This is a genomic window from Pseudomonas sp. W2Jun17, assembly GCF_023127795.1.
GTDB lineage: Bacteria > Pseudomonadota > Gammaproteobacteria > Pseudomonadales > Pseudomonadaceae > Aquipseudomonas > Aquipseudomonas synxantha_A.
Genome location: NZ_SPKO01000034.1, coordinates 55,357 through 111,449 on the forward strand (window position 1 = coordinate 55,357; position 56,093 = coordinate 111,449).

Below are 56,093 nucleotides of genomic sequence, written 5' to 3' on the forward strand. Positions count from 1 at the left end.
TGCACGCCATGGGCGGCTGGCTGGCGCTGGCGGCGGTGTTGCTGCTGGGGCCGCGCAATGGACGTTATCGCGAAGGGCGCCTGGTGGCGTTTGCACCGTCGAGCATCCCGTTCCTGGCGCTGGGGTCGTGGATCCTGATCGTGGGATGGTTCGGCTTTAACGTGATGAGTGCGCAGACCCTCAACGGGGTCAGCGGCCTGGTGGCCGTCAATTCGTTGATGGCCATGGTTGGCGGTACCGTGGCCGCGCTGGTGATCGGCCGTAACGACCCAGGATTCCTGCACAACGGCCCCTTGGCCGGGCTGGTGGCGATCTGCGCAGGTTCCGACCTGATGCATCCGGTGGGCGCGCTGGTCACCGGAGTAGTCGCGGGCGGCTTGTTTGTGTGGTGCTTTATCGCCGCCCAGGCACGCTGGAAGATCGACGATGTGCTGGGCGTATGGCCGTTGCACGGCTTGTGTGGCGTGTGGGGCGGCATCGCCTGCGGCATCTTCGGGCAGGCCACCCTGGGTGGGCTTGGCGGCGTCAGCTTGATCAGCCAGTTGATCGGCACCGGCCTGGGCGTGTCGGTGGCGTTTGGTGGCGGCTTGCTGGTGTACGGCGTGATCAAGCGCGTGCAAGGGCTGCGCTTGAGTCAGGAAGAGGAGTATTACGGCGCGGACCTGTCGATCCACAAGATCGGTGCGGTCAGTCAGGATTGATCGGCGCTTGTTCATCAGTGTGTGGCGGCGGATAAAACCCGTGCAGCAAGCGATAGTGGTTCTGCCGCACTTCATCCACCCGAGCCTGTACCTGTTGGTCCGGCAGGCCCAGCAGGATCAGGGCGTGGGACGCGAGCATCAGGCTTGACTCAAGCAACTCGGGCACCACTTCGCTGGCCCCCGCGGCCTTGAGTTCAGCCAACTGGCTGTCATCACGGGTGCGCACCAGGATCGGCACCTGTGGGTTGATCCGTCGCGCTTCCTTGAGCACCACCAGGGCGACATCGCTGTTGTCGACGGCGATCACCACCAACCGCGCGCGCTCCAGGCCCACGGCACTGAGCAAGGCACCCCGGCGGCAGTCGCCATAATGCACGCTGCTTTCCTCGGTAGCGGCCTCCTGCACCCGTTCGGGGTCGTCATCCAGGGCGATAAACGCCTGGTGCTCGCGGCGCAAAAACCGCCCGATCGATTGTCCCACCCGACCATAACCGCAAATCACCGCGTGCCCGTGCAACTGAGCGTTGAGCGCGGTGATGTGCTCCAGTTGCACTTGCTGGTTGGGCTTGCGATGCAGGCGCAGGGCAATGGCCGGCGCTGCGCGCAACAGCAGCGGCGTCAACAGCATCGAGCAGAACGTGGCGGCCAGTAGCAGGCCGTTGAACTCATCCGGAATCAACCGGCTCTGCTGCATCTGCGCCATCAGCGCGAAACAGAACTCGCCACCCTGGGCCAGGGCCAGGCCGCTGCGCCAGGCGGTTTCAGTGTCGCTGCCACGCAGCTTGACCAGTACGGCCACCACAGAGCCTTTGACCAACATCAGCGTAAGGGTCAGGCCGAGGATCAACAGGCTGTGGCTGACGAATAACTGCAGGTCGATCAACATGCCGATGCTGACGAAAAACAGCCCCAGCAGAATGTCGCGAAACGGCCGGATATCCGCTTCTATCTGGTGACGATAATGACTCTCGCCCAGCAACATACCGGCCAGAAACGCACCAAGGGCAGGGGACAGGCCGAGCAGGTGGGTGAGCCAGGCGGTGAGCAAGACAATTACCAGCGCCAGCAGCACGAACAACTCTGCGGAATGGGACGCGGCGACCTCATGGAACAACCGCGGCAGCAACCAGCGGCTGGCGAATAACAGGCCGACGAACAACACCACGGTTTTGCCCAGGGTCAGCGGCAATGCCCAGTACCAGGCTTGGTCACTGCTGCCGGCAAACACCGGCACCAGTGTCAGCAGCAATACCGCCACCACATCCTGGAACAGCAGCACGCCTATCGCATTCTGGCCGTGGCTGCTGAAGATCTCCCCAAGACTGGTCAGTTCCTTGCTGACGATGGCCGTGGACGACAACGCCAACCCTGCACCCAGTAACAGCGCGATGCCCGGCGCCAGGCCCAAGCCCATCAGCGCAGCGCCGAGCAGGGCGCCGCATCCCAACACCTGCAAACTGCCCAGGCCGAACACCACGCGGCGCAGGGCGAACATTTTCGACAGGGAAAACTCCAGGCCCAGGGAGAACAGCAGAAACACCACGCCCATCTCGGCCAAGTCCGGCAGGTCCTCGTTGTCGTTCACCCAGTCCAAAGCAGTCGGCCCCACCGCCAGGCCCACGCACAGGTAGCCCAGCACGGGCGGCAGTTGCAGCCGGCGAAACAGCGCAATCACCACCAGGGATGAGGCCAGGATGATCAGCAGGTTGGCAAACACAGGCATCTCCATTGCAGGTGGACGGGCAAAAAGCCGCGAGAATCGCTGAATCAGTTATAGGCCATGGTGACCTGGATCAGGTGTTTTGTCGGCAATGGGATTTCACGGCGCGAGCGGGTTTAGAATGGTCACTTGTTTTTCTGACCGGGTTCTTTCGTCATGCCTCCTGAATGCCAGCTGTTCGGCACCCTGGGTTGCCATCTGTGTGAAATTGCCGAAGCCGAAATCATGCCGCTCGTCGAACACGGGCTGCTGGTGGAGTTGGTGGATATCACTGAGCCAGATGACCTGACAGAAGACTACGGCCTGCGGATTCCGGTGCTTCGCCGCAAGGACACCGGGGCGGAACTGGACTGGCCGTTCGACACCGGCCAGGTCGTTGCCTTTCTGCGCTGACGTTTATCCGATGGCGGGCTTGCGAATATTACGTTACTGTATATTCGTACAGCGATTGAATAGAGGGAACGCCCGTGGTGAATGTTGAACAATTGAAAAGCAGCGTCAATCGCATGTCCGCCGATGTGGTGCGCGACGCGGTCAACGAACTGCGCCTCGATGGGCTGGTCACGGAAGGCAAGACGCCCTTCAACAAAGTGCATTTCAACACCTGCTTTGCGGAAATCGAGGCGCTGTTCCAGCGTGCCGGTTATCACAAACAGTTGGATGTGGTGGGTTATCAAGGCTTGCTCTATGCGCTCTATGATCCGGGCCGTTGGGAAGCAGTGGACGTACTGCGCTGGCTCAAGGAGTTCACCGAGGCGGCGAGCGCTTCGCCGGTGCTGCGGGCCCAACTGGCCAAGGCATGAGAACGGCCCTAGGCTCAATCGCGCTCCATGCGGGATAATGCCCGCCTGTTTCCAGGTTCGAGCATTTGCATGTCCACTTCCGGTTTTTCCGCCGCCCAGCACCAAGCCAGCACGTTGTATCTGCCACCGGGGCCTTGGGCAACGGTGATCGACTGCCTGTGCGATCACTTCCCGGCCATTGGCCGTGAGCAGTGGCTGGACCGCATTGCCCGGGAACGAGTGCTGGATATCAATGGCAGCCCGATCAGCCTGGGCCTGGCCTACAAGGAAGGCCTGTGCATCTATTACTTTCGCGAAGTACCCAACGAAAAAGTGATTCCGGTACAGGAAACTATCCTGTACGCCGATGAACATCTGGTGGTGGCGGACAAGCCGCATTTCCTGCCGGTGACTCCCGCCGGCGAGTACGTTGAGCAAACCCTGTTGCGTCGCCTGATCCGTCGCCTGGACAACCCCGCCCTGGTGCCGTTGCACCGCATTGACCGGCACACGGCGGGGCTGGTGCTGTTCTCGGCCAACCCGCAAAGCCGCTCGGCGTACCAGCAACTGTTTCCCACGCGGCGTATCGACAAATTCTACGAAGCCATCGCCCCGGCCCTGCCGAATCTGAGCTTTCCCCTGGTGCATAAAAGCCGCCTGGTGGATGGCGAACCCTTCTTTCGGATGCAGGAAGGGCCGGGCGCCAGCAACACCGAGACGGCCGTTGAAGTGCGCGAGAAAAAGGGTGGTTTATGGCGTTACGGTCTGTTCCCGGTGACCGGCAAGAAACACCAGTTGCGCGTACACATGACTGCCCTCGGGGCGAGTATCTGCAATGACCCGTTCTATCCCGAGGTGGTCAAGGACGCCGAGGACGACTACGCCCACCCCCTGAAGCTGCTGGCCCAGGGCGTGCGTTTCATCGACCCGCTAAATGGTGAAGAACGCAGTTTCCACAGCCGTATCACCCTCGACTGGTAAACGCCGCAAACGACAAGGCCCGCGCGAGGCGGGCCTTGTTGGCAAGCGTTAAGGCTTACAGATCTTTAACGGTGCGAACCTGGTCTTTATTGATGCGGGTGCGCTTGCCGTCAAGCTGTTGGAATTCGTAGAAACCCGAATCTTCGTCAAATTTCGGGGTGTCGACGGCCTGGATTTCGCGACCGTCATTCAGGGTGATCACTGTTGGCGAGGCGCAACCGGCGAGGGTGGCGAGGCCCAGTGCAAGCATGAGAGCGGCGATGGTCCGTTGAGTCATGAGTTTGTCTCCGAGAAAATACTTTTAAATTGCTGACCTTGTGACGTATGGGACGTCGGCAAAGTTCCTTGTGAAAGGCTCATTCTGACACGCCAGCCCGTGGGTGCAACAGCTCGGGCGTATTAAGATTGGCCAGGCGCGGGTCATCGGCCGGGCATTCCAGGCCGACGCCACCCAGTTGCAGCAGGACCTTGCGCGGGCTGCGTTCACCCGCTTGCCAGGCCCGTTCCACCTGATCTTTCAGGTCTGTTGGGATAATGCACAGCAAGGGTTCCCAGAACTCGCCATGACGCACCATGACGGGAACCTGCGGATTGCGTTGGGCAATCTGACGCAAGTCGGCCAGCAGTCGCTCATCAATCTGCGGCACATCGCACGGCAAGATCAGCAGATGTTCATGGCGTGCAGCGAAGAGTCCTGCTCGGATACCCGCCAACGGGCCGGGAAAGTCCGGGCTGTCATCACTGACCAGTTGGTCGGCATAGGGCGCGTAGTGTTCAAGGTTGCGATTGCACGAGATGATCAGGTCATCCGTGAGCGGCCTGGCCAGCCGTTGCAGGTGGGCAATCAAGGGCTCGCCCCGCCATTGAAGCAGCCCCTTGTCCTGGCCGCCCATGCGTTGGCCACGACCACCGGCCAACAACAGAATCGAACAAGGCAGGGGTGAAGATTCAAGAGACATGGCGGTTCCACTGCGGCAGGTAAAGAGGGGCCTGTGATATAACATCGGGCTGTTTTTTCGACAACTGGACCGAGCCATGAAAGCCAAGGCCGATGCGCCCTTTGTACCCTTGAATATTGCTGTATTGACCGTCAGCGACACCCGCACCCTGGACACCGACACCTCCGGCCAGGTCTTCGTCGATCGCCTGACCGCCGCCGGCCACCACCTGGCCGAGCGCGTGCTGCTCAAGGACGACCTCTACAAGATTCGCGCCCAGGTTGCCCACTGGATCGCCGAAGACGTGGTGCAAGTGGTGCTGATCACCGGGGGCACCGGCTTCACCGGCCGTGACAGCACCCCTGAAGCCGTGAGCTGCCTGCTCGACAAGCAGGTCGATGGCTTCGGCGAACTGTTCCGCCAGATCTCCGTGGCCGATATCGGCACCTCCACCGTGCAATCGCGCGCCCTGGCCGGCCTGGCCAATGGCACCCTGGTGTGCTGCCTGCCGGGCTCCACCAATGCCGTGCGCACCGGTTGGGATGGCATCCTCGCCGAGCAACTGGATAATCGTCACCGCCCATGCAATTTCGTCCCGCACCTGAAGCAGGCCCAACCCTGTGAATCCCGTGGATAAGCCGGGCAAGACCGGCGCACTGATGCCGGTGGAAGCAGCCTTGCAGCGGCTGCTCGCCATGGCGGAATCGGCGCCGATCCGTGACCAGCATGTGCTGCCCCTGGCGCAGTGCGATGGCCGCGTACTGGCTCAGGACCTGATCTCGACGCTCGACCTGCCGCCGTGGCCCAACAGTGCCATGGACGGCTACGCCGTGCGCCTGGCGGACTGGACCGGGGAACCGCTGGTGGTGAGCCAACGGATTTTCGCAGGCACTGCGCCCGAGCCGCTGGCGGCCGGCACCTGCGCACGGATCTTTACCGGCGCGCCGGTACCCGAAGGCGCAGACTGCGTGCAAATGCAGGAAAACGCGGTGGTTCATGCCGATCAGCGCGTGAGTTTCACCGAGCCGTTACGGGTGGGCGACAACATCCGACCACAGGGCCAGGAGACTACGGTGGGTGAGTGCGTACTCAGCGCCGGAACGCGCCTGGGGCCCATCGAGTTGGGCCTGGCTGCGTCTCTGGGGCGGGATCGGCTCGATGTGGTGCGTCGCCCGCGCGTGGCCGTGCTGTCGACCGGCGACGAATTGATCGAGCCAGGCTTGCCGTTGGGCCCGGGACAGATCTACAACAGCAACCGTCGCGTGCTGTGCAGCTGGCTGGCGCGCATGGGCTGCGAAGTGATCGATGCCGGGATTCTGCCGGATGATCTGGAACAGACCCGCACGTGTCTGGCCGGCCTGGGCAGTGTCGACCTGATTCTGTCTACCGGCGGTGTGTCGGTGGGCGAAGCGGACTTCCTCGGCATTGCCTTGCGTGAAGAGGGCGAGTTGGCGTTGTGGAAGCTGGCGATCAAGCCAGGCAAACCGCTGACCTTCGGGCATTTTCGTGGCGTGCCGGTGATCGGCCTGCCAGGTAACCCGGCCTCGACCCTGGTGACCTTTGCGCTATTGGCGCGCCCGTACCTGCTGCGCCGCCAAGGCGTGGCGCAGGTGCAGCCGCTACGTTTCGAGGTGCCGGCAGGATTCGACTGGCCCAAGCCTGGCAACCGCCGCGAATACCTGCGCGGGCGTATCGAGCAGGGCAAGGCGATTATCTATCGCAACCAGAGCTCCGGGGTGCTGCGCAGTGCGGCGTGGGCGGAGGGGTTTGTGGAGGTGATGGAGGGGACCACATTGGCCATTGGCGACCCGGTCATTTTCATCCCCCTGAGCGAAGTCCTGAACTGAATACAGATCAAAAAATGTGGGAGGGGGCTCGCTCCCGATAGCGGTGTATCAGCCCCAGATAGGTTGGCTGTAATGACGCTATCGGGAGCAAGCCCCCTCCCACAGTGGATCTTGGTATGCCTGTGGCTACTCAGTAATCGTCGCCACGCTCAGTGACATCCCGCTCCGTCGGCCCCGCATCCGGGTCGTAGCCCACCGGGAACTTGCCCTTCAACGTCCATGCAAACGCAATGATCTCGGCAATCGTGCGATAGAGCTCTTCTGGAATACTGTCCCCCAGTTCCATACGCGCCAGCAGCTTCACCAGCTCGGCATTTTCATAGATCGGTACTTCATTCTCCCGTGCCAGCTTGAGAATCGCTTCGGCCAGGGCGTCATCGCCCTTGGCGGTCAGGGTGGGGGCTTGTTGGCCGTCGTACTTGAGGGCGATGGCCTGGCGGGGTGGGGCGGCGTTCTTCATGCGGTTTCATCCACCCAGCGTTGTTCCAATCCGGTTTTTGCACCGCGTGGCGGGGTGCCCAGGTGGCAATCCAGGTCGCCGACGTTAAGTCCGGATGACACCAGGCGCTCGCGCAGGCTGCCCAGGTGACTTTCGATCAAGCTGGCGGTGAAAGGGCGACTGGCCCACAACTGGCTGGACAGTTTGCCCTGGGACAACTGCGCCTGAACTTGCAGCGGCCCCAGCGGCTCCATGTCGAAGGCCAGTTCGACGCGCCAAAGCATCTGCTTCGGATCTTTTTTATCCTTGCGCTCGGGCTGATCCTTGTCAGGCGCAGGCTCCTCGCGCTGAAACTTGACCTGCAACGGCACGATGTCTTGCAGGGTGCGCATGGGGATTTCCAACTGCCACGTGGTTTGCAGGCGGCCATCGGCGGTGGTGCCGGTCTGTTCCAGGCTCGACAGTTGGTGGCTCTGCAAGCGCGAGATCGCCCCGGCGGCCAGGCGCAGCAGGTTTTCCAGGTCGCCTTCACCTTCCAGTTTCGCCATCAGCCGCTCCGGCAACGGGAAACCGGCAGGTATCTGCCGAGCGCCGACCTGGCCGAGAGTGTTCAACGGGCTGCGCACAAAGTGCGGCAGCACCTGGGCCAGGGTATTGGCAGCGAGGATCGCATTCAGGTTGGTGTTGGCGGGCAGGGCGGGCAGCAGGTCCGCGACCAGGCGCAACAGCGCGCCTTTCATATCCAGCGGTGGGATTTGTGGGTTCTGCCCAGCGAGCAATTTGGCTTCCAGGAAGGCGCCGCTGTTTTGCACCACTTGTGCCAGTACCTTGGGATTGCTGACTTGCGCCAGATCGGGCAAGGCTGCCAGTAAACGCTCGGCAGCGGCCCGCAGCTCGGCCGAGGTGTTGTTGCCACGGGGCAGGTTCTGCAGGGCAGTGAACACCGCATCCAGCGAGCCTTGGCGACTTTGCTGGGTCGCCAGTTGCTGCGTCACGGCCAGTTGGTCTTTCAGCCCGCTCAGCGGCACAAAATTCAGGGTTTGCGCGTTCTGCACCACGGCACTGAGCAAGCTGCCGACCCGCAAGGGTTGAGGGCTTTCCAGCGTCAGCGTGGTACCGGCCAGGGCATTATTGAGCACACTCACCAGCGAGCGATAGATCGCCGCTTGCGCTGAGCCTTGAGGCAGCATCTGGGTGGTCAGCACCTTGGCTTGCAGCAGGGTGCCCACCGGCATTTGTGTGGTGTCGAGGCGGGTGAGGGCGGCCACGTTGGCGCTCATGGCTTGCTGCAAGCTGATGGCCAGGTTGCCCGCAGGCGTTTGGCTCACTGCCACATTGCTGCCCAGGGGCAAGGGCTGGGCGCTGCTGGCTTGAACCAGGGTCTGGCGACCACCTTCAAGGGTCAGCTTGAGCAACAGCTGAAAGGCTTCACTGCCTTGTTTCAGCGCGATGACTTCAGCGTTTACGGTTTTTCCGGCGCCAATCAACCCGGCCTGTGGCTCCAGGAGCTTGAGCAACTCGCCAGCCGCAGGCAGCGGGGCAGCCTTGGGTGCTGAGGCTGGAGGCAGTGGAGGAAGATTGATCTCACCGGTCATCGTGCGCATCGTCTCTGGGGAAATTGCCCTCTTTAGAGTAGGGCATCGCATGTATAATGCCGCCCGTCTGCAAAGAGAGCGGTAAAAACCGCACAACTATTTGATCCAGCTCTCTAAAATCGGTCGCCAAAGTCGTTATTGTGCATCTCTCTATAACGGCCGCTGCACCGCCGACTTGAACCGTAAAGGCCCGCGATCTCTTGACCAGCCCTCTTCTTGAAGCCGTAGCGCTTGCCTGTGAACGCGACCTGCGCCTGTTGTTCGAGCAACTCGACCTGCGTCTGGCGGCTGGCGACATGGTGCAAATCAGCGGCCCCAATGGCAGCGGCAAGACCAGTCTGCTGCGTCTGCTGGCCGGTTTGATGCAGCCCACGGCGGGTGTTGTTCGGCTCAACGGTAAGCCCCTGCACGAACAACGTACCGAGCTGGCGCGCAACCTGGTCTGGATCGGCCACGCCGCCGGTATCAAGGACGTGCTCAGCGCCGAAGAAAACCTCAGCTGGCTCAGCGCCCTGCATCACCCTGCTACCCGCGATGGCATCTGGCAGGCCCTGGCCGCCGTTGGCCTCAAGGGCTTTGAAGATGTGCCCTGTCACACGCTGTCAGCCGGCCAGCAGCGCCGTGTGGCCCTGGCGCGTTTGTACCTGCCCGGCCCGCCGCTGTGGATTCTCGACGAACCCTTCACCGCTCTCGACAAACAGGGCGTAGCCCAGCTCGAAGAGCACCTGGCCCGGCATTGCGAGCAGGGCGGCCTGGTGGTGCTCACCACCCACCATACCCTGGCGCGCAAGCCGGGTGGTTACCGGGAGCTGGATCTTGGACGGTGGTCGGCATGAGTGTGTTTGCCCTGTTGGTGGCCCGTGAAGCGCGGCTGTTGTGCCGTCGCCCGGCCGAGCTGGCCAACCCGCTGGTGTTCTTTGCGATTGTGATCGCGCTGTTTCCGTTGGCGGTCGGCCCGGAGACTAAACTGTTGCAAACCTTGTCCCCGGGACTGGTGTGGGTCGCGGCGCTTTTATCGGTCCTGCTCTCGCTGGACGGGCTGTTTCGCAGTGATTTCGAAGACGGATCCCTGGAGCAGTGGGTCCTTTCGTCGCACCCCCTGCCACTTCTGGTACTGGCCAAGGTACTGGCACACTGGGCGTTTTCCGGCCTGGCGCTAGTCTTGCTCTCGCCGCTGCTGGCGATGATGCTGGGCTTGCCCGTCGAATGCCTGCCCGTGTTGCTGGTGTCCTTGTTGCTCGGTACGCCGGTGCTCAGCCTGTTGGGGGCGGTGGGCTCCGCCTTGACTGTGGGCCTGAAAAGGGGTGGCCTGCTGCTGGCCCTGTTGATTCTGCCTTTGTATATCCCGGTGTTGATCCTGGGCAGCGGCGCTTTGCAAGCCGCGCTCATGGGGATGCCGGCGACCGGTTACCTCTTGTGGCTTGGTAGCCTGACCGCCCTGGCGGTAACCCTGACACCCTTTGCTATAGCCGCCGGCCTGAAAATCAGCGTCGGTGAATAATGAGGTCTGACTCGGCGTTAATGACGTTGAGTCAGTAAAGACCCTAAGCTTTTCGCCACGACGAAAAGCACCCGTGATGGAAAATGCAATGAACTGGACCTGGTTTCACAAGCTCGGCTCGCCCAAATGGTTTTATGGCATCAGTGGCAAGCTGCTGCCGTGGTTGAGCGTCGCCGCCGTATTGCTGATCGGCACCGGCCTGGTCTGGGGCCTGGCCTTCGCGCCGCCGGACTACCAGCAAGGCAACAGCTTTCGCATCATCTATATCCACGTCCCAGCCGCGATGCTGGCCCAGTCCTGCTACGTGATGCTGGCGGTTTGCGGCATCGTCGGCCTGGTGTGGAAGATGAAACTGGCCGATGTGGCCCTGCAATGCGCTGCACCTATTGGTGCGTGGATGACCGCCGTGGCGCTGGTCACCGGCGCGATCTGGGGCAAGCCGACCTGGGGTTCCTGGTGGGTGTGGGATGCACGCCTGACCTCGATGCTGATCCTGCTGTTCCTGTACTTCGGCCTGATTGCCCTGGGCAACGCCATCAGCAATCGCGATAGTGCCGCCAAGGCCTGCGCGGTGCTGGCGATTGTCGGTGTGATCAACATCCCGATCATCAAATACTCGGTAGAGTGGTGGAACACCCTGCACCAGGGCGCCACCTTCACCCTCACCGAAAAACCGGCGATGCCCGTGCAAATGTGGGCGCCACTGCTGCTGATGGTGCTGGGGTTCTACTGCTTCTTCGGCGCCGTGCTGTTGCTGCGCATGCGCCTTGAAGTGCTCAAGCGTGAAGCCCGCACCAGTTGGGTCAAAGCCCAAGTGCAAACCAGCCTGGGAGCGCGGGGATGAACTTTGCTTCTTTCAGTGATTTTCTCGCCATGGGCCACCACGGCCTGTATGTCTGGAGCGCCTACGGCATCTGCCTGGCAGTGCTGGCCCTCAACGTTGCCGCGCCGATCCTGGCCCGCAAGCGTTACCTGCAACAAGAGGCGCGACGTCTGCGCCGGGAGACCGAAAAGTGAATCCGCTGCGTAGAAAGCGTCTGTTGATCATCCTTGCCATCCTGGTCGGCGTCGGCATTGCCGTGGGCCTGGCCTTGAGCGCCCTGCAGCAGAACATCAACCTGTTCTACACCCCCACCCAGATCGCCAACGGCGAAGCCCCGCTGGACACGCGCATCCGCGCCGGCGGCATGGTGAAGCAGGGCTCGTTGAAGCGTTCCGGCGATTCTCTGGACGTGACCTTCGTGGTCACCGATTTCAACAAGGCCGTGACCATCACTTACCGCGGCATCCTCCCGGACCTGTTCCGCGAAGGCCAGGGCATCGTCGCTCTGGGCAAACTCAACGCCGATGGTGTGGTAGTGGCGGACGAAGTGCTGGCCAAGCACGATGAAAAGTACATGCCGCCCGAGGTCACCAAGGCCCTGAAAGACAGTGGCCAGTCCGCGCCCGCGACCCCAGCCAAGGAGGGCTAAGTGATGACGTCCGCATTGTTTATTCCTGAACTGGGCCAACTGGCGATGATTCTCGCCCTGTGCTTTGCCGTGGTCCAGGCTGTGGTGCCGTTGCTCGGTGCCTGGCGCGGCGATCGTTTGTGGATGAGCCTGGCGCAGCCGGCCGCCTGGGGTCAGTTTGCCTTCCTGCTGTTCGCCTTCGGTTGCCTGACCTATGCCTTCATGACCGACGACTTTTCCGTCGCCTATGTCGCGAACAACTCCAACAGCGCCTTGCCCTGGTACTACAAGTTCAGCGCCGTGTGGGGCGCCCACGAAGGTTCGTTGCTGCTGTGGGCGCTGATCCTCGGCGGCTGGACCTTTGCCGTGTCGGTATTCTCGCGCCAACTGCCGCAAGTGATGCTGGCGCGAGTCCTGGCGGTGATGGGCATGATCAGCATCGGCTTCCTGCTGTTTCTGATCATGACCTCCAATCCATTCAGCCGCATCCTGCCGCAGATCCCCGCAGACGGGCATGACCTCAACCCGCTGTTGCAGGACATCGGCCTGATCGTGCACCCGCCGATGCTCTACATGGGTTACGTGGGCTTCTCCGTAGCTTTTGCGTTTGCCATCGCGGCCTTGCTTGGCGGGCGGTTGGATGCGGCGTGGGCGCGCTGGTCGCGTCCCTGGACCATCGTCGCCTGGGCTTTCCTCGGTATCGGTATCACCTTGGGTTCGTGGTGGGCCTACTACGAACTCGGCTGGGGCGGCTGGTGGTTCTGGGATCCGGTGGAAAACGCGTCCTTCATGCCCTGGTTGGTGGGCACGGCGCTGATTCACTCCCTGGCAGTGACCGAAAAGCGTGGCGTATTCAAAAGCTGGACGGTATTGCTCGCCATCGCCGCGTTTTCCCTCAGCCTGCTCGGCACTTTCCTTGTGCGTTCGGGGGTGCTGACGTCGGTGCATGCGTTTGCCTCCGACCCCGAACGCGGCGTGTTCATCCTGATCTTCCTGCTGTTTGTGGTGGGCGGTTCCCTGACCCTGTTTGCCCTGCGCGCGCCTGTGGTCAAGAGCCAGGTCGGTTTCAACCTGTGGTCGCGCGAAACCCTGCTGCTGGGCAATAACCTGGTACTGGTGGTAGCCGCGTCAATGATCCTGCTCGGCACCCTCTACCCGCTGGTGCTGGATGCCTTGAGCGGCGCCAAGCTGTCCGTGGGCCCGCCGTACTTCAATGCGTTGTTCATCCCGTTGATGGGCCTGTTGATGGTAGTGATGGCGGTCGGTGTGCTGGTGCGCTGGAAAGACACCCCGGTGAAATGGCTGGCAGGCATGTTGATGCCGGTGCTGTTGGGCAGCGTGGCCCTGGCAGTGATCGCCGGGTTCGCCTACGGCGACTTCAATTGGGCGGTACTCGCCACGTTCCTGCTGGCAGCCTGGGTGTTGCTGGCCGGCGTGCGGGACATCTTCGACAAGACGCGCCACAAAGGCCTGATCAAAGGCTTGCCCACCCTGACCCGCAGTTACTGGGGCATGCAGATCGCTCACATTGGCATCGCCGTGTGCGCTTTGGGCGTAGTGCTCTCCAGCCAGAACAGCGCCGAGCGCGACCTGCGTCTGGCGCCGGGTGAGTCCATGGACCTGGCCGGTTACCAGTTCATCTTCGAAGGTGCCAGGCACTTCGAAGGGCCGAACTTCACCTCGGATAAAGGCACCGTGCGCGTAGTGCGCAATGGCAAGGAAATCGCCGTATTGCACCCTGAAAAGCGCCTGTACACAGTGCAAAGTTCAATGATGACCGAAGCCGGTATCGACGCCGGTTTCACCCGTGACCTGTATGTGGCGCTGGGTGAACCCTTGGGCGACGGCGCCTGGGCTGTGCGGGTGCATGTCAAACCCTTCGTGCGCTGGATCTGGTTCGGCGGGTTGCTCACAGGCTTTGGCGGTTTGCTCGCCGCGCTGGATCGGCGTTATCGGGTCAAGGTCAGCAGCCGTGTGCGTGAAGCATTGGGCCTTTCAGGAGCGGCAGTATGAAACGTTGGTTGATGGTAGTGCCGCTGGCGTTGTTTCTGCTGATGGCAGTGTTCTTGTATCGCGGGCTGTACCTGGACCCGGCCGAGTTACCCTCGGCGATGATCGGCAAGCCGTTTCCCGCGTTCAACCTGCCGACGGTGCAGGGTGACAAGACCCTGACCCAGGCCGACCTGCAGGGCAAGCCGGCGCTGGTCAACGTGTGGGCCACCTGGTGCATCTCCTGCCGCGTCGAACACCCGGTGCTGAACAAGCTGGCCGAGAAGGGCGTGGTGATCTACGGCATCAACTACAAGGACGACAATGCGGCGGCCTTGAAATGGCTGGCCGAGTTTCATAACCCTTACCAGCTCGATATCCGTGATGAAGACGGCAACCTGGGTTTGAACCTGGGCGTCTATGGCGCGCCGGAAACCTTCTTCATCGACGCCAAGGGCGTGATCCGTGACAAGTTCGTCGGCGTGATCGACGAGGTAGTCTGGCGTGAGCAACTGGCCGCCAAGTACCAGGCCCTGGTCGATGAGGCCAAGCCATGAAGCGTTGGTTGACCGCTGCTGTTTTAGCCCTGGGCCTGGCCGGTGTGGCCCATGCCGCCATCGACACCTATGAATTTGCCAATGACGCCGAGCGTGAGCGTTTCCGCGACCTGACCAAGGAACTGCGCTGCCCCAAGTGCCAGAACCAGGACATCGCCGACTCCAACGCGCCCATCGCCGCTGACCTGCGCAAAGAAATCTTCCGCATGTTGGGGGAGGGCAAGGATAACCAGCAGATCATCGACTTTATGGTCGACCGCTACGGTGATTTCGTGCGCTACAAACCGGCCCTTACCGGCAAAACCGCGCTGCTCTGGTTCGGCCCCGCCGGGCTGCTGCTGGCCGGCGTTGTGGTCATGGCCGTGATCGTACGCCGTCGCCGCGCCGCGCCGACTGATGGCTCCGATGCGCTGTCCCCTGAAGAGCGTAAACGCCTCGACCAATTGCTGGACACCAAGACTGATGATTGATTTCTGGCTCGCAGCCGGCTTGCTGCTTCTGATTGCCCTGAGTTTCCTGTTGATTCCTGTACTGCGTGACCGTCGCGCCCAGCGTGAAGAGGATCGTACCGCGCTGAACGTGGCGCTGTATCAGGAACGCGTCGCCGAGCTGCAAGTGCAGCAGGACGAAGGTGTATTGAACGCCGTGCAACTGGATACGGGCCGCGCCGAGGCGGCTCGCGAGTTGCTGGCCGATACCGAGGGCGTGGAAAAGCCCCGTGAATCGCGCCTGGGCAAACCGCTGCCGTTTTTGGCGGCGTTTCTGGTGCCGGTGCTTGGCGTTGCGCTGTACCTGCATTATGGGGCGAGCGACAAGGTCGAACTGACCCGTGAATTCTCACAGCCTCCGGTGTCCATGGCCGACATGACTCAGCGCCTGGAGCGTGCCGCGGCAGCCCAGCCGGATTCGGCCGAGGGCCTGTATTTCCTGGGGCGCGCCTACATGGCTCAGGACCGTTCCGCCGATGCCGCCAAAGTCTTTGAACGCACCGTAGCCTTGGCCGGGCGCCAGCCGGAATTGCTTGGCCAGTGGGCCCAGGCACAATACTTTGCCGACAATAAACAGTGGTCGCCCAAGGTGCAGGCGCTGACCGACGAGGCGTTAAAGCTCGATCCCAAGGAAGTCACCAGCCTTGGCCTGTTGGGGATCGCGGCTTTTGAAGGCCAGCGTTATCAGGAAGCGATCGATTACTGGAACCGTCTGCTGGCGCAACTGCCACCGCAGGACAACTCCCGTGTAGCACTGCAAGGCGGTATTGACCGGGCTGGCGAGAAGCTTAAAGAGAGCGGCGGTACGGTCGCGCGCAAGGCGGTAATGACCGTGCGTGTAGACCTGTCCGCCGAAGCGAAAGCCAAAGCCTTGCCGACCGACACTGTGTTCATCTTCGCCCGTGCAGTCAGCGGCCCACCGGCACCCTTGGCGGCCAAGCGCGTCACCGTTGCCGAACTGCCCATCACCGTCGAACTGGGCGATGCCGACGCGATGATGCCGCAGTTGAAACTGTCCAACTTCCCCGAAGTCCAACTGGTTGCGCGCATATCCCGGGCCGGCCAACCGACCACTGGCGAATGGATCGGCCGCAGCCAACCGCTGGCCAGCAGCACCACTGCGCTGCAGCAATTGACCATCGACACTCCGGACAAGTCATTCTGAGGAAACGCCCATGACCGCATATGCACGCATCACCCTGCTCAGCCTAGTACTCGGCCTGAGCGCCTGTGCGGTCCACCGCCCACCTGCGGCACCCACCGGCCCGACCATCCCGCCATCGGGCCCGTCGACTCAGCCGAGTACCAAGCCTTCTGGCCCGGTGACCCCGCCGCCAAAGCCACTGCCAAGCAAGTCACCCACCTTTGCTCCACCACCGGGGGCTGCCAGCCACTGGGACGGCAAGATGCAGGTGTACGTGCTCGACGACCAGCCCGACACCTTCTACCGCCAGCGTACCTACTACCGCTGGAGCAACGGCTGGAGCCGTTCCATCAGCCCCAACGGGCCCTGGGAAGAAACCAATGTGCAAGGCGTGCCGCCGGGGTTGAGCAAGCAGTACGCGCAATGACCTGTGGCGAGGGAGCAAGCTCCCTCGCCACAGTTGCCAGTTCTGTCTTAACTGACTTGCAGCAGGGCTTGCCCCCTCCCACAGGTGCGCGGCAGCGCGCACTCGGGTAATGTGGCCGCCGCCGGCCTGGCTGGCGAAAAATTGCTGGATATACTTTCCAGTGGCCGCTACCTGGCGCAGGTCGGTTGCTGCGAAGCGTTGCCGGGGGCGCAACAAGCCTGGAGACAAGCCAAGAGGGTGTTTTGATGACGGGCAGGTTGATCTATCTCATCGGGCCATCGGGTTCGGGCAAGGACAGCCTGCTGGATGCCGCACGCCTGCGCTTGCAGGCGCGTGGTTGTCGCATGGTGCGCCGGGTGATCACACGCTCGGCGGAGGCAGTCGGCGAAGCGGCGCAAGGGGTGAGCCCGCAGGAGTTTGCGCGGATGGACGCCGAGGGCGCGTTTGCCTTGAGCTGGCAGGCCAATGGCTTGTCGTATGGCATCCCCAGGGAAATCGACGAGTGGCTGGCCGCAGGGGACGATGTGCTGGTCAATGGCTCTCGCGCCCACCTGGCGCAGACCCGTGAGCGTTACCCGACATTGTTGGTGTTGCTGCTGACGGTCGATCAAGCCGTATTGCGCCAACGTTTGATCGCACGCGGGCGTGAGTCATTGGCGGACATCGAAGAGCGATTGGCGCGCAACGCGCGATTTACCGCTGAGCTGATTGCCGGAAACGGCGCTGGTTTGTTTGTGTTGGATAATTCCGGGCCCTTGGTGCATACCGTCGAACGCTTGCTGTGCTGCCTGGATCAGGCGCACTCGGTAGCTGCGGGCAATCAAGGTGTGTAGGCATTGATCATGTTTCAGATCAGATAAAAGCCTTCACCTCAAGCGTGTTTTCTTCGGTATGTTTGAGTGGGTTTCTTGATGTTGTTAAGTAAAACTCTTGATTGAATTAAGTTGATTTGTTGAAAACTGTTTCTTCTGTGGCTTAACGCCTTTGTGGCGATTGGTATGTAGGGGTGTGTCGATCCGATTAATACTTGTACGGACTTTTTGCTGTTGTGTTTAATAAATGCTTTCGCAAAAAAATAACGGTAGTTAAGGTGTTTTTGATATGGGATTTTTATCGGGCTGGCCACGGATAAGTCAGTGTCGGTAATTCATGTATGGACGGTTAACTCTTCACTGTTCAGAGTATCAATACACCATGCAAATCCCTGTTAGGCATTCTTCCCGTACGCGCGCTCCGGCGATGTCGCAGTGCCGGTTATCAGCCGCTGAGAACGCAGTTGTTCTCTGGGCAAACAATAAAAAAACCTTCACCACGGATCAGGCAGCGAAACATATTACGCGCAGTGGATCCAAGTTTCATGATCTCAATAAAGATGGCAAGGTTGTCGTCGGCTTTAATTTTGCTGGCGGTTTCAATGCCGCGCAGAAAGAGCGAGCCAGACAAGCCCTGCAATACTGGGCGGATGTCGCCAATATCGAATTTGTCGAAAACGGCTCGAACACCGATGGCACCATCAGTATCAAGGGCACGTCGGGTTCGTCGGGCTGGGCAAGGCTGCCTAACAGGCATTACTCCAGAGTCCAGGCCAACATCGGCACCAGCGGTGCGCATAACCCGACCATGGGCAGCCACTTCCTGGGTTTGTTGATCCATGAACTGGGGCACACCCTCGGGTTGAGTCATCCGGGTGGATACGATGGTGGTGGCTTCAATTACGAGCGCTCTGCCGAATATGCCCAGGACACCAAGGCACGCAGTGTCATGAGTTATTGGGCGGAGACTTATCAGCCTGGGCATAATTTTGCCAGGCACAGCCCGGTAGCGCCGATGATGGATGATATCGCCGCGGCCCAGCGGCTTTACGGGGCGAATAGAAAAACCCGCAATACCGATACCACCTACGGCTTCAACTCCAACTCCGCTCGGGAGTTCTATAGCCTCAAGCGCGGGAGTGACAAACCGATTTTCACCGTTTGGGACGGCGGTGGTAACGACACGCTCGACTTCTCCGGGTTCACCCAGAACCAAACCATCAGCCTCAAGGCCGAAACGTTCTCGGATGTAGGTGGCTTGCGGGGGAATGTGTCGATTGCCAAGGGCGTGAGCGTGGAGAATGCCATTGGTGGTTCCGGCGACGATACATTGATAGGCAACGAAGCTGGCAATCGTCTTACGGGCGGCCGGGGTGCGGATAAGCTTCACGGTGGTGCTGGGGCGGACACGTTCGTTTATCACCGTGTCGTCGATTCAACGCCGCAGAACCCGGACATCATCCAGGACTTCCAAAGCGGGATCGACAAGATTGACCTGACCGGAGTGCTTCAGACTGCGCAGCTCAAGTCGCTGAATTTCTCCGACCGATTCAAAGGCCGGGCGGGGGATGCGGTGCTCGGGCATGACTCGGCGACGGGGCGTTTCACCCTGGCGGTGGATACGACTGGCACTGGCACAGCGGATCTGTTGGTGACCAGCCAAGGCCAGATCAAACAGACGGATGTGGTGTGGAGCGGGCAGGCCCCAACGGTGATTCCTTTCCCCACCCCTGAAACCATTGTCGCGCCTGTTCCAGAACCTCTCCCGACGCCTATTCCAGAACCGACTCCAGACACAGACCAGCCGCACGAACCGGGTCCCAGGCCAGGGGGGAGCTTTATCCAGAACGTTTTTTCATCGTTCACGGGTTTTATAAGCAGGCTGTTTTCGATTTTTTCGTGAGTTTTCAACATTCGGTAAAACAGCCGCCAGTCCGGGCGATGCTTTTTGCGCTTGAATAATGGTAACTCTAGGGTTGCTTTTATTCAGGCCAAGCCACGGAGGCAGCGGTGCAGAGCAGGCTATTGATCAAGGAGTTGCAGGAAGCGCGCCGGGTTGTTTCAGTTTTAAGGAGAGCATTCATGCAATACCCAATCTGTATCGAATGGGGCGATGATTTCACCGCCACCGGTATCCAGATCCCTGATATCCCAGGCGCGGTCACTGCCGGGGACAGTTTCGAAGAAGCCTACAATGCCGCCGTGGAAGTGGCGCATATCCTTTTGCAGGAAATCGCCGCAGAGGGTGGGGTGATTCCGATGCCAACCTCGGTCGCCACTCATCACGCTCATGAAGACTATCTGGGCATGGGCTGGGGCATGTTGGAACTGGACATCTCGCCTTATCTTGGCAAGACCGAGAAGGTCAATGTGACCTTGCCCGGCTATGTCATTCAGCGCATTGACCGTTATGTGCGCGAGCACAAGGTCAAAAGCCGGTCCTCCTTTCTGGCGGATGCGGCGCTGGAGAAGTTGGTGCGCTCTTAGGCGGTTGCCACCTTCACCTGGCGCGATGCAGAAAGGAAACGCAACAACGCCACCAGTGGGAAAGCGCTGCCCACCAGCATCACGCTCAGCCAGCCGCCGTGTTCATACACGCTGCTGGCAATTGCCGAACCGAACGCACCGCCGATGAAGATGCTGGTCATGTACAGCGCGTTCAGGCGGCTGCGGCTGTGGGCATCCAGGGCGTATACAGCGCGCTGGCCGAGGACCATGTTCATCTGCACGCAGAAGTCCAGAACCACGCCGGTCACTGCCAGGCCGATCACGCTGTACACCGGATGCACGAACGCGGGCAGGAAACTCAACGCGCCAAACAGCATTGCCAGCAGCGAGGCGCGGTGGGTGTGGCCGGCATCGGCCAGGCGACCGGCGATGGGCGCGGCGATGGCGCCCAGGGCACCCACCAGGGCGAACAGCGCGATTTCACTTTGGCTCAGGCCATGGTTGCGCGCCAGCTCCAGTGGAGCAGCGGTCCAGAACAGGCTGAAGGTGGCAAACATGCACGCCTGGTAAAACGCACGCTGGCGCAATACCGGCTGCTTACGCAGCAAGGTGCCCAGGGAGCGCAGCAATTGGGCGTAGCTGGCGCTGTGATCGGGTTGACGCTTTGGAATGGTCAGCATCAGCACCACGCTGATAAACGCCATCAAGGCGGCGGCGGCCATAAACATCGCACGCCAGCCGAAGTGGTCGGCCACCACGCTGGACACCGGCCGCGCCAGCAGAATGCCCAGCAGCAAGCCGCCCATGATGCTGCCGACCACACGACCACGGGACTCGGCAGGGGCCAGGTGCGCGGCGAGCGGGATGAGGATCTGCACCGATACCGAACTGAAACCGATCAGTAGCGACACCAGCAAGAACAGGTTGGGCTGTTCGGTGAACGCTGCGCCCAACAGGCTCGCGATAGCCACCACGGTGGTGAAGATCATCAGCCTGCGGTTTTCCAGCAAATCACCCAACGGCACCAGGAAGAACAGGCCCAAGGCATAACCGATTTGCGTCAGCGACACGATCAGGCTGGCCATCGCCGGCGTCAGGCCGATGTCCGGGGCAATCAGTTCGATGATTGGCTGCGCGTAGTAGATGTTGGCGACGATGGCGCCGCAGCAAAACGCGAACAGCATGACCATGCTCCGGGTCATGGTGCCTGTGGCGTGAGAGGTAGCGTTCATGGCGTGCTCGTAAGGCGAAGGACGATGGGGTGAGAGAGTAAAGGCAAGGGCCGGCAGTGAGTAGGCCGCTTGGCGTGATAACTGTCATGCCGCGAAATAATGACTCAATGCAAAACCCAATGTGGGAGGGGGCTTGCTCCCGATAGCAGTGTGTCAGTCAGCACAGGCATTGGCTGACACACCGCTATCGGGAGCAAGCCCCCTCCCACAATTTTGATCGAGTCTATTCAGCCAAGATCATTCACTGGCCGGAGTAGATCTGGTCAAACACCCCACCATCGTTGAAGTGGGTCTTCTGCACCGTGCGCCAGTCACCAAATGTTTTCTCCACCGACAGGAAGTCCACCTTCGGGAAGCGGTCGGTGTATTTGGCCAACACCTTCGGATCCCGTGGGCGCAGGTAGTTGTTGGCCGCAATTTCCTGACCCTCTGGCGACCACAGGTACTTCAGGTAGTCTTCAGCGGCAGCACGGGTGCCTTTCTTTTCGACCACTTTGTCGACCACCGAAACGGGCGGCTCGGCTTCGGCGGAAACGCTTGGATAGATCACTTCGAACTGATCGCGGCCAAACTCACGGGCGATCATTTCTGCTTCGTTCTCAAAGGTCACCAGCACGTCGCCGATCTGGTTGGTCATGAACGTGGTGGTCGCGGCACGCCCACCGGTGTCCAGCACGGGCGCTTGTTTGAACAGTTTGCCGACGAAGGCCTTGGCCTTCTCTTCGTCGCCGCCGTTCTTGAGCACATAACCCCAGGCCGACAGGTAGGTGTAGCGGCCGTTACCCGAGGTTTTCGGGTTGGGCACGATCACCTGCACGCCGTCCTTGAGCAGGTCCGGCCAATCTTTCAGGGCTTTGGGGTTGCCTTTGCGCACGATGAATACGGTCGCAGAGGTAAAGGGTGCACTGTTGTTCGGCAGGCGCGTGACCCAGTTGTCCGGCACCAGCTTGCCATTGTCGGCCAGGGCATTGATGTCGGTGGCCATATTCATGGTGATCACATCAGCCGGCAGGCCGTCGATTACCGAGCGCGCCTGTTTGCTGGAGCCGCCGAAGGACATCTGCAGGGTCAACTTGTCGTTCGGGTGCTCGGCTTCCCAATGCTTCTGAAAAGCGGCGTTGTAGTCCTTATAGAAGTCGCGCATCACGTCGTAGGAGACGTTGAGCAGGGTGGTCGCTGCCTGGGCAGAGCCCGCCAGGGCCAGGCCGGCGGCCAGAAGAGAGGCGCTGAGGATTTTTTTCACTGCTCATTCCTTGTTGTTCGAGAAGAGGGGAGGCAATTTGCCAGCGACTATAGCCGGGCCTGCATAGACCTTTAAAGATTAAAACGAACTTTGCTTATTCCAGTTTATGGAAAAGATTGCTGCCACAGCGCGAGCAAAACGCGGCGTTGGGTTCGTGGCTGTCTTTCTTGCACGCCGGGCACTCGGTACGCAGCTGTTCACCACGCATGGCACTGGCCAGCTCGGCGGTAAAAATGCCCGTGGGTACGGCAATGATCGAATAACCGGTGATCATGACCAGCGATGAAATCACCTGGCCCAGCGGTGTCTTGGGCACGATATCGCCGAAGCCCACGGTGGTCAGGGTCACGATGGCCCAGTAGATGCCCTTGGGAATGCTGGTAAACCCGTGTTCCGGGCCTTCGATCACGTACATCAAGGTACCGAACACCGTCACCAGCGTGCACACGCTGACCAGGAACACCACGATCTTCTGCTTGCTGCCGCGCAGCGCCGCCATCAAATAATTGGCTTGCTTGAGGTACGGGCTGAGCTTGAGCACGCGGAAGATTCGCAGCATCCGGATGATGCGGATGATCAGCAGGTACTGCGCATCGCTGTAGTACAGGGCGAGGATGCCGGGGACGATGGCCAGCAGGTCCACCAGGCCATAAAAACTGAAGGCATAGCGCAGCGGCTTGGGCGAACAATACAGGCGCAGGCCGTACTCGATGGCGAAGATCAGCGTGAAGCCCCATTCGATATAGGCCAGCACGTCCGCGTAGTTCTGGTGGATCTGGTCGATGCTGTCGAGCATCACGATCACCAGGCTGGCGAGGATGATCAGCAGCAGGATGCCGTCAAAGCGCCGCCCGGCGACGGTATCGCTTTGAAACACCATGATGTAGAGCCGCTGGCGCCAGTCGTTGTTGCTGTCCATAAATCCTGCCTGAAGCGAATATCGAGCAAGCCTAGGGGGATTCGAACGGGCTGTCCATGCGGGGTTTGTGAAGCAACCGGTGACCGGCGCGCACCAGCCAGCAGGCGAGGATAAACGGTGCAGTCAGTGCGGGCAGGTGCAGGGCGGTGAAGCCCGGCGTGAGCAGGATGGCCAGGCCGATGCCCAGCAGCGGCAACCAGGGCTGGCGACGTAACGGGCTCAGGGCCAGGGCCGCTAATGCCGGGTTATAGCTGTGCAAACCGAGCAGGGCACCGGAAGGCTCGTTCAACCACAGGCCGGCCAGCACACCGAGGCTGGCGCCGCACAAAGCCCATGCGGCCGCGCGGCGATCAGCCAGCATCAAGCCCAGTGCGATCAGAAGGCCCGCCAGGGGGGGCTCCAGCAGCATGATTTGCCCAAGGCCGGTAAAGGGCGCCGTGAGTACCGCGAACATGTCGGCCTGGATCGGCGCAAGCGTAGTTTGAGGTACATGGCCGAGCAGCAGCCAGCCGAGGCCAACAAAGGGGGCAGTGTAGGCGGGCAAATTGTGGGGCCGGCTGGCGTGTTTCAACCATTGCCGGGTGAGGATAGCGCTCAAGCCGCCGCCCGCCAGGATCAACGGCGGCACCAGCGCCGACCAGGCAAAGTGCTGGCTGATCAACAAGCCCAGCAGTACGCCGTTGTAGCTATACAGCCCGGCCTGACGCTCAGCTTTGGGATACCCACGGCGCTGGGCGGTGAGCAACCCCGCGACACCGCCCAGCAACGCACCGCCCAGCAAGGCCGGGGCGCCGATCAGGATCGCCAGCAGGCACAGCAGGCCGCACAGCGGGTGGCGCTGCAGGAAAATCTGGCTGAAGCCGTTGAGCAGGGCTTCGGCCCAGTCGGGGCAGGTGTGGTTGTGCATGATAGGTATTCAATGAGACCGAGTTGTCCCCATCGCAGGCAAGCCAGCTCCCACATTTGACGGTGTTCACACATCCAAATGTGGGAGCTGGCTTGCCTGCGATGAGGCCCCTACAGGCGCTAGAGCAATGTCTCGATACGCAGCGAGTTGGTCGACCCCGGCTGCCCGAACGGCACCCCTGCGGTAATCACCAAGGTATCCCCACGCTGCGCCATACCCTGGGCCTGGGCAATTTCCAGCGCGGTGGAACACACCTCGTCGACCTGACGCAAACGATCATTGACCACCGAATGCACGCCCCACGCCACGCTCAAGCGTCGCGCCGTGGACAGGTTCGGCGTGAGGTTGAGGATCGGCGCCACCGGGCGCTCCCTTGCGGCGCGCAAGCTGGAGCTGCCAGACTCGCTGTAGTTCACCAGTACCGCCACCGGTAGGATGCTGCTGATGCGCCGGATCGCGCAGCTGATGGCGTCCGACACTGTGGCATCCGCCTTGGGCCGGCTGACGTCCAGTTGCGCCTGGTAATCCGGACCATTTTCCACCTGACGGATGATCTTGCTCATCATCTGTACCGCTTCCAGCGGGTACTCGCCCGACGCGGTTTCGGCCGACAGCATCACCGCGTCCGCGCCTTCGGCCACGGCGTTGGCGACATCGGTGACTTCGGCACGCGTCGGCGCCGGGGAGAAGCGCATGGATTCGAGCATCTGCGTGGCGACCACTACCGGCTTGCCCAGTTGGCGGCAGGTGCTGATGATGTCTTTCTGGATCTGCGGCACGCTTTCGGCCGGCACTTCCACGCCCAGGTCGCCTCTGGCCACCATGATCGCATCGCTCAACTCGGCGATTTCCTGCAGGCGCTGCACGGCTGAGGGCTTCTCGATCTTGGCCATCAGGAAGGCCTTGTCGCCAATCAGCTCGCGGGCCTCGCGGATATCTTCCGGGCGCTGCACAAAGGACAGCGCCACCCAGTCCACGCCCAGCTCCAGGCCAAAGCTCAGGTCGCGGCGGTCCTTGGCGGTGAGCGGGCTGAGTTCCAATAGCGCTTGTGGGACGTTTACGCCTTTACGGTCGGACAGCTCGCCGCCGTTGAGCACGGTGGTGTCGATGGCATCGGCGTGTTTGGTGATCACCCGCAGGCGCAGCTTGCCGTCGTCGAGCAGCAAGTCCATGCCCGGTTCAAGGGCTGCGATGATCTCCGGGTGGGGCAGGTTGATGCGACGTTGGTCGCCGGGTGTCGGGTCGAGGTCCAGGCGCAGGGCCTGGCCGCGAATCAACTGTACCTTGCCTTCGGCAAAACGTCCGACCCGCAGCTTCGGCCCTTGCAGGTCCATGAGGATGCCCAGCGGGTAATTCAGCTGGCGCTCCACTTGGCGAATCCACTGGTAACGCTGCGCATGGTCGGCGTGCTCGCCGTGGCTGAAGTTGAGGCGGAAGATATTCACCCCGGCCTGCACCAGCTCGCGAATGTCATCGATACCGTCGGTGGCCGGGCCCAGAGTGGCGAGGATTTTGACCTTCTTGTCAGGCGTCATGGTTGGCAGTCTCAAGGATCAGGATGGCGCGGAAATCGTTGACGTTGGTGCGGGTCGGCTCGGTGACGATCAAGTCGCCCAGGGCGGCGAAATAGCCGTAGCCATTATTGTTATCCAACTCGTCACTGGCGCTCAGGCCGAGGGCTTCGGCACGGCGGTAGCTGCAGGGGGTCATGATCGCGCCGGCATTGTCTTCCGAGCCGTCGATACCGTCGGTGTCGCCGGCCAGGGCGTAAACGCCGGGCATGCCCTTAAGGCTATCGGTGAGGCTGAGCAGGAATTCGGCATTGCGTCCGCCACGGCCGTTGCCGCGCACGGTGACGGTAGTTTCGCCGCCCGAAAGGATCACGCATGGCGCTGCCAGGGGCTGGCCGTGCTGCACAATCTGCCGGGCGATGCCGGCATGCACCTTGGCCACCTCCCGCGCTTCACCTTCCAGGTCACCGAGGATCAGTGGGCTGAACCCTGCCCGGCGGACCTTCACGGCCACGGCTTCCAGGGATTGCTGGGGGCGGGCGATCAATTGGAAGTGGCTGCGGGCAAGTATCGGGTCGCCAGGCTTGACGGTTTCCGAGGCGGGGTTTTGCAACCAACTGCGCACCGAGGCGGGAGCGTCGATGCCATAGCGCTTGAGGATTGCCAGGGCTTGTTGCGAAGTGCTCGGGTCACCGACGGTTGGGCCCGAGGCGATCACCGTGGCCTGGTCGCCCGGCACATCGGAAATTGCGTAGGTGTACACGGTAGCCGGCCATGCGGCCTTGGCCAGTCGCCCGCCCTTGATCGCCGAAAGGTGCTTGCGCACGCAATTCATCTCGCCAATGGTGGCACCGGATTTGAGCAGGGCTTTATTGATGCTTTGCTTGTCGGCCAGGCTGATGCCTTCGGCGGGCAAGGCCAGCAGCGCCGAACCGCCGCCGGACAGCAGGAAAATCACACGGTCTTCTTCGCCCAGGTTGCTGATCAGCGCCAGTACGCGCTGGGCCACAGCCAGGCCGGCAGCATCCGGCACCGGGTGGGCCGCTTCGACCACCTCGATTTTTTTGCACGGCGCACCGTGCCCGTAGCGGGTGACCACCAGGCCCGATACCTCTCCCTGCCAGCAGTCTTCGACGACCAGCGCCATGGCGGCCGCGGCCTTGCCGGCGCCGATCACGATCACTCGGCCACTGCGGTCAACAGGCAGGTAGGGTTCAAGGACTTGCCGGGGGTGGGCGGCGTCGATGGCTGTGGCAAACAGCTCGCGAAGCAGGTGTTGCGGATCGACCGACATAAGCGGGCTCCCGGGGGATTCTTGTTGTTAGGAGTGCAGCCATTTCAGATTTGAAATGCGGTCAAAATGTGGGAGGGAGCTTGCTCCCGATAGCGGTGTATCAGTCGACATAGTGGTTGAATGACCGATTGCTATCGGGAGCAAGCCCCCTCCCACACTGGATTGCATTCCAAGGTGGGTTACTTGTCGCGGATGGAGAAATTGGCCATGTGCTCCAGGCCCTTGATCAGTGCCGAGTGGTCCCAGTTACCGCCGCCAATCGCCGTGCAGGTGCTGAACACTTGCTGGGTGCCGGCGGTGTTCGGCAGGTTGATCCCAAGTTCCTTGGCGCCGGCCAATGCCAGGTTCAGGTCTTTCTGATGCAGGTTGATGCGGAAGCCCGGATCGAAGGTGCCCTTGATCATGCGTTCGCCATGTACTTCCAGGATCTTCGACGACGCAAAGCCACCCATCAACGCTTCACGCACCTTGGCCGGGTCGGCACCGTTTTTCGAGGCAAACAGCAAGGCTTCGGCCACCGCCTGGATGTTCAGCGCGACGATGATCTGGTTGGCGACCTTGGCGGTCTGGCCATCGCCGTTACCGCCCACCAGGGTGATGTTCTTGCCCATGGCCTGGAACAGCGGCAATGCGCGTTCGAACGTCTGCGGTTCACCACCGACCATGATGCTCAAGGTACCGGCCTTGGCGCCGACTTCACCGCCAGACACCGGTGCATCCAGGTACTGCGCGCCGGTTTCGTTGATCTTCGCCGCGAACGCCTTGGTGGCGGTGGGGGAGATCGAGCTCATGTCGATCACTACTTTATTGGGTGACAGACCGGCGGCCACGCCATCGGCGCGCAACAGCACGTCTTCGACCTGTGGGGTGTCGGGCACCATGACGATGATGAATTCCGATTCCTGGGCGACCTGCTGCGGGTTGGCCAAGGCGATGGCGCCGGCAGCAAGCAGCTCGGCGGGCGCTTTGCCGTGGTGCTCGGAGAGAAACAGTTGGTGACCGGCTTTCTGCAAGTTGGCGGCCATGGGTTGGCCCATGATGCCGGTGCCGATAAATCCGATTTTAGCCATGATCAAAATCCTCTTTTAATGTGGGAGCTGGCTTGCCTGCGATGGCATCAACCGGACCTGACTGATACACCGAGGTGTTTGCATCGCAGGCAAGCCAGCTCCCACATTGTTTTATGTTGTGTCAGTTGTCAGATGGCGTTATGGGTCTTGAGCCAACCCAAACCCGCCTCGGTCGTGGTCAACGGCTTGTACTCACAGCCGACCCAACCTGCGTAACCAATGCGGTCCAGATGCTCGAACAGGAAGCGGTAGTTGATCTCACCGGTACCTGGCTCGTTGCGCCCCGGGTTGTCTGCCAGCTGGATATGGTTGATCTCACCCAGGTGCGTTTGCATGGTCCGCGCCAGGTCGCCTTCCATGATTTGCATGTGGTAGATGTCGTATTGCAGGAACAGGTTGGCGCTGCCCACTTGCTCGCGAATCGACAGAGCCTGCGCCGTGTTGTTGAGGTAGAAGCCCGGAATGTCGCGGGTGTTGATCATCTCCATCACCAGCTTGATACCCGCCGCCTGCAGCTTCTCGGCGGCGTACTTGAGGTTGGCGACGAAGGTTTTTTCTACGGTCTCGTCATCGACGCCTTGTGGCCGGATACCTGCCAGGCAGTTGACCTGGGTGTTGCCCAATACCTGGGCATAGGCGATGGCCAGCTTGACCCCGGCGCGGAATTCCTCGACCCGGTCCGGGTGGCAGGCCAGGCCGCGCTCGCCCTTGGCCCAATCACCGGCCGGCAGGTTGAACAGCACCTGGGTCAGGCCGTTGGCATCGAGCTGTGCCTTGATATCGGCAGAGCTGAATTCGTACGGGAACAGGTATTCCACACCTTCGAAGCCGGCATCGGCGGCTGCCTTGAAGCGAGCAAGGAAGTCCTGTTCGGTAAACAGCATGGACAGGTTGGCGGCAAAGCGCGGCATAGGGTTCTCCTTAATCGAGCAGGGAAATGGCAGTCGGCGCATCGTTGCCGACCAGGGCCAGGTCTTCGAATTCGTTGACGGCGTTGATCTCGGTGCCCATGGAAATATTGGTCACTCGCTCCAGAATAATCTCAACGATCACCGGCACTTTGAATTCTTCGATCATTTCCTGAGCCTTGCGCAGGGCCGGTTGGATCTGGCCCGGCTCGAACACACGCAGCGCCTTGCAGCCCAAGCCCTCGGCAACCGCCACATGGTCGACGCCATAACCGTTGAGTTCCGGGGCGTTGAGGTTGTCGAAAGACAGCTGCACGCAGTAGTCCATTTCAAAGCCGCGCTGGGCCTGGCGGATCAGCCCCAGGTAAGAGTTGTTCACCACCACGTGGATGTACGGCAGCTTGAACTGCGCGCCCACCGCCAGTTCTTCGATCATGAACTGGAAGTCGTAGTCGCCTGACAGCGCCACCACCTTGCGGCTCGGGTCGGCCTTGACCACGCCGAGTGCCGCCGGAATGGTCCAGCCCAGCGGGCCCGCCTGGCCGCAGTTGATCCAGTGGCGTGGCTTGTACACATGTAAAAATTGCGCGCCGGCAATCTGCGACAGGCCGATGGTGCTGACGTAGCAGGTGTCTTTGCCGAACACCTGGTTCATCTCTTCGTACACGCGTTGCGGCTTGACCGGCACGTTGTCGAAGTGCGTCTTGCGGTGCAGCGTGGCTTTGCGTTGCTGGCAGTCATGCAACCAGGCGCTGCGATCCTTGAGCTTGCCGGCGGCTTTCCATTCGCGGGCGACTTCAATGAACATCGTCAGCGCGGAACCGGCGTCGGAGACGATACCCAGGTCCGGGGTGAACACGCGGCCAATCTGCGTCGGCTCGATGTCAACGTGAATGAATCTGCGCCCTTCGGTGTACACCTCCACCGAGCCGGTGTGACGGTTGGCCCAGCGGTTGCCGATACCCAGCACCGCGTCCGACTTGAGCATCGTCGCGTTGCCATAACGGTGGGACGTCTGCAGGCCGACCATGCCTACCATCAGCGGGTGGTCATCGGGAATGGTGCCCCAGCCCATCAGGGTCGGAATCACCGGGATGCCGGTCAACTCAGCGAACTCCACCAGCAACTCGCTGGCGTCGGCGTTGATCACGCCACCACCGCTCACCAGCAATGGGCGTTCAGCCTGGTCCAGCATCGCCAGGGCTTTCTCGACCTGAATGCGAGTGGCCAACGGCTTGGCCAGGGGCAGTGGCTGGTAGGCGTCGATGTCGAATTCGATCTCGGCCATTTGTACGTCGAACGGCAAGTCGATCAGTACCGGGCCTGGGCGCCCGGAACGCATTTCATAGAAAGCCTTCTGGAACGCGTAGGGCACCTGGCCGGGTTCGAGCACGGTGGTGGCCCACTTGGTCACGGGCTTGACGATGCTGGTGATATCGACGGCCTGGAAGTCTTCCTTGTGCATCCGTGCACGTGGCGCTTGCCCGGTGATGCACAGGATCGGAATCGAGTCGGCCGAGGCGCTGTACAGGCCGGTGACCATGTCAGTGCCCGCCGGGCCCGAAGTGCCGATGCACACGCCGATATTGCCGGCCTTGGTGCGGGTATAGCCCTCGGCCATGTGCGAGGCGCCTTCAACGTGGCGAGCAAGGACGTGATCGATGCCACCCACCTTCTGCAAGGCTGAATACAGCGGGTTGATCGCGGCGCCCGGGATACCGAAGGCGGTATCCACACCTTCACGGCGCATCACCAGGACAGCGGCTTCGATTGCTCTCATTTTGCTCATGGTTTTGGTGCCTCTTGCGTTTTGTAATTGTATACAAGTGGTGTCTGTCCAAAGTGTATTCACGGCGGACGGCGCAGGTCAATGCATTTTATGAAACGGCCTTTGCGTTCGTCGGAACGGCTTTTTTCGACGTATGGAGCCTTTGTTTGAAAATATTGTATACAAAAACAAATGTCATTGTGTTCTATTTATTCGATCGAGCATCTGATCAAACAGAACTCCACCGCTTTCCAATAACAAAAGAAGGACGGCACCATGAGCGCTTTAACCTTGAAACTCGCCACCCAGTTGGCCGGCCATGCTATCGCCGCAGGCCGCACGATTTCTGCAGCGCCGCTGACCATCGCGGTACTCGATAGCGGGGGGCACTTGATTACCTTGCAGCGCGAAGACGGCGCCAGCCTGCTGCGCCCGCAAATCGCCATCGGCAAGGCCTGGGGGGCGATTGCCTTGGGCAAGGGCTCACGTTTACTGGCACTGGATGCGCAGCAGCGGCCGGCGTTTATCGCAGCGTTGAACAGCCTGGGGCAGGGCAGTGTGGTGCCGGCGCCGGGCGGGGTGTTGATACGGGATCAGTCGGGGGTGGTGTTGGGGGCGATTGGAATCACCGGGGATACGTCGGATATTGACGAGCAGTGTGCGATCACGGCGATTGAGGGGGTGGGGTTGATGGCGGATGCGGGGGTGTCGGCTTGAGTCGTTCTGACTGTGAGTAAGCTATCGCAGGCAAGCCAGCTCCCACATTGACGGTGTTCACAGATCTAACTGTGTGAGCCCACTCAGTGTGGGAGTTGGCTTGCCTGCGATGCAGTCGACTCGGTCTACAGTCAAACCCAAATGGCATCCCATAGCGGATAGTCGCCAAATTTCTTTACCAGCCCGGCCCTGAGTGGATTGGCTACGATGTAACGTGCAATCCCCTCAAGGCTTTCCTCTCGACGCACGGCATGATCATGAAAGCCCGGCTGCCAGAGGCGACCTTGGCGGCCCGCCACCGCATTCACCACTCGGGTGCTCTTGGATTTAACTTGGCGCATCAAGTCGGCAAGCGAACCTTTCTCCAGAGAAACAAGCCAATGGAAATGATCAGGCATCACTACCCAGGCCAATGATGTTGCGAGCCCTTTATATTGAGCGATCCTGAATTGTTGTACGACCAGGCGGCCGAGTTTGAAGTCGCTGAAGATGGGCTCGCGTTCAAGGGTGTTGGTGGTGAGCAGGTAAATGCGGTTGGATTCGTTATAGCGTCCGATGCGCAGGCGATTTGAAGCAGGGAGATCGGGCATTCCTTGGCCTCTCTTCAGATGGTGTTCTGAGAGGCTAGACTGAGGGGCGAAGGCTGATCGGCAGGCTTTTAGCAGGATGTGTCTGGATGGGCGCTATCGCGGGCAAGCCCGCTCCCACAGGGGATTGTGACCACTTTACATTCTGTGTTCGGCGCAAATCCGTGTGGGAGCTGGCTTGCCTGCGATAGCCTCGCCGCGGTCTATCAATCCGGCTCACACCCCTTGAGCACCAGCCGGATAATCGTCTGCGCCGCCGCCTCATAATCGGCTTCATCCAACTTGGCCTTGCCGGTAACGGCTGAGATCTGCCAGTCAAAGTCCGCATAGGTCTGGGTCGCCGCCCAGATGCTGAACATCAGGTGATTAGGGTCGATAGCCGCAATCAACCCACGATCCACCCAGTTCTGGATGCAATCGATATTGTGCTTGGCCTGGGCATTGAGCTGTTCAACCTGCTCGGCGCTCAGGTGTGGGGCGCCGTGCATGATTTCGCTGGCGAACACCTTGGAGGCGAACGGCAGGTCGCGGGAGATGCGAATTTTGGAGCGGATGTAGTTGCTCAATACTTCCTTGGGCTCCCCTTCGGGGTTGAACGGCGTGGAAGCGGCCAGGATCGGCTCGATAATGCTTTCGAGCACCTCGCGGTAGAGGTTGTCCTTGGACTTGAAGTAGTAATAGACGTTGGGCTTGGGCAGCCCGGCCTTGGCGGCGATGTCGCTGGTTTTGGTCGCGGCGAAGCCCTTGTCGGCAAACTCCTCGCTCGCCGCCCGCAGGATTTTTTCTTTGTTGCGCTCGCGAATGCTGCTCATAAACCAGACGTTTCCTTGCCATGACAGGCGGTTGCGCATGGTAGCACCGGCCATCAGCAGGCCTCAACAATCTGGCCGCAAGGCCGTGCGCCGGGCTATGCTCGCGTCATCTCTCTCTAACGGAAGTCCGGTTCATGGCAGGAAGCAGCTTATTGGTGTTGATCGACGATATCGCGGCGGTACTCGATGACGTCGCGCTGATGACAAAAATGGCCGCCAAGAAGACATCGGGCGTGCTGGGCGATGACCTTGCACTGAACGCCCAGCAGGTCTCCGGCGTGCGCGCCGAGCGGGAAATCCCGGTGGTGTGGGCGGTGGCCAAGGGCTCGTTTATCAACAAGTTGATCCTGGTGCCTACCGCGTTACTGATCAGCGCCTTCGCTCCCTGGGCCGTGACCCCCTTATTGATGCTGGGCGGCGCTTACCTGTGTTTCGAGGGCTTCGAAAAACTCGCCCACAAATTCCTGCACAGCAAGGCTGAAGATCAAGCCGAACACGCGCAGTTGGCTGAAGCGGTGGCCGACCCGGCAACCGATCTGGTGGCGTTCGAGAAAGACAAGATAAAGGGCGCGATCCGTACCGACTTCATTCTGTCGGCCGAGATCATTGCCATCACCCTCGGCATCGTCGCCGATGCGCAACTGACGCAGCAAGTGATCGTGCTGTCGGGTATCGCCATTGTCATGACCATCGGCGTATATGGATTGGTGGCCGGTATCGTCAAGCTCGACGACCTGGGGCTGTGGCTGACGCAGAAGCCGGGTCAGGTGGCGCGCAGTATTGGCGGCGCGATCCTGAGTGCGGCCCCCTACATGATGAAGAGCCTGTCAGTGATCGGCACGGCGGCGATGTTCATGGTCGGTGGCGGCATCCTCACCCATGGCGTGCCTGTGGTGCATCATTGGATCGAAACGGTAAGCCAAAGCACGGGGGCGCTGGCATGGTTGATGCCGACGTTGCTCAATGCGCTGGCGGGGATCGTTGCAGGGGCTTTGGTGCTGATCGTTGTCCAAGCAGTCGGCAAGGTATGGCGAACAGCTAAGCGCTGATTAGTTCGCATTGATTGCAAATCGAAACGCTGTTTAAGTTTAATCCTACAGCTCGGTTTTCCATGCATTTATAGGATGCATCGCGCTTCTTCATGTGAAGTGGCGCGAAAAATGGATCGATAAGGGGTTAAGGATGAACTGGTGTTTTCAAGCGATAAAAAACTATGCCAAGTTCAGTGGGCGAGCCTGTAGAAGGGAATATTGGGCGTTTGTAGTGATGGACATAATGCTGATTTGGGGCTCTATATTGATAGCGTACTTGGCGGAGGTTCTCTCGAGTCCGTGGTTTATCGTTCCATTTGGGTTTTACGTCTTGTTCATGATCCCACCTGCGGTGTCAGTGACATTTCGCAGGCTTCATGATGTGAACATTACTGGGGCGTATGCGCTTTGGTTTTTGATACCGGTCGTTGGTTTCATAATGGTGTCCGTCCGCCTGTTCACCCAAGGCGATAAGGGGGACAACGATTATGGCTTGCCTCCTAGTAGAAAATTTCTATCTGAGTAAGCGAGTAAAATCAATGCAATAAAAAAGGCCATTCAATCGAATGGCCTTTTTTTGTCGCTGCTGTTTATTCGGCGATCTGCAACTTGCGCGATTCGGTGTAGATATACCGCACCTTCTCATACTCGAACGGCGAGTTCATCTGGCCGTAGCGGAAGCTGGTCTGGTAGCGCTTATCGACGGCGCGCAGGGCCCAGACTTCCGGATGGTTGGAGCTGACTTCGGACACGTTGAGGAAGTTGATCTGCGATTCTGCCGTGTAGTCCACCAGCAAGCCGGTGGTATCACGCAGGTTCGACGGGCCAAAGATCGGCAACACCACATAGGCACCGCCCGGTACGCCGTAGAAGCCCAGGGTCTGGCCGAAGTCTTCACTCTGGCGTGGCAGGCCCATGGCCGTGGCCGGGTCCCACAGGCCGGCGACGCCGATGGTGGTGTTGACCAGCAGGCGCCCGGTGGTTTCCAGGGAGCGATGGCCCTTGAGTTGCAACAGGCTGTTCAACAGATTGGGCACATCGCCCAGGTTGTTGAAGAAGTTGCTCACACCGGTGCGCAGGAAGCTCGGCGTGACGTAGCGGTAGCCATTGACCACCGGCAGGAACACCCATTGGTCGAAGCGGTAGTTGAAGTGGTAAACGCGGCGGTTCCACGACTCCAGCGGGTCGTAGACGTTGAGCGCGGTAAGCGTGGAACGCTCGAATTCACGCTGGTCCAGGCCCGGGTTGAACTTGAGCTTGGTCAGCGGCTCCTTGAAGCCGTCGGCATCGACCTTGATGGGCTCTTGAGCCTTGCTGTTGTCGGCATTGGCCACGCCTGCGCACATCAGTGCGGCGAGCAGCAGAAGATATTTAGCCACGGAAGAACTCCAGCATGGCGTCGGCGTTGACGCGGTAATTGAGGTTGCCGCAGTGGCCGCCCAGCGGGTAGACGGTCAAGCGATCGCCGAAGGTTTTACGCAGGAAACCCAGATCGCCAGGGCCGAGGATCACGTCATCGGCGTTATGCATTACGGCGATTTTCGGGCTGTCGCGCAGGTAGTCCTTGAGGGCGTACAGGCTGACCTGATCGATCAGTTGCAGCAGGCTGCCGCCGTCGGAGCGGGCGCGCCACATCGGGATCACTTGCTCGGTGAGGTAGCAGTCGAAGTCGCATTGCAGGGCACGCTTGAGGAACGGCGTGAGGCTGGTGCCTTCGGTGATCGGGTATTTAGGCGGAATGATCAGGCCACGGCGGTTGATCAGGTCCGAGGTAAAGGCAATGTCGGCAGCCGAGAAGCGGAACGAGGTGCCGATCAACATGGCCATCTGTTCGTTGCTCAGGTGCTGCTTGGACTGCTGGAAGTCATAGAGCAGCGCATCGTTGAGGTCGATGTAGCCTTTTTGCTGGAAGTAGCGGGTCAGTTTGCTCAACACCAGTTCATAGAAAGTGGTGGTGTTGTTGATGCCCTTGACCTCGGTCTGTACCAGCTTGTCGAGGTTGGTGATCGAGGTGTAGAGGTTGACCGGCGGGTTGAGCAGCAGCACTTTCTTGAAGTTGAAGCTGCGGCGCGTCTCATCCAGCTTGCTGACAAACGCCGCATCCAGCGCCCCCAGGCTATAGCCGGTGAGGTAGAAGTCGGTGACCGGCAGCGAGGCGTTCTGCGCGCGCACGGCTTGCATCACGCGGTACATGTCTTCGGCGTCTTCCTGCGTGATACCCGGGGTGGCGAAGCGCGAGGCAGCGCTGATGAAGTCGAAGCTGGTGGGCGATGACAACTGCACCACGTGGTAGCCGGCCTGGTAATACAGCTTCTTCAGGTATTCGTTGATGCTGCTGTCGAACCGCGCACCGGTGCCGGCGATCAGGAAGATCAACGGCGCAGCGCGATCTTGCTTGGCAATGCGGTAGGTGAGTTTCTTCACCGGCCAGAAATTGTCCGGCAAGCTGAACTCACGCTCGGGGCGCATATTCAGGGTGTAATCGGATTGGTTGATCTCATCATCGGTCGGCAAGGTTGGCCGAAGGTCGGGAGGCGTGGTGGCGATGGTCGCTTCGAACGGGTTGGTCAAAGGGTAGCCATAGCTGGCCTGGTCGATATCGACGGCCAGTGCTGACGCACTCAAAAATAGGCTGCCCAGCAAGGCAGCACAGCGCAAGGAACGGAGCATGACTTAATCCCTAAGAGGAAACGTGCTGAATGAAATTCGCAGGCTATGACCACCGCGTTGCCACCGAAGTGCCAGGCAGCGGCACGAAAAGTCGGAAAAAACGTCGGAATCGGGGTAATAGTAGCCAGACGATACACTTTGCCATGCATTGTTGAACAGATATCTGCGCGAACACCTTGCTAACGGCCGCGGTGGGATTAAGCTGAGCGCCGTTTTTGCCTATCGGAGTGCCCCATGTCCCGCCGCTTGCCGTTGATTTTGCTGCTTGTTGCTCTGCCGTTATGGCTGGCTGCCAGTTATGCCGCACGTTATGGCTTTATGGAGGATGGGCAGTGGGTCGGCCTCTGCGCAGAGGAGGCCAGCCGCTGGGAGTGCCAGGTGCGTGCGAACCTTGGGTTGATGATTCACTTCAAGGTGCTGGGCTGGGCGGCGTTGATCACCTCGGTGTTGGGCTTTTTTGTACCGGGGCGTGCGGGATGGGCGTTGGCAGTAGTGGGGTTGGTGTTCGGGTTGCCGGCACTGGCGTTGTACAACACGACGTTTGCGGTGTTTGCGGTGGTGATTGCGGGATTGCGGTTGGTCAGGAAGCCTGGCTGCGCCTGATGTGGCCTCATCGCAGGCAAGCCAGCTCCCACAGTTGATTGGGTTCACACATTTCTATCTGTGAGCACGGTCAAATGTGGGAGCTGGCTTGCCTGCGATAGCGATCTTAAGCCTTGCGCACTCGCAAGCAACGCCACAAAGCCGCAACCATCAGCACGCTGACCACAGCCCAACCCCAGGCCTGCTGATTCAACAGCCCTTCGCGGTACAACTGCGGCGCAATGCCGGCACCGATAATGAAGGCCAGCAGCGCAATCTCCCGACGCGGCCCGGTCACCGGGCGCACCAGGTACACCAGGGCTGGCAGCACCAGCGCCGCGCTTGGAAAGCTGCGATAACGCGGGTCAAACACCAGCGCCAGCATCATCACCGCCCCCGCAAACCCGGCAATCGCCACCAGCCAGCCAGCGCGTTGCTCCAGCCAGTTGAATGCACGCTCGCGCCAGCCGTCACGGGCGCTGAGGGCCAGGGCGGCGTGGGCCAGCACCAACAGGTTCAAGGCCACCAGCAAGCCTGCCCATACCCATTCATCGTTGAAACGCGCAGTGACGCGGGTCAGTTCGGCCCAGGTGCCGATGGAGCAGGCAGCAACCGCACCGAGCAGTGGCAGGAGCACCGCGGAGCGCTTGCTGCGAATGCGGCCACCGAGCGCCAGGGTACCGAGCAGAATCACGGCGCCTACGCCCAGCCACAACGACCAGTACGGCACATTGGTCACCGGCCCTGCGAGGATGCCCTTGTCCTGGCGGTCTGCATCGAACAGCCCCCAATACCCGCCCACTGCGCCTTCACTTGCACGTTTCCATGGCTGGTCAAACGCTTCGATCAGGTTGTAGCGCCAGCCATTGGCTTCGGCCATGGCGACAAAGCCGCGCATGAACCTGGCTTCATTCACCCGGCTCGGCACGGCAGTCTCGCGCTGACGGCCTTCGCTGGGCCAACCGGTCTCGCCGATCACGATGTCCTTGGGCGCGAACTTGTGGCCGAAGGTCTGGCGTACGTCGCCTACATGCTTGAGCGCCTGGTCGATGCCGGACGGCTCATCTTCCCAGTACGGCAGCAGGTGAATGGTCAGGAAGTCCACCGCCGGCTCGATTTCCGGGTGTTGCAGCCAGAACTCCCACACATCGGCATAGGTGACCGGTTGCTTGATCTGGCTTTTGACTTGATGGATAAGCGCCACCAGTTGCTTGGCCGTGACTTCCTTGCGCAGCAGCGCCTCGTTGCCGACGATCACCGAAGTGACGACATCGGGATTGGTGTTGGCCGCCGCGATCAGTTCGTTGATTTCTTTCTGGGTCGCCACCGGATCACTGCTGACCCAGGCGCCGGCCATGACCTTTAAACCATGCTTGCGCGCCATGTCCGGCAAGGCTTCCAGGCCGGTCATGGAGTAGGTGCGGATGCATTCAAAGCGTGTGGCCAGCAAGGCCAGGTCGGCATCCATGCGTTCGGGGCGCAGCTTGAATGGCTGGTCAAACGGCGACTGGTCTTTGTCGAAGGGCGTGTAGGACGCACACTGCAACTTGTGGCTGGCGCTCGCTACATCCGGCAGCACTACCGGCCGGCCGAGGCCATACCAGTAGCCAGCGAGTGCAAGCACACCAAGGATCAAGGCAAGAAAATAGGGCAGGGCAGGAAAGCGGGCAGTCGCAGGCATGGTCGGCTTATCTGGGGGAGCAAAGGCGCGCATCTTACCCGGATTTGGCGCGTGCCAGTGCGGCTGCATAATTTTGACATGCAAACTTCGGGCGGGATTCTGACGATAACTCCTACAAAACGTCCTGCTGGCGATGTGATGTCGTTTCTTGCTCAACCAAGGTCGCCCACAGAGCAGGGCAAAGGCCTACGCAGGTTGATGATAAAACTGTCAGTACTCCACTGATGCCTCAGCAACCGGATCGATGCGCGTGAAGGGGGCGCGGTGCACCGCATAACAACAGGTTGATGTCGCTCGGCATCCGTCGGGCGCAGCACTTTCGGGGAAGTACATATGAAGATGCGACGACTCTTGGGCGCAGCTGCCACGCTGGTAGTTGCGATGGGCTCCACACTGGTCAGTGCCGACAGCAAAACCCTGAGCATCGGTTACGTGGACGGTTGGTCCGACAGCGTTGCCACGACCCATGTGGCGGCGGAAGTGATCAAGCAAAAGCTCGGTTATGACGTGAAACTGCAAGCGGTCGCCACGGGGATCATGTGGCAGGGCGTCGCCACCGGCAAGCTCGATGCCATGCTGTCTGCCTGGCTGCCGGTGACCCATGGTGAATACTGGACCAAGAACAAGGACAAGGTGGTCGACTACGGCCCCAACTTCAAGGATGCAAAAATTGGCTTGATCGTACCGGAGTACGTCAAGGCCAAATCCATCGAAGACCTCAAGACCGACACCACCTTCAAAAACAAGATCGTCGGCATCGACGCCGGTTCAGGCGTGATGCTCAAGACCGACGACGCCATCAAGCAATACGGCCTGGACTACAAACTGCAAGCCAGCTCGGGCGCGGCGATGATCGCCGAACTGACACGTGCCGAAGACAAGCAGGAATCCATTGCGGTAACCGGTTGGGTGCCCCATTGGATGTTCGCCAAGTGGAAACTGCGTTTCCTGGACGACCCAAAAGGGATTTATGGTGCTGCTGAAACCGTCAACAGCATCGGCAGTAAGGGCCTGGAAAAGAAAGCGCCGGAAGTGGCAGCTTTCCTGAAAAAATTCCAGTGGGCCTCCAAGGACGAAATCGGTGAAGTCATGCTCGCTATCCAGGAAGGCGCCAAACCAGACGCCGCGGCCAAGGATTGGGTGGCCAAGCACCCTGAGCGCGTCGCTGAGTGGACCGCTAAATAAAAGCCACTGATGCACCCCTGTGGGAGGGGGCTTGCTCCCGATAGCGGTAGGTCAGCCACAGATTTTTTGACTGGCACACCGCTATCGGGAGCAAGCCCCCTCCCACATTGGTTTCGCACCGCCTCAAATCTTCCTGCGCTTTGGCCATCCCTCGCTACACTCGATCTACTACTAAGGTCGTCTGGAACCTCTTCCGCAGCCGCATACAGTGGATATGTTCCAAAATAATAAAAAAGCTGTGCTGCGAGGATAAAAACAATGAACGACAGCATTTACCTCTCGATTCAAAACAGCCCGCGTTTCAAGGAGCTGGTCAGGAAAAGGGAAAGATTCGCCTGGATTCTCTCGGCGATCATGCTAGGGCTTTACTCCGCTTTCATCCTGTTGATTGCCTACGGGCCACAAATACTGGGGGCCAAGATCAGCCCCGGTTCCTCGATTACCTGGGGCATTCCCCTTGGCGTCGGGCTGATTGTGTCTGCCTTCATTCTCACTGGCATCTACGTACGCCGGGCCAACGGCGAATTTGACGACCTGAACAATGCGATTCTCAAGGAGGCTGCGCAATGATCCGGCGTCTATTGGCTATATTCGGCGCTTCGCTGTTTGCTCCGGCCGTCTGGGCGGCGGACGCATTGACCGGTGAAGTGCACAAGCAACCGCTGAACGTCTCGGCCATCGTGATGTTCGTCGCGTTTGTCGGCGCCACCCTGTGCATCACGTATTGGGCGTCCAAGCGCAACAAGTCGGCGGCTGACTACTATGCAGCAGGCGGCAAGATCACGGGTTTCCAGAATGGCTTGGCGATTGCCGGTGACTACATGTCGGCCGCGTCCTTCCTGGGGATTTCCGCGCTAGTGTTCACCTCCGGCTACGATGGCCTGATCTACTCGATCGGCTTTCTGGTGGGCTGGCCGATCATTCTGTTCCTGATCGCCGAGCGCCTGCGTAACCTGGGCAAGTACACCTTTGCCGACGTGGCGTCCTATCGCCTGGGGCAAACCCAGATCCGCAGCCTGTCGGCCTGTGGCTCGCTGGTGGTGGTAGCGTTCTACCTGATCGCGCAGATGGTTGGCGCGGGCAAGTTGATCCAGCTGCTGTTCGGCCTGGACTACCATGTGGCGGTGATCCTGGTCGGCATCCTGATGTGCCTGTACGTGTTGTTCGGCGGCATGTTGGCGACCACCTGGGTGCAGATCATCAAGGCAGTGCTGCTGCTCTCCGGTGCTTCGTTCATGGCGCTGATGGTGATGAAGCACGTCAACTTCGACTTCAACACGTTGTTTGCCGAGGCGATCAAGGTTCACCCTAAAGGTGAAGCGATCATGAGCCCGGGTGGGCTGGTGAAAGACCCGATCTCGGCATTCTCCCTTGGCCTGGCCCTGATGTTCGGTACCGCCGGCCTGCCGCACATCCTGATGCGCTTCTTCACGGTGAGCGATGCCAAGGAAGCACGTAAAAGCGTGCTGTATGCGACCGGCTTCATTGGTTACTTCTACATCCTGACGTTCATTATCGGCTTTGGCGCGATTCTGCTGGTCAGCACCAACCCGGCGTTCAAGGATGCAGCAGGCGCCTTGCTTGGCGGTAACAACATGGCGGCGGTGCACCTGGCCAACGCGGTGGGCGGCAGTATCTTCCTGGGCTTCATCTCGGCCGTGGCCTTCGCCACCATTCTTGCAGTGGTTGCCGGCTTGACGCTGGCCGGCGCTTCGGCGGTGTCCCATGACCTGTATGCCAGCGTGATCAAGAAAGGCAAGGCCAACGAGAAGGATGAAATTCGCGTATCGAAGATCACCACCATCGCCCTGGCGGTGCTGGCGATTGGCTTGGGCATCCTGTTTGAAAGCCAGAACATTGCGTTCATGGTCGGCCTGGCGTTCTCGATTGCCGCCAGCTGTAACTTCCCGGTGTTGCTGCTTTCCATGTACTGGAAAAATCTCACCACCCGTGGCGCCATGATCGGCGGCTGGCTGGGCTTGATCAGTGCCGTGGGCCTGATGATCCTCGGCCCGACCATCTGGGTGTCGATCCTGCACCATGAAAAAGCCATCTTCCCGTACGAGTATCCGGCGCTGTTCTCGATGATCATTGCGTTCATCGGCATCTGGTTCTTCTCCATCACCGACAAATCGGCGGCGGCAGAGAAAGAGCGTGCGCTGTATTTCCCGCAGTTTGTGCGTTCGCAGACTGGCCTGGGGGCGAGTGGGGCGGTTAATCACTAAGTCGTCAGATGCATAAGAGATACCTCGGTCGCAAGGCCGGGGTATTTTTTTGCCTGGGTCTTTTGTGTTGCCTGGGCTGGCCTCATCGCGGGCAAGCCCGGCTCCCACAGGTTGACTGTGTGAACCCGATCGACTGTGGGAGCTGGCTTGCCTGCGATGGCGGTAGATCAGGCCACACAAACAAAAACGGCCTCCGCTAAGGGAGGCCGTTCTCATTACAAGCAAACCGCTAAGTGCTTACTTGCGATCTTCCAGCTTGGTAATGTCACGCGACTCGTAGCCGGTGTACAGCTGGCGCGGACGGCCAATCTTGTACGGGCTGGAGAGCATTTCTTTCCAGTGGGAAATCCAGCCCACGGTCCGCGCCAGGGCGAAGATCACGGTGAACATGCTGGTTGGAATGCCGATCGCCTTGAGGATGATCCCCGAGTAGAAGTCGACGTTCGGGTACAGCGAGCGCTCGATGAAGTACGGGTCGGTCAGGGCGATCTCTTCCAGGCGCATGGCCAGTTCGAGTTGCGGATCGTTCTTGATGCCCAGTTCCTTCAGCACTTCGTCGCAGGTCTGCTTCATGACGGTCGCGCGAGGGTCGCGGTTCTTGTAGACCCGGTGACCGAAGCCCATCAGCTTGAATGGATCGTTCTTGTCCTTGGCCTTGGCGATGAACGTATCGATGTTGGATACATCGCCGATTTCATCGAGCATGGTCAATACGGCTTCATTCGCACCGCCGTGGGCAGGGCCCCACAGTGCGGCGATACCGGCGGCGATACAGGCAAACGGGTTGGCACCCGAAGAGCCGGCCAGGCGGACGGTAGAAGTGGAGGCGTTTTGTTCATGGTCGGCGTGGAGGATGAAGATCCGGTCCATTGCCTTGGCCAGCACCGGGCTGATCGGTTTGATCTCGCACGGGGTGTTGAACATCATGTGCAGGAAGTTTTCCGCGTACGTCAGATCGTTGCGCGGGTACATCATGGGCTGGCCCATGGAGTACTTGTAAACCATTGCGGCCAGGGTCGGCATCTTGGCAACCAGGCGGATCGCGGAAATTTCGCGATGCTCGGCGTTATTGATGTCCAGGGAGTCATGATAGAAGGCCGACAGGGCACCGACCACGCCGCACATGACGGCCATCGGGTGGGCGTCGCGACGAAAGCCGTTGAAGAAGGTCTTCAACTGCTCGTGAACCATGGTGTGGTTCTTCACGGTGCTGACGAACTGGGCCTTTTGCTCGGCTGTTGGCAATTCGCCATTTAGCAGCAGGTAGCAGGTTTCCAGGTAGTCCGACTTTTCAGCCAGTTGTTCGATCGGGTAGCCGCGATGAAGCAGAATGCCATTGTCACCATCGATATAGGTGATCTTCGACTCGCAGGAAGCGGTCGACATGAAGCCTGGGTCGAAAGTAAAACGGCCCGTGGCCGTCAGGCCCCGTACGTCGATAACATCGGGACCAACGGTGCCGGTTAAAATGGGCAGCTCGACGGGGGCTGCGCCCTCGATGATCAACTGCGCTTTTTTGTCAGCCATGTGGCCTCCTATTTATGCTTCAAATCATCAGACAGACCCCCCACGCAGGGCCCGCACCACTATATTGATATAAATCCAGATGTCAATTTGCCTAAAGTCTTGCGCCAGAAGGCTTTAACCGTACTTTTTCGTCGAAATTGCCTGCCATTTACGCCTTTTATCCCGCCAGCGCAATCAGCTATTAGGGTGAGGTGTGCGCGTTGTCATTAGTAACCTAACTGTCTATACTCGGCCACCGACCGCCAAGGGCTTTTGGGCTTGCTTTCATTGGGGGTCGCACTCCCTGGGTGGTGCTTACCTGACCAGTCGCACTCCCCAACAACTTTGCCCTGATTGTTAGGGGCTCTTCAGTGTGAAAAAAAGCCGTGAATAGCCAACGACCTGTAAACCTAGACCTAAGGACCATCAAACTCCCCATCACCGGCGTTACGTCGTTCCTGCACCGTGTTTCCGGCATCATCCTGTTCCTGGGCTTGGGCATCATGCTTTATGCATTGAGCAAATCCCTGGGTTCCGAGGAAGGTTACGCCGAGGTGAAGGCATGCTTGACCAGCCCGCTGGCCAAGTTCGTAGCATGGGGCCTCCTGTCCTCTCTTCTGTATCACCTGGTAGCCGGTGTGCGCCACTTGATCATGGACATGGGCATCGGTGAGACGCTGGAAGGCGGCCCCCTGGGCTCGAAAATCATCATCGCCATTTCCGTGGTGCTGATCGTTCTGGCAGGAGTTTGGATATGGTAACCAGCGTAACGAATCTGTCGCGTTCGGGCCTCTATGACTGGATGGCACAGCGTGTGTCTGCGGTCGTTCTCGCGGCTTATTTCATTTTTCTGATCGGATACCTCGTCGCAAACCCGGGCATCGGCTATGAGCAGTGGCATGGCCTGTTTTCCCACAATGCGATGCGAATCTTCAGTCTGCTGGCCCTTGTAGCCCTGGGCGCACACGCCTGGGTCGGCATGTGGACCATCGCGACCGACTACCTGACGCCGATGGCGCTTGGCAAGTCCGCGACTGCAGTACGTTTCCTCTTCCAGGCAGTATGCGGCGTCGCGATGTTCGCTTACTTCGTCTGGGGTGTGCAGATTCTTTGGGGTATCTGATCCATGGCTAACATTCCAACTATTTCATTCGACGCCATCATTATTGGTGGCGGCGGTGCGGGCATGCGCGCTGCGCTGCAGCTGGCCCAGGGCGGTCACAAGACTGCCGTGATCACCAAGGTGTTCCCGACGCGCTCCCACACCGTATCGGCCCAGGGTGGCATCACCTGCGCCATCGCCTCCGCCGACCCGAACGATGACTGGCGCTGGCACATGTACGATACCGTCAAGGGTTCCGACTACATCGGTGACCAGGACGCTATCGAGTACATGTGTCAGGAAGGCCCGGCCGCAGTGTTCGAGCTGGACCACATGGGTCTGCCGTTCTCGCGTACCGAGCAAGGTCGTATCTACCAGCGTCCATTCGGCGGCCAGTCGAAGGATTACGGTAAAGGCGGGCAGGCTGCCCGTACTTGCGCTGCGTCCGACCGTACCGGTCACGCGCTGTTGCACACCCTTTATCAGGGCAACCTGAAAGCCGGTACCACGTTCCTGAACGAGTACTACGCTGTTGATCTGGTGAAGAACGGCAAGGGCGAGTTCGTCGGCGTGATCGCCATCTGCATCGAAACCGGTGAAACCACCTACATCCGCGCCAAGGCTACCGTGCTGGCGACTGGCGGTGCAGGCCGTATCTACGCCTCGACCACCAATGCCCTGATCAACACCGGTGACGGCGTCGGCATGGCACTGCGTGCTGGCGTACCGGTGCAAGACATCGAAATGTGGCAGTTCCACCCCACCGGCATCGCCGGCGCCGGTGTACTGGTAACCGAAGGTTGCCGTGGTGAAGGTGGTTACCTGATCAACAAGCACGGCGAGCGTTTCATGGAGCGTTATGCTCCGAACGCCAAAGACCTGGCTGGTCGTGACGTCGTGGCCCGTTCGATGGTTAAAGAGATCATCGCCGGTAACGGTTGTGGCCCGAATGGTGACCACGTACTGCTCAAACTCGATCACCTCGGTGAAGAAGTGCTGCACAGCCGCCTGCCAGGTATCTGCGAACTGTCCAAGACCTTTGCTCACGTTGATCCAGTGGTTGCTCCGGTTCCGGTTGTTCCGACCTGCCACTATATGATGGGCGGCGTACCGACCAACATTCACGGCCAGGCGATCACCCAGAATGCCGAAGGCGTGGACGAGATCATCCATGGTCTGTTCGCGGTAGGTGAAGTGGCTTGTGTATCGGTTCACGGTGCCAACCGCCTGGGCGGCAACTCGTTGCTCGACCTGGTAGTGTTCGGTCGCGCGGCCGGCCTGCATCTGGAAAAGGCGCTGACCGACGGCATCGAATACGATGACGCCACCGACGCCAACATCGAAGCGGCCCTGGCGCGCCTGAACGCTCTGAACGAGCGCACAGATGGCGAAGACGTGGCAACCCTGCGTCGCGAGCTGCAAAACTGCATGCAGAACTACTTCGGTGTGTTCCGTACCGGCGAATACATGCAGAAAGGTATCGCCCAGTTGGCTGACCTGCGCAAGCGTATCGCCAACGTCAAGATCAACGATAAGAGCCAGGCGTTCAACACCGCTCGTATCGAAGCCCTTGAGCTGCAAAACCTGCTGGAAGTGGCTGAAGCGACGGCGATCGCCGCCGAGGTTCGTAAAGAATCCCGTGGTGCTCACGCTCGTGAAGACTTTGAAGATCGCGATGACGAAAACTGGTTGTGCCACACCCTGTACTTCCCGGGTGACAAGCGCGTAACCAAGCGTGCCGTGAACTTCTCGCCGAAGACGGTGCCGACGTTTGAACCGAAGATTCGGACTTACTAAGGGTGGCTGCCATGTTGAAAGTCAGTGTTTATCGCTACAACCCTGATCAGGACGCTGCGCCGTTCATGCAGGAGTTCCAGGTCGATACCGGTGGTAAAGACCTGATGGTGCTGGATGTACTGGCACTGATCAAAGAGCAGGACGAAGGTTTCTCCTATCGTCGCTCTTGCCGTGAGGGTGTTTGCGGCTCCGACGGCATGAACATCAACGGCAAGAATGGCCTGGCGTGCATCACGCCGCTGTCTGCTGTTGTCAAAGGCAACAAGCTGATCGTTCGTCCTCTGCCAGGTTTGCCGGTTATCCGTGACCTGGTCGTCGATATGAGCATCTTCTACAAGCAATACGAGAAAGTTAAGCCGTTCTTGCAGAATGACACGCCGGCTCCGGCCATCGAGCGTCTGCAATCCCCGGAAGAGCGCGAGAAGCTCGACGGTCTGTACGAGTGCATCCTGTGTGCTTGCTGCTCGACGTCGTGCCCGTCTTTCTGGTGGAACCCGGACAAATTCCTGGGTCCAGCTGCACTGCTGCAAGCGTACCGCTTCCTGGCAGACAGCCGTGACACCAAGACGTCCGAGCGTCTGGCTTCGCTGGATGACCCGTTCAGCGTATTCCGCTGCCGCGGGATCATGAACTGCGTCAACGTATGCCCCAAAGGCCTGAACCCGACTAAGGCCATTGGTCACATCCGTAACATGCTGCTGCACAGCGGCGTGTAACTGACGTTGTAGTAAAGCAGGACCGTTGTGCCCGTAAATGCTGCGGCGCAGGCTTCAACCGGCGCCGTAGTTTTAACTTGAGCAGCGACTTACAAAGCCGCGGCTCTTATTTTGAAGAAATGAGACAAGCAGGGGCATTCGGGTTGGTACCCGAACTATCAGCGTGATCCTAAGTGGCTTGTTTTGGTCGCTGCACTTGGCCTTTTGCAAGCAAACTCGGTGTTTTCGCCGGTGGTGTCCCCAAATCGAGGGTGACCAAGCATGCAAGAAAGCGTGATGCAGCGCATGTGGAACAGCGGCTATCTTTCAGGTGGTAACGCTGCCTATGTGGAAGAGCTTTATGAGCTCTACCTGCACGACCCTAACGCTGTGCCAGAAGAATGGCGCACCAAATTTCAGACGTTGTCTTCAGACGGCAACGCTGCCACCGATGTATCGCACGCAACAATTCGCGATCAGTTCGTGCTGCTGGCAAAGAACCAGCGCCGCGCCCAACCGGTTTCCGCCGGCAGCGTGAGCAGTGAGCACGAGAAGAAGCAAGTTGAAGTACTGCGACTGATCCAGGCCTACCGTATGCGTGGTCACCAGGCAGCCCAGCTTGACCCGCTGGGGCTGTGGCAGCGTCCTGCACCTGCAGACCTGTCGATCAATCATTACGGCTTGACCAATGCCGATCTTGATACGACCTTCCGTGCCGGCGACCTGTTCATCGGCAAAGAGGAAGCGAGCCTACGCGAAATTCACGAAGCGTTGCAGCAGACATATTGCCGCACCATCGGCGCTGAATTCACGCACATCACCGATTCCGAGCAGCGCCAGTGGTTCCAGCACCGCCTGGAAGGCGTGCGTGGCCGTCCGGTCTTGTCCGCCGATGTCCGCAGCCACTTGCTGGAGCGCGTGACCGCGGCCGAGGGCCTCGAGAAATACCTGGGTACCAAATACCCGGGCACCAAGCGTTTCGGCCTGGAAGGCGGCGAAAGCCTGATTCCGATGCTCGACGAGCTGATCCAGCGTTCCGGTTCCTACGGCACCAAGGAAATCGTGATCGGCATGGCTCACCGTGGTCGCCTGAACGTGTTGGTCAACACCTTCGGCAAGAACCCGCGCGAGCTGTTCGACGAGTTCGAAGGCAAGAAGAAGGTCGAGCTGGGTTCCGGTGACGTTAAATACCACCAGGGCTTCTCGTCCAACGTGATGACCACCGGCGGTGAAGTTCACCTGGCCATGGCGTTCAACCCATCCCACCTGGAAATCGTTTCGCCAGTGGTCGAGGGTTCGGTACGTGCGCGCCAGGATCGTCGTAACGATGCCACCGGTGAGAAGGTTCTGCCGATTTCCATCCACGGTGACGCGGCATTCGCCGGTCAAGGCGTGGTCCTGGAAACGTTCCAGATGTCGCAGACTCGCGGCTTCAAGACCGGCGGTACCGTTCACATCGTCATCAACAACCAGGTCGGCTTCACCATCAGCAACCCGTTGGACGCGCGCTCCACCGAGTACGCCACCGATGTTGCCAAGATGATCCAGGCGCCGATCCTCCATGTGAATGGCGATGATCCGGAAGCCGTGCTGTTCGTGACCCAACTGGCAGTCGACTACCGCATGCAGTTCAAGCGTGACGTGGTGATCGACCTGGTTTGCTACCGCCGTCGCGGTCACAACGAAGCGGACGAGCCAAGCGGCACCCAGCCGTTGATGTACCAGCAGATCACCAAGCAGCGCACCACCCGTGAGCTGTACGCCGAAAGCCTGACCAAGGCCGGCGTGGTTGACGATGCGCGTGTTCAGGCGAAAGTCGATGAATACCGCAACGCGCTGGACAATGGCCTGCATGTCGTGAAAAGCCTGGTCAAGGAGCCGAACAAAGAGTTGTTCGTTGACTGGCGTCCGTACCTGGGCCACACCTGGACTGCACGTCACGATACATCCTTCGATTTGAAGACGTTGCAGGAACTGTCCGCCAAGCTGCTGGAAATTCCCGAAGGCTTCGTCGTACAGCGCCAGGTGGCGAAGATCTACGAAGATCGTCAGAAGATGCAAGCCGGCGGCCTGCCGATCAACTGGGGTTACGCCGAAACCATGGCGTACGCGACCCTGGCGTTCGAAGGTCACCCGATCCGCATGACCGGCCAGGACATCGGCCGCGGTACGTTCTCGCACCGTCATGCTGTATTGCACAACCAGAAAGACGCGGGCACCTACATCCCGTTGCAGAACCTGTACGAAGGCCAGCCACGTTTCGACCTGTACGATTCGTTCCTGTCCGAAGAAGCCGTACTGGCGTTCGAATACGGCTACTCCACCACCACGCCTAATGCGCTGGTGATCTGGGAAGCCCAGTTCGGCGACTTCGCCAACGGTGCCCAGGTGGTTATCGACCAGTTCATCACCAGCGGCGAGCACAAGTGGGGCCGCCTGTGCGGTCTGACCATGCTGCTGCCACACGGTTATGAAGGCCAGGGTCCGGAGCACTCTTCGGCCCGTCTGGAGCGTTACCTGCAATTGTGCGCCGAGCACAACATCCAGGTGTGCGTGCCGACCACCCCGGCGCAGATCTACCACTTGCTGCGTCGCCAGGTGATCCGCCCGCTGCGCAAGCCGCTGGTCGTGCTGACCCCGAAATCGCTGTTGCGTCACAAACTGGCCGTTTCGACCCTGGAAGATCTGGCCCAAGGTTCGTTCCAGACCGTGATTCCAGAGATCGATACACTGGACGCCGCCAAGGTCACTCGCCTGATCCTGTGCAGCGGCAAGGTCTACTACGATCTGTTGGAAAAACGCCGTGCCGAAGGCCGCGAAGACATCGCCATCGTGCGTATCGAGCAGCTTTACCCGTTCCCGGAAGATGACCTCATGGAGATCATCGCGCCTTACACCAACCTCACGAACGTGGTGTGGTGTCAGGAAGAACCGATGAACCAGGGCGCCTGGTACAGCAGCCAGCATCATCTGCGTCGCAGCATCGGCAACCACAACAAGGCCCTGGTCCTTGAGTACGCCGGTCGTGATGCTTCTGCTGCACCTGCGTGTGGCTATGCGTCGATGCACGCCGAGCAGCAGGAAAAACTGCTGCAAGATGCTTTCACTGTTTAACGCCTTCGCGCTGACTGAAACCGAATTTTAAGGACCTACAGATAATGGCTATCGAAATCAAAGCCCCGTCATTCCCGGAATCGGTTGCCGATGGCACCGTTGCCACCTGGCACAAGAAACCAGGCGAGGCCGTCAAGCGTGACGACCTGATCGTCGACATCGAGACTGACAAAGTCGTACTGGAAGTGTTGGCCGAAGCTGACGGCGTGCTGGGCGCGATCGTGGCTGAAGAGGGCGCTACCGTTCTGTCGAATCAGGTACTGGGTTCGATCGAAGAGGGCAGCGCTGCTGCAGCTCCTGCTCCTGCCGCCGCTGCTGCTGCACCGGCTGCATCGGCGCCTGCCGCTGCACCGGCAGCCGGTGGCGAAGATCCAATCGCTGCACCAGCTGCGCGTCAACTGGCTGAAGAGAACGGCATCAACCTGGCTTCCATCAAGGGCACCGGCAAAGACGGCCGCGTGACCAAGGAAGACGTGGTTGCTGCGGTTGAAGCCAAGAAGAACGCTCCGGCTGCCGCGCCTGCCAAGGCTGCTGCTCCAGCGGCTGCTGCCCCGGTGTTCGCTGCCGGCGACCGTACCGAGAAGCGCGTACCGATGACTCGCGTGCGTGCTACCGTGGCCAAGCGCCTGGTTGAAGCGCAGTCGAACATGGCGATGCTGACCACGTTCAACGAAGTCGACATGACCGAAGTCATGGCCCTGCGCTCCAAGTACAAGGACCTGTTCGAGAAGTCCCACAACGGCGTGCGCCTGGGCTTCATGTCGTTCTTCGTGAAAGCGGCCACCGAAGCACTCAAGCGCTTCCCGGCAGTCAACGCTTCCATCGACGGCGGCGACATCGTTTACCACGGCTATGCAGATATCGGCGTTGCCGTGTCCAGCGACCGTGGCCTGGTGGTTCCAGTGCTGCGTAACGCCGAGCTGATGAGCCTGGCCGAAATCGAAGGCGGCATCGCCGGCTTCGGCAAGAAAGCCCGTGACGGCAAGCTGACCATCGACGAGATGACCGGCGGTACCTTCACCATCACTAACGGTGGTACCTTCGGTTCGATGATGTCGACGCCGATCGTCAACCCACCGCAAGCCGCGATCCTGGGCATGCACAACATCATCCAGCGTCCGATGGCCATCAACGGCCAGGTCGTGATCCGCCCAATGATGTACCTGGCATTGTCTTACGATCACCGCCTGATCGATGGTAAAGAAGCCGTGACGTTCCTGGTGACCATCAAGAACCTGCTGGAAGACCCGGCTCGCCTGCTCCTGGACATCTGATAGAAGCAGCTGCAAGTTGCGAGCTACAAGCTGTAGGAAAAAGCAGCTTGGCTTGCAGCTTGTGGCTAGAAGCTTGTCGCAAATAGAGGATCTATTTTCATGACACAGAAATTTGACGTTGTAGTGATTGGTGCAGGCCCTGGCGGCTATGTTGCCGCCATCAAGGCTGCGCAACTGGGCCTCTCGACTGCTTGCATCGAAAAGTACACCGACAAGGAAGGCAAACTGGCGCTGGGCGGTACCTGCCTGAACGTTGGTTGCATTCCTTCCAAGGCGCTGCTGGACAGCTCCTGGAAATTCCACGAAGCCCAAGACGGCTTCGCGATCCACGGCATCAACCATGCTGGCGTGACCATGGACGTGCCAGCAATGGTCGGCCGTAAAGCCAACATCGTCAAAGGCCTGACTTCCGGCGTTGCCACCTTGTTCAAGGCCAACGGTGTGACTTCCATTCAAGGCCACGGCAAGCTGCTGGCCGGCAAGAAAGTCGAAGTCACCAAACCAGACGGTTCGGTTGAAGTCATCGAAGCCGAAAACGTGATCCTGGCACCTGGCTCGCGTCCAATCGACATTCCGCCTGCTCCAGTTGATAACAACGTGATCGTTGATTCGACCGGCGCCCTGGAATTCCAGGCTGTGCCTAAGCGCCTGGGCGTGATCGGCGCTGGCGTAATCGGTCTGGAACTGGGTTCGGTATGGTCCCGTCTGGGCGCTGAAGTCACCGTGCTGGAAGCCCTGGACACGTTCCTGCTGGCGGCCGACACTGCAGTCTCCAAAGAGGCGCTGAAAACCCTGACCAAACAAGGTCTGGATATCAAGCTCGGCGCCCGTGTCACCGGTTCCAAGGTCAACGGCGAAGAAGTCGTGGTGACCTACACCGATAAAGACGGCGAGCAGACCATCACCTTCGACAAGCTGATCGTTGCCGTTGGTCGCCGTCCAGTGACCAACGACCTGCTGGCTTCCGACAGCGGCGTGAACATCGACGAGCGTGGCTTCATCCACGTTGATGATCACTGCGCAACCACCGTACCGGGCGTATATGCGATCGGCGACGTGGTTCGTGGCATGATGCTGGCCCACAAGGCTTCCGAGGAAGGCATCATGGTCGTCGAGCGCATCAAGGGTCACAAGACCCAGATGAACTACGACCTGATCCCGTCGGTTATCTACACCCACCCGGAAATCGCATGGGTTGGCAAGAACGAACAGCAGTTGAAAGCTGAAGGCGTTGAAGTTAACGTCGGCACCTTCCCGTTCGCCGCTTCCGGCCGTGCCATGGCAGCCAACGACACCGGTGGTTTTGTCAAAGTCATCGCTGATGCCAAGACTGACCGCGTATTGGGCGTCCACGTGATTGGCCCAAGCGCTGCAGAACTGGTTCAGCAAGGCGCGATCGGTATGGAATTCGGCACCAGTGCCGAGGACCTGGGTATGATGGTCTTCTCCCATCCGACCCTGTCCGAAGCGTTGCACGAAGCAGCGTTGGCAGTGAATGGCGGTGCCATCCACATCGCCAACAAGAAGAAGCGCTAAGCGAGATAATAAGAAACCACGGCGGAGTTGCCCGTCGTGAGCCTTGCGCGCAAGACTCACCGCGGAATATCCGCTGGACGCAGCCTTGCGCAGCTTTACGGGCCATAAGCCCCGCAAGTTGCGCAAGCAGCAGTCACAGGTGGTGCGGCACTTATAATGAGCGCAGCGCCGAATGCGCAGTACCTAACGAAGACGGTAAAAAGCATGAATCTTCACGAGTATCAGGGTAAGCAGCTGTTCGCTGAATACGGCCTGCCAGTTTCCAAGGGCTACGCAGTAGACACCCCGGAAGCAGCAGCAGAAGCTTGCGACAAAATCGGTGGCAGCGAGTGGGTTGTCAAAGCCCAGGTCCACGCCGGTGGTCGCGGTAAAGCGGGCGGCGTTAAGCTGGTTCGCAGCAAAGAAGACGCCAAGGCCTTCGCACAGCAGTGGCTGGGCAAGCGTCTGGTGACTTACCAGACTGATGCCAATGGCCAGCCAGTCACCAAGATCCTGGTTGAATCGTGCACTGATATCGCTAAAGAGCTGTACCTGGGCGCTGTCGTTGACCGTTCGAGCCGTCGCATCGTGTTCATGGCTTCCACCGAAGGTGGCGTGGACATCGAGAAAATCGCTCACGAAACCCCAGAAAAAATTCTGAAGGCCACTATCGATCCACTGGTTGGCGCACAGCCGTTCCAGGGTCGTGAACTGGCGTTCCAGCTGGGTCTGGAAGGCAAGCAAGTTGCCCAGTTCGCCAAGATCTTCGTAGGTCTGGCCAAACTGTTCCAGGATCACGATCTGGCCCTGCTGGAAGTGAACCCGCTGGTGATCAAGGCTGACGGCGACCTGCATTGCCTTGATGCCAAGATCAACATCGACGCCAACGCCATGTACCGTCAGCCCAAGCTGAAGACTTTCCACGATCCGTCGCAAGACGATCCGCGCGAAGCGCACGCTGCCAAGTTCGAACTGAACTACGTGGCCCTGGAAGGCAACATCGGCTGCATGGTCAACGGTGCCGGCCTGGCCATGGGTACCATGGACATCGTCAACCTGCATGGCGGCAAGCCAGCCAACTTCCTCGACGTAGGTGGTGGCGCTACCAAGGAACGCGTTACCGAAGCGTTCAAGATCATCCTGTCCGACTCCAACGTCGCAGCAGTACTGGTCAACATCTTCGGCGGCATCGTTCGTTGCGACATGATTGCCGAAGGCATCATCGGTGCAGTGAAAGAAGTCGGCGTTAAAATCCCGGTTGTTGTTCGCCTTGAAGGTAACAACGCTGAACTGGGCGCTAAAGTACTGGCAGAAAGCGGTTTGAACATCATCGCGGCTACCAGCCTGACCGACGCTGCTCAACAAGTTGTCAAAGCTGCGGAGGGCAAGTAATGAGCGTCCTGATCAATAAAGACACCAAAGTTATCTGCCAGGGTATTACCGGTTCGCAAGGTAGTTTCCACACCCAGCAAGCCATTGAATACGGCACCCAGATGGTTGGTGGCGTAACTCCGGGCAAAGGCGGCACCGAGCACCTGGGCCTGCCAGTGTTCAACACCGTGAAAGAAGCGGTAGAAGCCACTGGCGCCACTGCCAGCGTGATCTACGTTCCAGCTCCTTTCTGCAAGGACTCGATCCTGGAAGCGGCATTCGGCGGCATCAAGCTGATCGTGTGCATCACCGAAGGCATTCCTACCCTGGACATGCTGGACGCTAAAGTTAAGTGCGACGAGCTGGGTGTAGTCCTGATCGGCCCTAACTGCCCAGGCGTGATCACTCCAGGCGAATGCAAGATCGGCATCATGCCAGGTCACATTCACTTGCCAGGCAAGGTCGGTATCGTTTCCCGTTCCGGCACCCTGACCTACGAAGCTGTGAAGCAGACCACTGACGCCGGTTTCGGTCAGTCGACTTGCGTCGGCATCGGCGGTGACCCGATCCCAGGCTCCAACTTCATCGACATCCTGAAGCTGTTCCAGGAAGACCCGAAGACCGAAGCGATCGTGATGATCGGTGAGATCGGCGGTTCGGCTGAAGAAGAAGCGGCTGCCTACATCAAGGCACACGTGACCAAGCCGGTTGTTTCCTACATCGCTGGTGTGACTGCCCCTGCGGGCAAGCGCATGGGCCATGCTGGCGCAATCATCTCTGGCGGCAAAGGCACTGCAGACGAGAAGTTCGCTGCACTGCAAGACGCAGGTGTGAAAACCGTGCGTTCGCTGGCAGACATCGGCAAGGCCCTGGCCGAGCTGACCGGTTGGGCTGTCAAGTAAGCCTCGCGCTTAGCTGACGCTTCACCACACAAAGGCCACCTTCGGGTGGCCTTTGTGCATTCTGAAATAGAGTGAGGATGTACTTGGTCCCGTGTGGGAGCTGGCTTGCCTGCGATGCAGGCACCTCGGTGCATCAGACACATCGAGTCGATGCCATCGCAGGCAAGCCAGCTCCCACAGGGGCCAGCATTGCCCAATTAAGTATGAAAACGCGACATTCAAATGTCGCTTATCGGACAGTTCGCCCCGCAACAGTGCGTTTGTCAGCCTGATTCTGTACTCTAGCCGCCTCTTTATGCGTCCGCATCCCAAAAGGAAGCTGCGCGCTAGACCGGTCGGTCCCCATAAGGGCCGGCAGCATTTCCCTCATCCATAGGGAAGCCCTCTCTAAATTCCGATTCAGTAGTGTGGTATTTCCTCAAATGAAAGTGTTGAAAAGCCAGGATATCCTGGCGCTGGGCTTTATGACCTTTGCCCTGTTCGTGGGCGCTGGCAACATCATCTTCCCGCCTATCGTGGGTTTGCTGTCCGGGCCCCATGTCTGGATGGCGGCGCTTGGCTTTTTGATCACCGCGGTCGGTTTGCCGGTGGTCACCGTGATTGCCCTGGCCAAGGTCGGTGGTGGCATGGATGCGCTGAGCAGCCCGATCGGCAA

Annotated in this window: 56 protein-coding genes and 1 pseudogene (2 of these 57 only partly in view); 37 read left to right on the plus strand and 20 right to left on the minus strand. The window is 59.8% G+C overall.

The features are described from left to right. Positions 1 to 701, plus strand: partial view of an ammonium transporter gene (locus tag E4O98_RS22110; protein ID WP_032877119.1) — the 3' portion only. The gene continues 508 nt to the left of window position 1, outside the view; only the last 701 of its 1,209 coding nucleotides appear in the window; the start codon falls outside the window, past its left edge; it ends in the stop codon at positions 699 to 701. On the opposite strand, the gene E4O98_RS22115 is transcribed toward E4O98_RS22110, so the two are convergent. Continuing rightward, complete coding sequence (locus E4O98_RS22115) at positions 688 to 2,424, minus strand: monovalent cation:proton antiporter-2 (CPA2) family protein (protein WP_143508419.1); 1,737 nt, start codon at positions 2,422 to 2,424, stop codon at positions 688 to 690. The two genes, E4O98_RS22110 and E4O98_RS22115, sit on opposite strands and share 14 nt — an antisense overlap. Positions 2,425 to 2,577: 153 nt before the next feature. Between E4O98_RS22115 and E4O98_RS22120 the strand changes: the two genes are divergently transcribed. The 3 genes from E4O98_RS22120 (at position 2,578) to E4O98_RS22130 (ending at position 4,184) form a co-directional block, all read left to right on the plus strand. Further along, entirely contained in the window at positions 2,578 to 2,814 is a 237-nt protein-coding gene (locus tag E4O98_RS22120; protein ID WP_078820707.1) for a glutaredoxin family protein, read from the plus strand. A 74-nt stretch (positions 2,815 to 2,888) separates the two neighbouring features. Continuing rightward, positions 2,889 to 3,224 (plus strand): hypothetical protein, encoded by a 336-nt coding sequence (locus E4O98_RS22125; protein ID WP_003189932.1) that lies wholly within the window; start codon positions 2,889 to 2,891, stop codon positions 3,222 to 3,224. Between the two features lie 69 nt (positions 3,225 to 3,293). After that, positions 3,294 to 4,184 (plus strand): pseudouridine synthase, encoded by an 891-nt coding sequence (locus E4O98_RS22130; protein ID WP_078820732.1) that lies wholly within the window; start codon positions 3,294 to 3,296, stop codon positions 4,182 to 4,184. Positions 4,185 to 4,239: 55 nt separating this feature from the next. Here the strand turns inward: E4O98_RS22130 and E4O98_RS22135 are convergent, their stop codons facing one another. Further along, a complete protein-coding gene (locus E4O98_RS22135) occupies positions 4,240 to 4,461 on the minus strand; it encodes a YgdI/YgdR family lipoprotein (RefSeq protein WP_005786486.1) in 222 nt (73 codons plus the stop codon). Between the two features lie 79 nt (positions 4,462 to 4,540). Continuing rightward, a complete protein-coding gene (gene mobA, locus E4O98_RS22140; RefSeq protein WP_148852293.1) occupies positions 4,541 to 5,143 on the minus strand; it encodes a molybdenum cofactor guanylyltransferase MobA in 603 nt (200 codons plus the stop codon). 76 nt (positions 5,144 to 5,219) lie between these two features. On the opposite strand from mobA, the gene moaB reads away from it, so the two are divergent. Together moaB and glp are read left to right on the plus strand one after the other, a co-directional pair. Continuing rightward, entirely contained in the window at positions 5,220 to 5,759 is a 540-nt protein-coding gene (moaB, locus tag E4O98_RS22145) for a molybdenum cofactor biosynthesis protein B (protein ID WP_032877117.1), read from the plus strand. Further along, complete coding sequence (gene glp / locus E4O98_RS22150; RefSeq protein ID WP_248136254.1) at positions 5,743 to 6,969, plus strand: gephyrin-like molybdotransferase Glp; 1,227 nt, start codon at positions 5,743 to 5,745, stop codon at positions 6,967 to 6,969. The genes moaB and glp overlap by 17 nt, the downstream gene beginning before the upstream one ends. A gap of 130 nt (positions 6,970 to 7,099) precedes the next feature. On the opposite strand, the gene E4O98_RS22155 is transcribed toward glp, so the two are convergent. Next, the gene (locus tag E4O98_RS22155; RefSeq protein WP_148852291.1) at positions 7,100 to 7,429 is read right to left on the minus strand and encodes an EscU/YscU/HrcU family type III secretion system export apparatus switch protein; all 330 of its coding nucleotides are present in this window, start codon (positions 7,427 to 7,429) and stop codon (positions 7,100 to 7,102) included. Then, the gene (locus E4O98_RS22160; RefSeq protein ID WP_248136256.1) at positions 7,426 to 9,003 is read right to left on the minus strand and encodes a flagellar hook-length control protein FliK; all 1,578 of its coding nucleotides are present in this window, start codon (positions 9,001 to 9,003) and stop codon (positions 7,426 to 7,428) included. Before E4O98_RS22160 ends, E4O98_RS22155 begins: the two co-directional genes overlap by 4 nt. A gap of 200 nt (positions 9,004 to 9,203) precedes the next feature. Between E4O98_RS22160 and ccmA the strand changes: the two genes are divergently transcribed. From ccmA to E4O98_RS22230, 14 genes and pseudogenes are all read left to right on the plus strand, one after another. After that, complete coding sequence (ccmA, locus tag E4O98_RS22165) at positions 9,204 to 9,839, plus strand: cytochrome c biogenesis heme-transporting ATPase CcmA (RefSeq protein WP_032877113.1); 636 nt, start codon at positions 9,204 to 9,206, stop codon at positions 9,837 to 9,839. After that, positions 9,836 to 10,504 carry a heme exporter protein CcmB gene (gene ccmB / locus E4O98_RS22170; RefSeq protein WP_005786500.1) on the plus strand — a complete coding sequence of 223 codons (669 nt, stop codon included), beginning with the start codon at positions 9,836 to 9,838 and terminating at the stop codon, positions 10,502 to 10,504. Before ccmA ends, ccmB begins: the two co-directional genes overlap by 4 nt. Positions 10,505 to 10,592: 88 nt before the next feature. Continuing rightward, entirely contained in the window at positions 10,593 to 11,348 is a 756-nt protein-coding gene (locus E4O98_RS22175; protein WP_228309587.1) for a heme ABC transporter permease, read from the plus strand. Then, a complete protein-coding gene (gene ccmD, locus E4O98_RS22180; RefSeq protein ID WP_078820712.1) occupies positions 11,345 to 11,521 on the plus strand; it encodes a heme exporter protein CcmD in 177 nt (58 codons plus the stop codon). The genes E4O98_RS22175 and ccmD overlap by 4 nt, the downstream gene beginning before the upstream one ends. Next, complete coding sequence (ccmE, locus tag E4O98_RS22185; RefSeq protein ID WP_248136258.1) at positions 11,518 to 11,976, plus strand: cytochrome c maturation protein CcmE; 459 nt, start codon at positions 11,518 to 11,520, stop codon at positions 11,974 to 11,976. Before ccmD ends, ccmE begins: the two co-directional genes overlap by 4 nt. A 3-nt stretch (positions 11,977 to 11,979) precedes the next feature. After that, positions 11,980 to 13,968 (plus strand): heme lyase CcmF/NrfE family subunit, encoded by a 1,989-nt coding sequence (locus tag E4O98_RS22190; RefSeq protein ID WP_032877111.1) that lies wholly within the window; start codon positions 11,980 to 11,982, stop codon positions 13,966 to 13,968. Then, entirely contained in the window at positions 13,965 to 14,501 is a 537-nt protein-coding gene (locus E4O98_RS22195; protein WP_005786510.1) for a DsbE family thiol:disulfide interchange protein, read from the plus strand. The genes E4O98_RS22190 and E4O98_RS22195 overlap by 4 nt, the downstream gene beginning before the upstream one ends. Then, entirely contained in the window at positions 14,498 to 14,971 is a 474-nt protein-coding gene (locus E4O98_RS22200; RefSeq protein ID WP_005786512.1) for a cytochrome c-type biogenesis protein, read from the plus strand. The genes E4O98_RS22195 and E4O98_RS22200 overlap by 4 nt, the downstream gene beginning before the upstream one ends. Beyond that, positions 14,964 to 16,154 carry a c-type cytochrome biogenesis protein CcmI gene (ccmI, locus tag E4O98_RS22205; RefSeq protein WP_032877110.1) on the plus strand — a complete coding sequence of 397 codons (1,191 nt, stop codon included), beginning with the start codon at positions 14,964 to 14,966 and terminating at the stop codon, positions 16,152 to 16,154. Before E4O98_RS22200 ends, ccmI begins: the two co-directional genes overlap by 8 nt. 10 nt (positions 16,155 to 16,164) lie before the next feature. Continuing rightward, complete coding sequence (locus tag E4O98_RS22210) at positions 16,165 to 16,560, plus strand: hypothetical protein (protein ID WP_032877109.1); 396 nt, start codon at positions 16,165 to 16,167, stop codon at positions 16,558 to 16,560. Between the two features lie 84 nt (positions 16,561 to 16,644). Beyond that, positions 16,645 to 16,806: pseudogene (locus E4O98_RS22215) on the plus strand (hypothetical protein); the annotation flags it as partial. Next, positions 16,806 to 17,393, plus strand: a complete 588-nt coding sequence (gene phnN / locus E4O98_RS22220; protein WP_032877108.1) for a phosphonate metabolism protein/1,5-bisphosphokinase (PRPP-forming) PhnN — start codon at positions 16,806 to 16,808, stop codon at positions 17,391 to 17,393. The pseudogene E4O98_RS22215 and the gene phnN, both read left to right, overlap by 1 nt. Positions 17,394 to 17,754: 361 nt before the next feature. Then, positions 17,755 to 19,275 (plus strand): M10 family metallopeptidase C-terminal domain-containing protein, encoded by a 1,521-nt coding sequence (locus E4O98_RS22225; protein ID WP_248136260.1) that lies wholly within the window; start codon positions 17,755 to 17,757, stop codon positions 19,273 to 19,275. A 179-nt stretch (positions 19,276 to 19,454) separates the two neighbouring features. Further along, on the plus strand, positions 19,455 to 19,859 hold the full coding sequence (locus E4O98_RS22230; protein ID WP_032877106.1) for a type II toxin-antitoxin system HicB family antitoxin: 405 nt from the start codon (positions 19,455 to 19,457) through the stop codon (positions 19,857 to 19,859). Here the strand turns inward: E4O98_RS22230 and E4O98_RS22235 are convergent. The 9 genes from E4O98_RS22235 to gcl form a co-directional block, all read right to left on the minus strand. Then, complete coding sequence (locus E4O98_RS22235; protein WP_081883284.1) at positions 19,856 to 21,052, minus strand: MFS transporter; 1,197 nt, start codon at positions 21,050 to 21,052, stop codon at positions 19,856 to 19,858. The genes E4O98_RS22230 and E4O98_RS22235 overlap by 4 nt on opposite strands. 241 nt (positions 21,053 to 21,293) lie before the next feature. Beyond that, positions 21,294 to 22,295 carry a sulfate ABC transporter substrate-binding protein gene (locus tag E4O98_RS22240; RefSeq protein ID WP_005786529.1) on the minus strand — a complete coding sequence of 334 codons (1,002 nt, stop codon included), beginning with the start codon at positions 22,293 to 22,295 and terminating at the stop codon, positions 21,294 to 21,296. A gap of 94 nt (positions 22,296 to 22,389) precedes the next feature. Beyond that, positions 22,390 to 23,214 carry an ion transporter gene (locus tag E4O98_RS22245; RefSeq protein WP_005786531.1) on the minus strand — a complete coding sequence of 275 codons (825 nt, stop codon included), beginning with the start codon at positions 23,212 to 23,214 and terminating at the stop codon, positions 22,390 to 22,392. A gap of 31 nt (positions 23,215 to 23,245) precedes the next feature. Next, entirely contained in the window at positions 23,246 to 24,121 is an 876-nt protein-coding gene (locus E4O98_RS22250; RefSeq protein WP_248136262.1) for an urea transporter, read from the minus strand. A 119-nt stretch (positions 24,122 to 24,240) separates the two neighbouring features. Next, a complete protein-coding gene (pyk, locus tag E4O98_RS22255) occupies positions 24,241 to 25,656 on the minus strand; it encodes a pyruvate kinase (protein WP_032877103.1) in 1,416 nt (471 codons plus the stop codon). Then, positions 25,646 to 26,926: a glycerate kinase gene (locus E4O98_RS22260; protein WP_078820718.1), complete on the minus strand. Its 1,281-nt coding sequence runs from the start codon at positions 26,924 to 26,926 to the stop codon at positions 25,646 to 25,648. The genes pyk and E4O98_RS22260 overlap by 11 nt, the downstream gene beginning before the upstream one ends. Before the next feature lie 179 nt (positions 26,927 to 27,105). Beyond that, positions 27,106 to 27,996 (minus strand): 2-hydroxy-3-oxopropionate reductase, encoded by an 891-nt coding sequence (locus tag E4O98_RS22265; protein WP_103735074.1) that lies wholly within the window; start codon positions 27,994 to 27,996, stop codon positions 27,106 to 27,108. Between the two features lie 128 nt (positions 27,997 to 28,124). Further along, positions 28,125 to 28,907, minus strand: a complete 783-nt coding sequence (gene hyi, locus E4O98_RS22270) for a hydroxypyruvate isomerase (RefSeq protein ID WP_032877100.1) — start codon at positions 28,905 to 28,907, stop codon at positions 28,125 to 28,127. 10 nt (positions 28,908 to 28,917) lie between these two features. After that, entirely contained in the window at positions 28,918 to 30,693 is a 1,776-nt protein-coding gene (gene gcl, locus E4O98_RS22275) for a glyoxylate carboligase (protein WP_248136264.1), read from the minus strand. A 255-nt stretch (positions 30,694 to 30,948) separates the two neighbouring features. On the opposite strand from gcl, the gene E4O98_RS22280 reads away from it, so the two are divergent. Further along, positions 30,949 to 31,389: a heme-binding protein gene (locus E4O98_RS22280; protein ID WP_032877098.1), complete on the plus strand. Its 441-nt coding sequence runs from the start codon at positions 30,949 to 30,951 to the stop codon at positions 31,387 to 31,389. Positions 31,390 to 31,520: 131 nt separating this feature from the next. On the opposite strand, the gene E4O98_RS22285 is transcribed toward E4O98_RS22280, so the two are convergent. Together E4O98_RS22285 and E4O98_RS22290 are read right to left on the minus strand one after the other, a co-directional pair. Next, complete coding sequence (locus E4O98_RS22285; protein WP_032877097.1) at positions 31,521 to 31,979, minus strand: transposase; 459 nt, start codon at positions 31,977 to 31,979, stop codon at positions 31,521 to 31,523. A gap of 203 nt (positions 31,980 to 32,182) precedes the next feature. Then, positions 32,183 to 32,788 (minus strand): TetR/AcrR family transcriptional regulator, encoded by a 606-nt coding sequence (locus tag E4O98_RS22290; protein ID WP_032881048.1) that lies wholly within the window; start codon positions 32,786 to 32,788, stop codon positions 32,183 to 32,185. 134 nt (positions 32,789 to 32,922) lie between these two features. Here E4O98_RS22290 and E4O98_RS22295 point away from each other — a divergent pair, with 134 nt between their 5' ends. Together E4O98_RS22295 and E4O98_RS22300 are read left to right on the plus strand one after the other, a co-directional pair. After that, positions 32,923 to 33,837 carry a DUF808 domain-containing protein gene (locus E4O98_RS22295; RefSeq protein ID WP_032877096.1) on the plus strand — a complete coding sequence of 305 codons (915 nt, stop codon included), beginning with the start codon at positions 32,923 to 32,925 and terminating at the stop codon, positions 33,835 to 33,837. 133 nt (positions 33,838 to 33,970) lie between these two features. Next, positions 33,971 to 34,345, plus strand: a complete 375-nt coding sequence (locus E4O98_RS22300) for a DUF805 domain-containing protein (RefSeq protein WP_282445165.1) — start codon at positions 33,971 to 33,973, stop codon at positions 34,343 to 34,345. 64 nt (positions 34,346 to 34,409) lie between these two features. Here the strand turns inward: E4O98_RS22300 and E4O98_RS22305 are convergent, their stop codons facing one another. Next, positions 34,410 to 35,198, minus strand: coding sequence for a VacJ family lipoprotein (locus tag E4O98_RS22305; RefSeq protein WP_032877095.1), 789 nt, complete (start codon positions 35,196 to 35,198; stop codon positions 34,410 to 34,412). Continuing rightward, positions 35,191 to 36,489, minus strand: a complete 1,299-nt coding sequence (locus tag E4O98_RS22310) for a serine/threonine protein kinase (RefSeq protein ID WP_223018411.1) — start codon at positions 36,487 to 36,489, stop codon at positions 35,191 to 35,193. Before E4O98_RS22310 ends, E4O98_RS22305 begins: the two co-directional genes overlap by 8 nt. Positions 36,490 to 36,723: 234 nt before the next feature. On the opposite strand from E4O98_RS22310, the gene E4O98_RS22315 reads away from it, so the two are divergent. Continuing rightward, on the plus strand, positions 36,724 to 37,092 hold the full coding sequence (locus tag E4O98_RS22315) for a hypothetical protein (protein ID WP_148852278.1): 369 nt from the start codon (positions 36,724 to 36,726) through the stop codon (positions 37,090 to 37,092). A gap of 106 nt (positions 37,093 to 37,198) precedes the next feature. Here the strand turns inward: E4O98_RS22315 and E4O98_RS22320 are convergent, their stop codons facing one another. Beyond that, positions 37,199 to 38,752, minus strand: a complete 1,554-nt coding sequence (locus tag E4O98_RS22320) for a glycosyl hydrolase family 17 protein (protein ID WP_228309599.1) — start codon at positions 38,750 to 38,752, stop codon at positions 37,199 to 37,201. A 333-nt stretch (positions 38,753 to 39,085) separates the two neighbouring features. Between E4O98_RS22320 and E4O98_RS22325 the strand changes: the two genes are divergently transcribed. From E4O98_RS22325 to E4O98_RS22335, 3 genes are all read left to right on the plus strand, one after another. After that, positions 39,086 to 39,937, plus strand: coding sequence for a glycine betaine ABC transporter substrate-binding protein (locus E4O98_RS22325; RefSeq protein ID WP_032877092.1), 852 nt, complete (start codon positions 39,086 to 39,088; stop codon positions 39,935 to 39,937). Positions 39,938 to 40,195: 258 nt separating this feature from the next. After that, positions 40,196 to 40,507: a DUF485 domain-containing protein gene (locus E4O98_RS22330; protein WP_005786564.1), complete on the plus strand. Its 312-nt coding sequence runs from the start codon at positions 40,196 to 40,198 to the stop codon at positions 40,505 to 40,507. Then, entirely contained in the window at positions 40,504 to 42,162 is a 1,659-nt protein-coding gene (locus E4O98_RS22335) for a cation acetate symporter (protein WP_005786566.1), read from the plus strand. Before E4O98_RS22330 ends, E4O98_RS22335 begins: the two co-directional genes overlap by 4 nt. 237 nt (positions 42,163 to 42,399) lie before the next feature. On the opposite strand, the gene gltA is transcribed toward E4O98_RS22335, so the two are convergent. Next, positions 42,400 to 43,689 (minus strand): citrate synthase, encoded by a 1,290-nt coding sequence (gene gltA, locus E4O98_RS22340; protein WP_005786568.1) that lies wholly within the window; start codon positions 43,687 to 43,689, stop codon positions 42,400 to 42,402. A gap of 365 nt (positions 43,690 to 44,054) precedes the next feature. On the opposite strand from gltA, the gene sdhC reads away from it, so the two are divergent. The 10 genes from sdhC to brnQ all read left to right on the plus strand — a co-directional run. After that, a complete protein-coding gene (sdhC, locus tag E4O98_RS22345) occupies positions 44,055 to 44,429 on the plus strand; it encodes a succinate dehydrogenase, cytochrome b556 subunit (protein ID WP_248136266.1) in 375 nt (124 codons plus the stop codon). Continuing rightward, positions 44,423 to 44,791: a succinate dehydrogenase, hydrophobic membrane anchor protein gene (sdhD, locus tag E4O98_RS22350; protein ID WP_003172805.1), complete on the plus strand. Its 369-nt coding sequence runs from the start codon at positions 44,423 to 44,425 to the stop codon at positions 44,789 to 44,791. The genes sdhC and sdhD overlap by 7 nt, the downstream gene beginning before the upstream one ends. A 3-nt stretch (positions 44,792 to 44,794) precedes the next feature. After that, positions 44,795 to 46,567: a succinate dehydrogenase flavoprotein subunit gene (gene sdhA / locus E4O98_RS22355; protein WP_005786572.1), complete on the plus strand. Its 1,773-nt coding sequence runs from the start codon at positions 44,795 to 44,797 to the stop codon at positions 46,565 to 46,567. 11 nt (positions 46,568 to 46,578) lie between these two features. Continuing rightward, complete coding sequence (locus E4O98_RS22360; protein WP_005786573.1) at positions 46,579 to 47,283, plus strand: succinate dehydrogenase iron-sulfur subunit; 705 nt, start codon at positions 46,579 to 46,581, stop codon at positions 47,281 to 47,283. A gap of 261 nt (positions 47,284 to 47,544) precedes the next feature. Further along, the gene (locus E4O98_RS22365) at positions 47,545 to 50,376 is read left to right on the plus strand and encodes a 2-oxoglutarate dehydrogenase E1 component (protein WP_005786575.1); all 2,832 of its coding nucleotides are present in this window, start codon (positions 47,545 to 47,547) and stop codon (positions 50,374 to 50,376) included. 44 nt (positions 50,377 to 50,420) lie between these two features. Next, positions 50,421 to 51,650: a 2-oxoglutarate dehydrogenase complex dihydrolipoyllysine-residue succinyltransferase gene (gene odhB / locus E4O98_RS22370; protein ID WP_032877091.1), complete on the plus strand. Its 1,230-nt coding sequence runs from the start codon at positions 50,421 to 50,423 to the stop codon at positions 51,648 to 51,650. A 99-nt stretch (positions 51,651 to 51,749) separates the two neighbouring features. After that, positions 51,750 to 53,186, plus strand: coding sequence for a dihydrolipoyl dehydrogenase (gene lpdA, locus E4O98_RS22375; RefSeq protein ID WP_005786578.1), 1,437 nt, complete (start codon positions 51,750 to 51,752; stop codon positions 53,184 to 53,186). Between the two features lie 204 nt (positions 53,187 to 53,390). Next, on the plus strand, positions 53,391 to 54,557 hold the full coding sequence (sucC, locus tag E4O98_RS22380) for an ADP-forming succinate--CoA ligase subunit beta (protein WP_003190011.1): 1,167 nt from the start codon (positions 53,391 to 53,393) through the stop codon (positions 54,555 to 54,557). After that, the gene (sucD, locus tag E4O98_RS22385; RefSeq protein ID WP_003190013.1) at positions 54,557 to 55,438 is read left to right on the plus strand and encodes a succinate--CoA ligase subunit alpha; all 882 of its coding nucleotides are present in this window, start codon (positions 54,557 to 54,559) and stop codon (positions 55,436 to 55,438) included. The genes sucC and sucD overlap by 1 nt, the downstream gene beginning before the upstream one ends. A 422-nt stretch (positions 55,439 to 55,860) precedes the next feature. Further along, positions 55,861 to 56,093, plus strand: partial view of a branched-chain amino acid transport system II carrier protein gene (gene brnQ, locus E4O98_RS22390; protein WP_248136268.1) — the 5' portion only. It continues 1,081 nt past the right edge of the window; only the first 233 of its 1,314 coding nucleotides appear in the window; the start codon lies at positions 55,861 to 55,863; its stop codon lies beyond the right edge, outside the window.

Bases quoted from the DNA above. Each gene is read 5' to 3' on its own strand.
- E4O98_RS22115 (WP_143508419.1), bottom strand. From the start codon at position 2,424: ATGCCTGTGTTTGCCAACCTGCTGATCATCCTGGCCTCATCCCTGGTG.
- E4O98_RS22120 (WP_078820707.1), top strand. From the start codon at position 2,578: ATGCCTCCTGAATGCCAGCTGTTCGGCACCCTGGGTTGCCATCTGTGT.
- E4O98_RS22130 (WP_078820732.1), top strand. From the start codon at position 3,294: ATGTCCACTTCCGGTTTTTCCGCCGCCCAGCACCAAGCCAGCACGTTG.
- E4O98_RS22135 (WP_005786486.1), bottom strand. From the start codon at position 4,461: ATGACTCAACGGACCATCGCCGCTCTCATGCTTGCACTGGGCCTCGCC.
- mobA (WP_148852293.1), bottom strand. From the start codon at position 5,143: ATGTCTCTTGAATCTTCACCCCTGCCTTGTTCGATTCTGTTGTTGGCC.
- moaB (WP_032877117.1), top strand. From the start codon at position 5,220: ATGAAAGCCAAGGCCGATGCGCCCTTTGTACCCTTGAATATTGCTGTA.
- E4O98_RS22155 (WP_148852291.1), bottom strand. From the start codon at position 7,429: ATGAAGAACGCCGCCCCACCCCGCCAGGCCATCGCCCTCAAGTACGAC.
- E4O98_RS22160 (WP_248136256.1), bottom strand. From the start codon at position 9,003: ATGACCGGTGAGATCAATCTTCCTCCACTGCCTCCAGCCTCAGCACCC.
- ccmB (WP_005786500.1), top strand. From the start codon at position 9,836: ATGAGTGTGTTTGCCCTGTTGGTGGCCCGTGAAGCGCGGCTGTTGTGC.
- E4O98_RS22175 (WP_228309587.1), top strand. From the start codon at position 10,593: ATGAACTGGACCTGGTTTCACAAGCTCGGCTCGCCCAAATGGTTTTAT.
- ccmD (WP_078820712.1), top strand. From the start codon at position 11,345: ATGAACTTTGCTTCTTTCAGTGATTTTCTCGCCATGGGCCACCACGGC.
- E4O98_RS22190 (WP_032877111.1), top strand. From the start codon at position 11,980: ATGACGTCCGCATTGTTTATTCCTGAACTGGGCCAACTGGCGATGATT.
- E4O98_RS22195 (WP_005786510.1), top strand. From the start codon at position 13,965: ATGAAACGTTGGTTGATGGTAGTGCCGCTGGCGTTGTTTCTGCTGATG.
- E4O98_RS22200 (WP_005786512.1), top strand. From the start codon at position 14,498: ATGAAGCGTTGGTTGACCGCTGCTGTTTTAGCCCTGGGCCTGGCCGGT.
- ccmI (WP_032877110.1), top strand. From the start codon at position 14,964: ATGATTGATTTCTGGCTCGCAGCCGGCTTGCTGCTTCTGATTGCCCTG.
- E4O98_RS22210 (WP_032877109.1), top strand. From the start codon at position 16,165: ATGACCGCATATGCACGCATCACCCTGCTCAGCCTAGTACTCGGCCTG.
- phnN (WP_032877108.1), top strand. From the start codon at position 16,806: ATGACGGGCAGGTTGATCTATCTCATCGGGCCATCGGGTTCGGGCAAG.
- E4O98_RS22225 (WP_248136260.1), top strand. From the start codon at position 17,755: ATGCAAATCCCTGTTAGGCATTCTTCCCGTACGCGCGCTCCGGCGATG.
- E4O98_RS22230 (WP_032877106.1), top strand. From the start codon at position 19,455: ATGCAATACCCAATCTGTATCGAATGGGGCGATGATTTCACCGCCACC.
- E4O98_RS22235 (WP_081883284.1), bottom strand. From the start codon at position 21,052: ATGAACGCTACCTCTCACGCCACAGGCACCATGACCCGGAGCATGGTC.
- E4O98_RS22245 (WP_005786531.1), bottom strand. From the start codon at position 23,214: ATGGACAGCAACAACGACTGGCGCCAGCGGCTCTACATCATGGTGTTT.
- E4O98_RS22250 (WP_248136262.1), bottom strand. From the start codon at position 24,121: ATGCACAACCACACCTGCCCCGACTGGGCCGAAGCCCTGCTCAACGGC.
- pyk (WP_032877103.1), bottom strand. From the start codon at position 25,656: ATGACGCCTGACAAGAAGGTCAAAATCCTCGCCACTCTGGGCCCGGCC.
- E4O98_RS22260 (WP_078820718.1), bottom strand. From the start codon at position 26,926: ATGTCGGTCGATCCGCAACACCTGCTTCGCGAGCTGTTTGCCACAGCC.
- E4O98_RS22265 (WP_103735074.1), bottom strand. From the start codon at position 27,996: ATGGCTAAAATCGGATTTATCGGCACCGGCATCATGGGCCAACCCATG.
- hyi (WP_032877100.1), bottom strand. From the start codon at position 28,907: ATGCCGCGCTTTGCCGCCAACCTGTCCATGCTGTTTACCGAACAGGAC.
- gcl (WP_248136264.1), bottom strand. From the start codon at position 30,693: ATGAGCAAAATGAGAGCAATCGAAGCCGCTGTCCTGGTGATGCGCCGT.
- E4O98_RS22280 (WP_032877098.1), top strand. From the start codon at position 30,949: ATGAGCGCTTTAACCTTGAAACTCGCCACCCAGTTGGCCGGCCATGCT.
- E4O98_RS22285 (WP_032877097.1), bottom strand. From the start codon at position 31,979: ATGCCCGATCTCCCTGCTTCAAATCGCCTGCGCATCGGACGCTATAAC.
- E4O98_RS22290 (WP_032881048.1), bottom strand. From the start codon at position 32,788: ATGAGCAGCATTCGCGAGCGCAACAAAGAAAAAATCCTGCGGGCGGCG.
- E4O98_RS22295 (WP_032877096.1), top strand. From the start codon at position 32,923: ATGGCAGGAAGCAGCTTATTGGTGTTGATCGACGATATCGCGGCGGTA.
- E4O98_RS22300 (WP_282445165.1), top strand. From the start codon at position 33,971: ATGAACTGGTGTTTTCAAGCGATAAAAAACTATGCCAAGTTCAGTGGG.
- E4O98_RS22310 (WP_223018411.1), bottom strand. From the start codon at position 36,489: ATGCTCCGTTCCTTGCGCTGTGCTGCCTTGCTGGGCAGCCTATTTTTG.
- E4O98_RS22315 (WP_148852278.1), top strand. From the start codon at position 36,724: ATGTCCCGCCGCTTGCCGTTGATTTTGCTGCTTGTTGCTCTGCCGTTA.
- E4O98_RS22320 (WP_228309599.1), bottom strand. From the start codon at position 38,752: ATGCCTGCGACTGCCCGCTTTCCTGCCCTGCCCTATTTTCTTGCCTTG.
- E4O98_RS22325 (WP_032877092.1), top strand. From the start codon at position 39,086: ATGAAGATGCGACGACTCTTGGGCGCAGCTGCCACGCTGGTAGTTGCG.
- E4O98_RS22330 (WP_005786564.1), top strand. From the start codon at position 40,196: ATGAACGACAGCATTTACCTCTCGATTCAAAACAGCCCGCGTTTCAAG.
- E4O98_RS22335 (WP_005786566.1), top strand. From the start codon at position 40,504: ATGATCCGGCGTCTATTGGCTATATTCGGCGCTTCGCTGTTTGCTCCG.
- gltA (WP_005786568.1), bottom strand. From the start codon at position 43,689: ATGGCTGACAAAAAAGCGCAGTTGATCATCGAGGGCGCAGCCCCCGTC.
- sdhD (WP_003172805.1), top strand. From the start codon at position 44,423: ATGGTAACCAGCGTAACGAATCTGTCGCGTTCGGGCCTCTATGACTGG.
- sdhA (WP_005786572.1), top strand. From the start codon at position 44,795: ATGGCTAACATTCCAACTATTTCATTCGACGCCATCATTATTGGTGGC.
- E4O98_RS22360 (WP_005786573.1), top strand. From the start codon at position 46,579: ATGTTGAAAGTCAGTGTTTATCGCTACAACCCTGATCAGGACGCTGCG.
- E4O98_RS22365 (WP_005786575.1), top strand. From the start codon at position 47,545: ATGCAAGAAAGCGTGATGCAGCGCATGTGGAACAGCGGCTATCTTTCA.
- odhB (WP_032877091.1), top strand. From the start codon at position 50,421: ATGGCTATCGAAATCAAAGCCCCGTCATTCCCGGAATCGGTTGCCGAT.
- lpdA (WP_005786578.1), top strand. From the start codon at position 51,750: ATGACACAGAAATTTGACGTTGTAGTGATTGGTGCAGGCCCTGGCGGC.
- sucC (WP_003190011.1), top strand. From the start codon at position 53,391: ATGAATCTTCACGAGTATCAGGGTAAGCAGCTGTTCGCTGAATACGGC.
- sucD (WP_003190013.1), top strand. From the start codon at position 54,557: ATGAGCGTCCTGATCAATAAAGACACCAAAGTTATCTGCCAGGGTATT.